General features: G+C 36.4%; 50 protein-coding genes and 1 pseudogene (2 of these 51 cut by a window edge). 21 read left to right on the forward strand and 30 right to left on the reverse strand.

Features of this window, described 5'->3' with window-relative positions; all coding sequences use genetic code 11:
* Positions 1 to 557: the 3' portion of an NAD(P)-dependent oxidoreductase gene (locus E0Z07_RS01630; protein WP_006264421.1), read on the forward strand. It extends 100 nt beyond the left edge of the window; 557 of the gene's 657 nt are visible here — the last part of the coding sequence; its start codon lies beyond the left edge, outside the window; it ends in the stop codon at positions 555 to 557.
* A 113-nt stretch (positions 558 to 670) separates the two neighbouring features.
* On the opposite strand, the gene E0Z07_RS01635 is transcribed toward E0Z07_RS01630, so the two are convergent.
* The 3 genes from E0Z07_RS01635 to E0Z07_RS01645 form a co-directional block, all read right to left on the reverse strand.
* Positions 671 to 1,387: a tRNA threonylcarbamoyladenosine dehydratase gene (locus E0Z07_RS01635; protein WP_006260257.1), complete on the reverse strand. Its 717-nt coding sequence runs from the start codon at positions 1,385 to 1,387 to the stop codon at positions 671 to 673.
* Between the two features lie 34 nt (positions 1,388 to 1,421).
* The gene (locus E0Z07_RS01640; protein WP_006260258.1) at positions 1,422 to 2,057 is read right to left on the reverse strand and encodes a TatD family hydrolase; all 636 of its coding nucleotides are present in this window, start codon (positions 2,055 to 2,057) and stop codon (positions 1,422 to 1,424) included.
* Positions 2,058 to 2,128: 71 nt separating this feature from the next.
* Complete coding sequence (locus E0Z07_RS01645; protein ID WP_006260259.1) at positions 2,129 to 4,762, reverse strand: valine--tRNA ligase; 2,634 nt, start codon at positions 4,760 to 4,762, stop codon at positions 2,129 to 2,131.
* 230 nt (positions 4,763 to 4,992) lie between these two features.
* Between E0Z07_RS01645 and E0Z07_RS01650 the strand changes: the two genes are divergently transcribed.
* Complete coding sequence (locus tag E0Z07_RS01650; protein WP_006260260.1) at positions 4,993 to 5,382, forward strand: DUF1573 domain-containing protein; 390 nt, start codon at positions 4,993 to 4,995, stop codon at positions 5,380 to 5,382.
* A 73-nt stretch (positions 5,383 to 5,455) separates the two neighbouring features.
* On the opposite strand, the gene E0Z07_RS01655 is transcribed toward E0Z07_RS01650, so the two are convergent.
* Positions 5,456 to 6,193: a tyrosine-protein phosphatase gene (locus E0Z07_RS01655; RefSeq protein ID WP_006260261.1), complete on the reverse strand. Its 738-nt coding sequence runs from the start codon at positions 6,191 to 6,193 to the stop codon at positions 5,456 to 5,458.
* A 28-nt stretch (positions 6,194 to 6,221) separates the two neighbouring features.
* Positions 6,222 to 7,343, reverse strand: coding sequence for an Lnb N-terminal periplasmic domain-containing protein (locus E0Z07_RS01660; protein ID WP_006260262.1), 1,122 nt, complete (start codon positions 7,341 to 7,343; stop codon positions 6,222 to 6,224).
* A gap of 557 nt (positions 7,344 to 7,900) precedes the next feature.
* Between E0Z07_RS01660 and E0Z07_RS01665 the strand changes: the two genes are divergently transcribed.
* Positions 7,901 to 8,641, forward strand: a complete 741-nt coding sequence (locus E0Z07_RS01665; RefSeq protein WP_006260264.1) for a CDP-alcohol phosphatidyltransferase family protein — start codon at positions 7,901 to 7,903, stop codon at positions 8,639 to 8,641.
* 317 nt (positions 8,642 to 8,958) lie between these two features.
* On the opposite strand, the gene E0Z07_RS01670 is transcribed toward E0Z07_RS01665, so the two are convergent.
* From E0Z07_RS01670 to E0Z07_RS01700, 7 genes and pseudogenes are all read right to left on the reverse strand, one after another.
* The gene (locus tag E0Z07_RS01670; protein WP_006260265.1) at positions 8,959 to 9,348 is read right to left on the reverse strand and encodes a hypothetical protein; all 390 of its coding nucleotides are present in this window, start codon (positions 9,346 to 9,348) and stop codon (positions 8,959 to 8,961) included.
* A gap of 347 nt (positions 9,349 to 9,695) precedes the next feature.
* A pseudogene (locus E0Z07_RS01675) lies at positions 9,696 to 10,196 on the reverse strand (IS1595-like element ISBbi1 family transposase); the annotation flags it as partial.
* A 1-nt stretch (position 10,197) separates the two neighbouring features.
* Positions 10,198 to 11,013, reverse strand: coding sequence for a sulfonamide-resistant dihydropteroate synthase Sul2 (gene sul2, locus E0Z07_RS01680; RefSeq protein ID WP_131540166.1), 816 nt, complete (start codon positions 11,011 to 11,013; stop codon positions 10,198 to 10,200).
* Between the two features lie 71 nt (positions 11,014 to 11,084).
* Positions 11,085 to 11,993 (reverse strand): IS1595-like element ISBbi1 family transposase, encoded by a 909-nt coding sequence (locus E0Z07_RS01685; protein ID WP_057281936.1) that lies wholly within the window; start codon positions 11,991 to 11,993, stop codon positions 11,085 to 11,087.
* Between the two features lie 19 nt (positions 11,994 to 12,012).
* Complete coding sequence (locus E0Z07_RS01690) at positions 12,013 to 12,612, reverse strand: exonuclease domain-containing protein (RefSeq protein WP_050427871.1); 600 nt, start codon at positions 12,610 to 12,612, stop codon at positions 12,013 to 12,015.
* A gap of 198 nt (positions 12,613 to 12,810) precedes the next feature.
* The gene (locus E0Z07_RS01695) at positions 12,811 to 13,791 is read right to left on the reverse strand and encodes an IS30 family transposase (protein ID WP_131540167.1); all 981 of its coding nucleotides are present in this window, start codon (positions 13,789 to 13,791) and stop codon (positions 12,811 to 12,813) included.
* A 133-nt stretch (positions 13,792 to 13,924) separates the two neighbouring features.
* Positions 13,925 to 15,091 carry a tetracycline-inactivating monooxygenase Tet(X2) gene (locus tag E0Z07_RS01700; protein WP_008651082.1) on the reverse strand — a complete coding sequence of 389 codons (1,167 nt, stop codon included), beginning with the start codon at positions 15,089 to 15,091 and terminating at the stop codon, positions 13,925 to 13,927.
* A gap of 323 nt (positions 15,092 to 15,414) precedes the next feature.
* On the opposite strand from E0Z07_RS01700, the gene E0Z07_RS01705 reads away from it, so the two are divergent.
* From E0Z07_RS01705 to ltrA, 5 genes are all read left to right on the forward strand, one after another.
* Positions 15,415 to 16,317 carry a tyrosine-type recombinase/integrase gene (locus tag E0Z07_RS01705; protein WP_131540135.1) on the forward strand — a complete coding sequence of 301 codons (903 nt, stop codon included), beginning with the start codon at positions 15,415 to 15,417 and terminating at the stop codon, positions 16,315 to 16,317.
* On the forward strand, positions 16,296 to 17,393 hold the full coding sequence (locus E0Z07_RS01710) for an IS91 family transposase (protein WP_131540136.1): 1,098 nt from the start codon (positions 16,296 to 16,298) through the stop codon (positions 17,391 to 17,393). Before E0Z07_RS01705 ends, E0Z07_RS01710 begins: the two co-directional genes overlap by 22 nt.
* Before the next feature lie 369 nt (positions 17,394 to 17,762).
* Positions 17,763 to 18,989 carry an EreD family erythromycin esterase gene (gene ere(D) / locus E0Z07_RS01715; RefSeq protein WP_009040233.1) on the forward strand — a complete coding sequence of 409 codons (1,227 nt, stop codon included), beginning with the start codon at positions 17,763 to 17,765 and terminating at the stop codon, positions 18,987 to 18,989.
* Positions 18,990 to 19,248: 259 nt separating this feature from the next.
* Positions 19,249 to 20,049, forward strand: a complete 801-nt coding sequence (gene erm(F) / locus E0Z07_RS01720; protein ID WP_131540168.1) for a 23S rRNA (adenine(2058)-N(6))-methyltransferase Erm(F) — start codon at positions 19,249 to 19,251, stop codon at positions 20,047 to 20,049.
* Positions 20,050 to 20,854: 805 nt separating this feature from the next.
* Positions 20,855 to 22,150, forward strand: coding sequence for a group II intron reverse transcriptase/maturase (ltrA, locus tag E0Z07_RS01725; protein WP_131540169.1), 1,296 nt, complete (start codon positions 20,855 to 20,857; stop codon positions 22,148 to 22,150).
* Positions 22,151 to 22,322: 172 nt separating this feature from the next.
* Here ltrA and floR read toward each other — a convergent pair whose 3' ends face one another.
* From floR to E0Z07_RS01760, 5 genes are all read right to left on the reverse strand, one after another.
* Positions 22,323 to 23,546: a chloramphenicol/florfenicol efflux MFS transporter FloR gene (floR, locus tag E0Z07_RS01735; RefSeq protein WP_131540170.1), complete on the reverse strand. Its 1,224-nt coding sequence runs from the start codon at positions 23,544 to 23,546 to the stop codon at positions 22,323 to 22,325.
* A complete protein-coding gene (gene estT / locus E0Z07_RS01740) occupies positions 23,539 to 24,459 on the reverse strand; it encodes a macrolide hydrolase EstT (protein WP_046701559.1) in 921 nt (306 codons plus the stop codon). The genes floR and estT overlap by 8 nt, the downstream gene beginning before the upstream one ends.
* 231 nt (positions 24,460 to 24,690) lie before the next feature.
* A complete protein-coding gene (locus E0Z07_RS01745) occupies positions 24,691 to 25,236 on the reverse strand; it encodes a BRCT domain-containing protein (protein ID WP_005807148.1) in 546 nt (181 codons plus the stop codon).
* Positions 25,237 to 25,305: 69 nt separating this feature from the next.
* Entirely contained in the window at positions 25,306 to 26,214 is a 909-nt protein-coding gene (locus E0Z07_RS01750) for an IS1595-like element ISBbi1 family transposase (protein WP_057281936.1), read from the reverse strand.
* Positions 26,215 to 26,287: 73 nt separating this feature from the next.
* Complete coding sequence (locus tag E0Z07_RS01760; RefSeq protein WP_317128060.1) at positions 26,288 to 27,847, reverse strand: oxidoreductase; 1,560 nt, start codon at positions 27,845 to 27,847, stop codon at positions 26,288 to 26,290.
* Positions 27,848 to 28,083: 236 nt separating this feature from the next.
* On the opposite strand from E0Z07_RS01760, the gene E0Z07_RS01770 reads away from it, so the two are divergent.
* The 3 genes from E0Z07_RS01770 (at position 28,084) to E0Z07_RS18375 (ending at position 31,188) form a co-directional block, all read left to right on the forward strand.
* Complete coding sequence (locus E0Z07_RS01770) at positions 28,084 to 29,133, forward strand: integrase core domain-containing protein (RefSeq protein ID WP_088656288.1); 1,050 nt, start codon at positions 28,084 to 28,086, stop codon at positions 29,131 to 29,133.
* A 220-nt stretch (positions 29,134 to 29,353) separates the two neighbouring features.
* Positions 29,354 to 30,562: a TCR/Tet family MFS transporter gene (locus E0Z07_RS01775; protein ID WP_131540172.1), complete on the forward strand. Its 1,209-nt coding sequence runs from the start codon at positions 29,354 to 29,356 to the stop codon at positions 30,560 to 30,562.
* A 371-nt stretch (positions 30,563 to 30,933) separates the two neighbouring features.
* Positions 30,934 to 31,188, forward strand: a complete 255-nt coding sequence (locus tag E0Z07_RS18375) for an antirestriction protein ArdA (protein ID WP_262711044.1) — start codon at positions 30,934 to 30,936, stop codon at positions 31,186 to 31,188.
* Here the strand turns inward: E0Z07_RS18375 and E0Z07_RS01785 are convergent.
* The gene (locus E0Z07_RS01785) at positions 31,109 to 32,017 is read right to left on the reverse strand and encodes an IS1595-like element ISBbi1 family transposase (protein WP_005807145.1); all 909 of its coding nucleotides are present in this window, start codon (positions 32,015 to 32,017) and stop codon (positions 31,109 to 31,111) included. The genes E0Z07_RS18375 and E0Z07_RS01785 overlap by 80 nt on opposite strands.
* A 195-nt stretch (positions 32,018 to 32,212) precedes the next feature.
* On the opposite strand from E0Z07_RS01785, the gene putP reads away from it, so the two are divergent.
* Together putP and E0Z07_RS01800 are read left to right on the forward strand one after the other, a co-directional pair.
* Positions 32,213 to 33,715 carry a sodium/proline symporter PutP gene (gene putP / locus E0Z07_RS01790; protein ID WP_006260266.1) on the forward strand — a complete coding sequence of 501 codons (1,503 nt, stop codon included), beginning with the start codon at positions 32,213 to 32,215 and terminating at the stop codon, positions 33,713 to 33,715.
* A 315-nt stretch (positions 33,716 to 34,030) separates the two neighbouring features.
* Complete coding sequence (locus E0Z07_RS01800) at positions 34,031 to 35,212, forward strand: MFS transporter (protein ID WP_006260267.1); 1,182 nt, start codon at positions 34,031 to 34,033, stop codon at positions 35,210 to 35,212.
* 7 nt (positions 35,213 to 35,219) lie between these two features.
* On the opposite strand, the gene E0Z07_RS01805 is transcribed toward E0Z07_RS01800, so the two are convergent.
* Together E0Z07_RS01805 and E0Z07_RS01810 are read right to left on the reverse strand one after the other, a co-directional pair.
* Positions 35,220 to 35,798, reverse strand: a complete 579-nt coding sequence (locus E0Z07_RS01805) for a uracil-DNA glycosylase family protein (protein ID WP_006260268.1) — start codon at positions 35,796 to 35,798, stop codon at positions 35,220 to 35,222.
* Between the two features lie 12 nt (positions 35,799 to 35,810).
* Complete coding sequence (locus E0Z07_RS01810) at positions 35,811 to 36,587, reverse strand: AraC family transcriptional regulator (protein ID WP_006260269.1); 777 nt, start codon at positions 36,585 to 36,587, stop codon at positions 35,811 to 35,813.
* 84 nt (positions 36,588 to 36,671) lie between these two features.
* On the opposite strand from E0Z07_RS01810, the gene E0Z07_RS01815 reads away from it, so the two are divergent.
* Entirely contained in the window at positions 36,672 to 37,817 is a 1,146-nt protein-coding gene (locus E0Z07_RS01815) for a multidrug effflux MFS transporter (protein ID WP_006260270.1), read from the forward strand.
* Between the two features lie 28 nt (positions 37,818 to 37,845).
* Here the strand turns inward: E0Z07_RS01815 and E0Z07_RS01820 are convergent, their stop codons facing one another.
* The 4 genes from E0Z07_RS01820 to porV form a co-directional block, all read right to left on the reverse strand.
* The gene (locus E0Z07_RS01820; protein WP_006260271.1) at positions 37,846 to 38,265 is read right to left on the reverse strand and encodes a GNAT family N-acetyltransferase; all 420 of its coding nucleotides are present in this window, start codon (positions 38,263 to 38,265) and stop codon (positions 37,846 to 37,848) included.
* Positions 38,266 to 38,426: 161 nt separating this feature from the next.
* The gene (locus E0Z07_RS01825) at positions 38,427 to 39,824 is read right to left on the reverse strand and encodes a hemolysin family protein (protein ID WP_006260272.1); all 1,398 of its coding nucleotides are present in this window, start codon (positions 39,822 to 39,824) and stop codon (positions 38,427 to 38,429) included.
* Between the two features lie 238 nt (positions 39,825 to 40,062).
* Positions 40,063 to 40,545 carry a cytidine deaminase gene (locus E0Z07_RS01830; protein ID WP_006260273.1) on the reverse strand — a complete coding sequence of 161 codons (483 nt, stop codon included), beginning with the start codon at positions 40,543 to 40,545 and terminating at the stop codon, positions 40,063 to 40,065.
* An 81-nt stretch (positions 40,546 to 40,626) separates the two neighbouring features.
* The gene (gene porV, locus E0Z07_RS01835) at positions 40,627 to 41,766 is read right to left on the reverse strand and encodes a type IX secretion system outer membrane channel protein PorV (RefSeq protein WP_006260274.1); all 1,140 of its coding nucleotides are present in this window, start codon (positions 41,764 to 41,766) and stop codon (positions 40,627 to 40,629) included.
* Positions 41,767 to 42,406: 640 nt separating this feature from the next.
* Here porV and gldJ point away from each other — a divergent pair.
* On the forward strand, positions 42,407 to 43,927 hold the full coding sequence (gene gldJ, locus E0Z07_RS01840) for a gliding motility lipoprotein GldJ (RefSeq protein WP_006260275.1): 1,521 nt from the start codon (positions 42,407 to 42,409) through the stop codon (positions 43,925 to 43,927).
* A 68-nt stretch (positions 43,928 to 43,995) separates the two neighbouring features.
* A complete protein-coding gene (locus E0Z07_RS01845) occupies positions 43,996 to 45,297 on the forward strand; it encodes a UDP-N-acetylmuramoyl-tripeptide--D-alanyl-D-alanine ligase (RefSeq protein WP_006260276.1) in 1,302 nt (433 codons plus the stop codon).
* 35 nt (positions 45,298 to 45,332) lie between these two features.
* Here the strand turns inward: E0Z07_RS01845 and E0Z07_RS01850 are convergent, their stop codons facing one another.
* The 6 genes from E0Z07_RS01850 to E0Z07_RS01875 form a co-directional block, all read right to left on the reverse strand.
* A complete protein-coding gene (locus E0Z07_RS01850) occupies positions 45,333 to 46,373 on the reverse strand; it encodes an endonuclease/exonuclease/phosphatase family protein (protein ID WP_006260277.1) in 1,041 nt (346 codons plus the stop codon).
* A gap of 3 nt (positions 46,374 to 46,376) precedes the next feature.
* On the reverse strand, positions 46,377 to 47,231 hold the full coding sequence (locus E0Z07_RS01855) for a rhomboid family intramembrane serine protease (RefSeq protein WP_006260278.1): 855 nt from the start codon (positions 47,229 to 47,231) through the stop codon (positions 46,377 to 46,379).
* Positions 47,231 to 47,980, reverse strand: coding sequence for a rhomboid family intramembrane serine protease (locus tag E0Z07_RS01860; RefSeq protein ID WP_131540173.1), 750 nt, complete (start codon positions 47,978 to 47,980; stop codon positions 47,231 to 47,233). The genes E0Z07_RS01855 and E0Z07_RS01860 overlap by 1 nt, the downstream gene beginning before the upstream one ends.
* Entirely contained in the window at positions 47,980 to 50,265 is a 2,286-nt protein-coding gene (gene mutL, locus E0Z07_RS01865) for a DNA mismatch repair endonuclease MutL (RefSeq protein WP_131540174.1), read from the reverse strand. Before mutL ends, E0Z07_RS01860 begins: the two co-directional genes overlap by 1 nt.
* A 1,079-nt stretch (positions 50,266 to 51,344) precedes the next feature.
* Positions 51,345 to 51,836 carry a 6,7-dimethyl-8-ribityllumazine synthase gene (gene ribH, locus E0Z07_RS01870; protein WP_073028960.1) on the reverse strand — a complete coding sequence of 164 codons (492 nt, stop codon included), beginning with the start codon at positions 51,834 to 51,836 and terminating at the stop codon, positions 51,345 to 51,347.
* Between the two features lie 2 nt (positions 51,837 to 51,838).
* Positions 51,839 to 52,624: a YfgM family protein gene (locus E0Z07_RS01875; protein WP_006261999.1), complete on the reverse strand. Its 786-nt coding sequence runs from the start codon at positions 52,622 to 52,624 to the stop codon at positions 51,839 to 51,841.
* A 134-nt stretch (positions 52,625 to 52,758) separates the two neighbouring features.
* On the opposite strand from E0Z07_RS01875, the gene recF reads away from it, so the two are divergent.
* From recF to nirK, 5 genes are all read left to right on the forward strand, one after another.
* Positions 52,759 to 53,853 (forward strand): DNA replication/repair protein RecF, encoded by a 1,095-nt coding sequence (gene recF, locus E0Z07_RS01880; protein ID WP_131540175.1) that lies wholly within the window; start codon positions 52,759 to 52,761, stop codon positions 53,851 to 53,853.
* Positions 53,854 to 53,874: 21 nt separating this feature from the next.
* The gene (murB, locus tag E0Z07_RS01885) at positions 53,875 to 54,888 is read left to right on the forward strand and encodes a UDP-N-acetylmuramate dehydrogenase (protein ID WP_131540176.1); all 1,014 of its coding nucleotides are present in this window, start codon (positions 53,875 to 53,877) and stop codon (positions 54,886 to 54,888) included.
* Between the two features lie 230 nt (positions 54,889 to 55,118).
* Complete coding sequence (locus E0Z07_RS01890) at positions 55,119 to 56,225, forward strand: glycosyltransferase family 2 protein (RefSeq protein ID WP_131540177.1); 1,107 nt, start codon at positions 55,119 to 55,121, stop codon at positions 56,223 to 56,225.
* Positions 56,222 to 56,797: an RNA polymerase sigma factor gene (locus E0Z07_RS01895; RefSeq protein ID WP_006262003.1), complete on the forward strand. Its 576-nt coding sequence runs from the start codon at positions 56,222 to 56,224 to the stop codon at positions 56,795 to 56,797. Before E0Z07_RS01890 ends, E0Z07_RS01895 begins: the two co-directional genes overlap by 4 nt.
* A gap of 267 nt (positions 56,798 to 57,064) precedes the next feature.
* Positions 57,065 to 57,671, forward strand: the 5' end (the start) of a protein-coding gene (nirK, locus tag E0Z07_RS01900; RefSeq protein ID WP_006260290.1) for a copper-containing nitrite reductase. It continues 893 nt past the right edge of the window; the window shows 607 of its 1,500 coding nt (coding positions 1-607); it begins with the start codon at positions 57,065 to 57,067; its stop codon lies beyond the right edge, outside the window.

Raw genomic sequence — 57,671 nt, forward strand, 5'->3', positions numbered from 1 at the left:
ATACCTCAACAATATCTAATAGCGCTTTAGTAAAAAAAGTAGCGCTAGATATAACAGATCAAAAAGAACTCGTAAAGATGATAACAGGCGCAGATGTAGTCATCAGTGCATTCAATGCAGGATGGTCAAATCCTAATCTTTACGAAGACTTCACAACAGGAATACAGACTATACACAATGCTGTAAAAGAAGCTAAAGTAGAGCGCTTAATTGTAATCGGTGGAGCAGGTACACTGTATATTAAACCAGGGCTACAGTTAGTAGACACAGTAGATTTTCCTGACTTTATTAAACCAGGTGCTACAGCAGTAAGAGACTATTTTGAGCAGGTATTAAGTAAAGAAAACGGTTTTATCTGGACATACTTTAGCCCTGCGATAGAAATGAACCCACAAAACCCTGGAAAGCGCACAGGACACTTTAGACTAAGTAATAATACTCCTGTCTATGATAGCGAATGTAGAAGTAGAATATCTGTAGAGGATGTAGCTGTCGCTATAGTAGATGAAGTAGAGAACGAACAGTTTAAAAACACACAATTTACAATAGGTTACTAAAATTCATAATAAGTCCCCATAAGGGAAACAACAGTTCAACAACAAAATAATAGCAATTCTTCCCTTACTAAAAAAGGCTGTAAATCTAATTGATTTACAGCCTTTTTACTTTACTATTTCGATAAGATATATCTTACTACATGTTCTGCTGAGTTTAAACCAAACAAGGCTGGCATCCAACTATTCGTCCCAAAAAATGACTTTTTAAAGTTACTACCATCTGTCATCTTTAAGCTACTCTCGTCAGGTTTTTCTGTAGAGAAGATTGCTTTTACCCCAGAAGATATTCCTTCTTTCTTTAGGCGCTTTCTGATCTGCTTCGCTAGTGGACATACATCTGTCTTACTGATATCTTTAATCACAATCTTATTTGCCATCATCTTTCCTCCTGCTCCCATCGCACTGATTACTTTTACCTTCTTGCGTTTAGCTGCCAAAATAAGGTTAATCTTAGGTGTAATACTATCAATACAATCTAATACATAATCAAAGTCCTCTGTCACAATCTCATGAGCACGCTCTGGAGAAATAAACTCTTCTATACGAATCAAGTTAAGCTCTGGGTTAATATCCATCAATCTATCTCCTACAACTTTCACTTTTGGCATACCGATCGTAGAGTGTAAAGCGGGTAACTGTCTATTGATATTCGTAATATCTACAGTATCTCCATCTACGATAGTCATATTTCCTACTCCTGCTCTAGCTAAAAACTCAGCTGCAAATGATCCAACTCCTCCTAATCCTACTACTAATACTTTCGCATCTTTTAGTTTTTGCAATCCTTCTTCCTTAAAAAGTAATTCTGCTCTTTCTTGCCAAATTGCCATTTATTCTACTTATTATATCAATCTAAGACTGATGTTATCTATTAAAAACTGTTTTATAATTCTGTTCTATGATCGCTTCTATATTCATATCTAATGCGCTTGCCACAGTATATACGTCCTCTATGGTTATCTCCTTAGCATCATCTGTTTCTAAAAACAACTGCTCTCTTGGTACTTTCAAGAAGGTACTTCTCAATGCCTCGTTATAAATAAGGTGTTTACCAAAAGACAAATAAAACCCATTCTTCCACAGACTCTCTGCTACTTGCTCTTTTTTATTGAAGCCATGTATAATCAGAGGAACCGTAATCTGTAACTCTTTCTTAATCTGTATAACTTCTTGATAAGCTGAAACGACGTGCAAAATTACTGCTTTTTTATACTTTTCTGCAAGTAGTAATTGCTTCTTAAATACTTCTATCTGTAGATTTAACGAAATATTGATCTTCTTATCTAATCCACACTCTCCTATCGCTAAACAATTTGGCTGTTGTAGCTGCTCTTCTAACAAGGCTAACTCTTCCTCTAAACGCTCTTCCTGGATATACCATGGATGTATACCAACAGTATAGGTAGGAAGGGTATTATCCACTGTCAGAGGATACTGATTGATGATTTCTATTATCCCCTGCTGTGCTGTAATATGATGAGTGTGTGTATTGATTTTCATACATACGAAGATAAAAAAAAGCCTCTAATTAGTAAACTAACTAGAGGCTTCTATATCTAAGAGATACTACACTATTTTAATCCAGCTAAGCTGTGTTCGATAGTTGCTATTTTAGCTAAAGCATCTGCTTCTTTCTTTCTTTCGTTCTCGATAACCTGAGCAGGTGCACCACCAACGAACTTCTCGTTAGATAGTTTTCCTTGTACAGATTTCAAGAATCCTTTTAAATATTTCAACTCTTCTTCTAACTTAGCGATTTCTTCTTCTAAGTTCACACTTCCTGTTACAGGAATGAAGTACTCATTAGATTTCACACGGTAAGATAGTGCACCACTTACTTGCTCTGTTACATACTCTATAGCAACTACGTTACCTAATTTAGAGATGATACTGTCGAAGTATGTAGATGTTTTCTCGTTGTTGATTACTTTTAAATCTATCGTTTCTTTAAACGAAATATTCTTGTCTTTTCTGATTGTACGGATACCAGCGATAACTTCAGTAGCGAATTCAAACTCTTTAATCAAGTTCTCATCAAATGATTTCATCTCTGGCCATGAAGATACTACTAATGCTGCAGCAGCAGTACGCTCATTAATATGTTGCCAAATCTCTTCTGATAAGAATGGCATAAATGGATGTAACAACTTCAAGTTCGCTTCTAATAACTCGATAGTCTTGTCAAAAGTAGCTTTGTCTATTGGCTGTTGGTATCCTGGTTTAATCATTTCTAAGAACCAAGAACAAAAGTCATCCCATACTAATTTATAGATCGTCATTAACGCATCCGAAATTCTGTATTTAGAGAAGTGATCTTCTATCTCTACTAATGCACTCTGTAACTTCGCTTCGTACCACGCTAATGATACTTTAGCAGATTCTGGTTGTGCTAATGTCTCAGACACTTCCCATCCTTTGATTAGACGGAATGCATTCCATACCTTATTTGTGAAAGCTTTACCTTGAGCACATAACTCCTCGTCAAACATAATATCGTTACCAGCAGACGCAGATAATAATAATCCTACACGTACACCATCAGCACCGAACTTATCGATTAATCCTAGTGCATCAGGAGAGTTTCCTAATGACTTAGACATCTTACGACGTTGTTTATCTCTTACGATACCTGTGAAGTAAACATTCGTAAATGGTTTCTTACCAGTGTACTCATATCCAGACATAATCATACGTGCTACCCAGAAGAAGATAATATCTGGACCAGTCACTAAGTCATTCGTTGGATAATAGTAGTTATACTCTTCATTCTCTGGCTGTGTAATTCCGTTAAATACAGACATTGGCCAAATCCAAGAAGAGAACCATGTATCTAGTGCATCTTCATCTTGTTTTAAATCAGCAGCAGTCAAAGCAGCATTACCTGATTTTACTTTAGCTAATTCTACAGCAGCTTCGATATTCTCAGCTACTACGAAGTCTTCTTTACCAGCTCCATAGTAGAATGCAGGTATCTGGTGTCCCCACCATAACTGACGAGAGATATTCCAATCGCGGATATTCTCTAACCAGCTTCTATAAGTATTGTTATATCTACTTGGGTATAACTTTACATCTTCTGTTTCTAATACCGCATCTAAAGCAGGCTTAGCTAACTCTTCCATCTTAAGGAACCACTGATCAGAAAGTCTTGGTTCTATAACAGCTTTTGTACGCTCAGAAGTACCTACATTGTTAATATAGTTCTCTACTTTGTCTAAAGCTCCGATAGATTTTAACTCTGCCTCTATCTCTTTACGAACTACAAAACGGTCTTTACCAGCGTAGTGTAATCCTAATTCATTCAGTGTAGCATCAGCATTAAAGATATCTATAATCTCTAAGTTATGTCTCTCTCCTAGATCCTTATCATTCACATCGTGAGCAGGAGTCACTTTAAGACATCCTGTACCGAACTCCATATCTACATATTCGTCGAAGATGATAGGCACCACTCTATTACAGATTGGTACGATAGCCTTTTTACCTTTTAGGTGTGTATAGCGTTCATCATTAGGGTTAATACAGATAGCAGAATCTCCTAAGATAGTCTCTGGACGTGTAGTCGCAATTACTAGATAGTCATTAGATCCTTCTATTTGATATTTTAGATGGTATAACTTCCCTTGGCGCTCTTCATAGATTACTTCCTCATCAGATAAAGTAGTCTTCGCTTCAGGATCCCAGTTTACCATGCGGTACCCTCTATAGATTAATCCTTTGTTATATAGGTCAACAAATACTTTTATCACTTGCTCAGACATCTCTGGGTCCATAGTGAACTTCGTACGATCCCAATCACAAGAACAACCTAATTTTTTAAGTTGATCTAAGATTACTCCTCCGTACTCTTCTTTCCACTCCCAAGCATGTGCTAAGAACTCTTCGCGTGTTAAATCGTTTTTATTGATACCCTGCTCTCTCAATTTTGCGACGACTTTAGCTTCAGTAGCGATAGAGGCGTGATCCGTTCCAGGAACCCAACAAGCGTTAAGCCCTTTTAAACGAGCACGACGTATTAATACATCTTGAATCGTATTGTTCAACATATGTCCCATGTGTAATACACCCGTCACGTTCGGTGGTGGTATTACAATCGTGTAAGGCTCTCTGTGGTCAGGAGTTGAGTGGAAGAAATTATTCTCCATCCAGTACTCATACCATTTTTGCTCTACTTGCTTCGCGTCAAATTGTGCAGGAATTGTCATTTACTTATTAATTTTACTTGTTTTTAACATTTTTTAAAGACACATCCAAAGATAACAATACTTTAATCAAATTTTAATCTAAGCACTCTTTCTTTTTACGTACCTTTGTATCATGCAAAAATATGGATTACTATGTAATTACAAAAGATAACACATTACTTTAAATGTTTATTTTTATTTGCGAGTATTCCTAAAGTTTTTAATTTTACAAAACAACAAATAGAAAAATAATGAAAAACATTTTAGCATTATTAGTTTTGGTTTTGACAAGTGCAGTAACATTCGCACAAAAAGGACCAAAAATCGAGTTTAAAGCAGAGAACAATACTATCGATTACGGTACTGTTGTAAGAGGGAAAGATAATGGAGTTAGAACTTTTGAGTTTACTAACGTTGGTGATGAGCCATTAATCATTACAGCTGTAAGATCTACATGTGGATGTACAGTACCTTCTAAACCTGAAGAACCTATTTTACCAGGTCAAAAAAGTAAAATAGACGTACAGTATAATATGGCTCCTGGTAAAATCAGTAGAACTATCACTGTAGAATCTAATGCTGTGAACTATACTAACGGTGTAGTAGCACTACGCATCAAAGGTGAAGTTGTAAACAACTAATCAGAAAATAGACAGAAAAACAAAAGGGATCGCTCACGCGATCCCTTTCTTATTTTATACGATAAGTAATTCTTTATTTCTTAAAGAAGATATTATTAGCAATTGCTTTCTCGAAGTTCTTCACTTCTTTAATTTGTATTTTAGCATCAAAGCCCTTGATATGTTTGGTATGGTGGATATCAGATCCTACGAAGTCTATCATATCATTGTTCAACAGATAGTTTGCAGCCTCTAATACATGACTTCCATAGTATCCTGTAGTAGACAATAAGTTCATCTGAAACTTACACCCTGATTTTTTAAGCTTCTTATACATTTCTGTATTCTTGTGATAGAAGTTATAACGCTCTGGATGCGCTAAGATAATCTCATACCCATTCGATTTTAAATGGAATAAAATATCCATTAATTGTATAGGTGGGTTGATATAAGACATCTCTACTAATACATAGTTATCTTTTAATGTCAATAGCTTCTCTGAATGAATGCGCTGTAAGAAACTCTCATCCATCATATACTCAGAAGCCACTCTCAGCTGAAGAGACTCCGCCTCTGTAGGTAGTACCTCTAATACCTCATCATACTTAGCTAAGATTCCTTCTTTAGTATTATCCCATACTAGTGGTGTAGTATGTGGAGTGGTAATCGCTTGGTCAAAGCCCATCGCTTTCATCGACTCTATAATAGTCTTTGTATCCTCTTTAGTCTGCGCCCCATCATCAATACCAAACATTAAATGAGAGTGAATATCTACATAATTATTTGGAATTAATGTTTTAAGCTCTGGTTTAGATTTAAATAATCCGAACATATCTTTATATTATTTTTTCTGATTAGGTCTACTTGTTATACTTCTTAGCTATACGCATTTCTATAGCCAAACTCACAAGAGTCAACAATACTAATGGCAAGGTCACTAATAACTTTTCGCTAGTAATATTCAATACGATATACAAAATTACACAAACTAAAGTTAACAACTGAAGTAACTTAGCTATCTTGACATTCTTTCTTATAAAAGGTAAGATTAAGAATATAGGACTACACAGTAGCACTGTATTATTACTTAACAGTTCGCCATGAAGAGAGTAAAACCCTACGACAAAGAAGAAAATACCTAACAGCCCTAAGATGACAAAATACACACTTCTAACGCCTCTCTGAGTCATTAGTCCTGCTAACACTAAAACGACAAGACTAAAGAACCACATAGAGTTCACACTTATACCTGATTTCTCCGTAGATACTTCTGGCTCAAAAACAGTCACTGTCTCAGGAACCAAAGGTTTTCCGTTGACTTTAGTCTCTGCTAACCCTTGCATAAACTTATCTGGTAAGAACAGTAAAGTAGAATGAGCATCTACCTTAGAACCGAATATTAAATTAATTCCTAGCATCTCGAAGTATCTCTTATTCAGATACGAGTTTAAGATGGTTCTATAAGTAGCTGTGTTCCCTTGTACATCTACTTTTACAGGTGTCGCTATACTATTATTAATAATATCTACCGCCTTAGTAGTACAGTTCTGATCTATAAACTTATATACATAGAATTTATTCTCTTCTTCTAAGGATTCGTTCAGTTTTTGCCATATCTCTTCTTTCTGAGTTGGCGTCAAGTCTAGTACTTGTTCATACACTGCTCTATTATCATATACATAACTCCCAATGAAGTTTCTATACGTAGAATAATCTGCGTAGTATAAAAGATCTCCCTTTACGAACTTTCCATAAAAATTAGGTGTTCTAAAATCAAACATTCCATAATTATATACCCTATCTATCCCCTCAAAAGGATCACTTACGCGTATCGCTGTATGCCCGAATAGTGAATACAACTCATCTCCCGTACCACAAGTAAGTACACTTATCTCTGCTCTATCAGAGAGTGGTCGTTCTTTAGAGAAAGCCATCTGCACTACAAAAAGGCAGAAAAGCAGATATATAATTTTCTTTGTCATCTATTCTTCTTGATTTATAACTAAGCGTTCTATTTGCTCTTTACAAAAATACTTTACTAATCTTTGATTTACAATAAAAACATACACTCTAAACTATTTATGAATAACCTTCTTGTACCACAGTTAAAACGTAGCTTCTCATCTGCTACTGCTCCTATCTTCTTCGCAAGAACTAAATTATATCAACACAACACCTCCATGATAACTCCGTTAAAACTAACTATAAAACGGAGTCACTACGGACTCACTACGGACTCAATGCAACTAAAACCATGTTAATCTGGCTATAAGTACAATACTAGGTATAACCTCTTCTATCCTTTAATTAACTTGATCCAATGTAGTCTGTTCTCTACTTATCAAATATATTAATTATCTAATAAACGTTTAGTTACCTAAATAGAGTACATCAAATAATAAAACATCTATAAAGATAAATGGCATTATCTAAAGTAATCCTTATAAACACTATAAAAATTAGTAACTTTATGATACATTTGTATCAATAAATACAAGTAAACCGTTATAGAGTTTATATAAACAAACAAATTTCAGTTATGAAAAAACACATTCCTAATGCTATCACTTTATTAAACTTACTTTCAGGATTAATTGCGTTAGTGTATGCATTTGATGATAATATACACATGGCTTTCTTATGGGTATGTATAGGAATCTTTTTTGACTATTGGGACGGCTTTGTAGCACGTATCCTTAATGTAAAAAGTGAAATGGGATTACAGTTAGACTCACTAGCCGATATGGTGACTAGTGGAGTAGTTCCAGGATTAGTAGTTTATAAAATGCTAGCTAATATTCAAGAAAACCAAGAGATCTATAACCTTACCCCTGAGACCTACTATATGGGAGTAGTTCCATACTTAGGGTTTATCATCACATTAGGAGCTGCGTATAGATTAGCCAAATTTAATATCGATACTAGACAGACTGATTCGTTTATCGGATTACCTACACCAGGTAATGCTCTATTCATCTTAAGTATCCCGATGATTATCTCTACGACTAAATCAGAAGAGATTATCTCCTTATTAAGCAATCCTTACTTATTAGTGGTGATCAGTATCTTAAGTGCTATCATCATGAATGCAGAACTTCCATTGTTCTCATTAAAAATCAAGCCTAATAATCTAGGAGCTTATAAACTTCAGATAGGATTTATGCTACTATCATTAGTACTACTAGCTACTCTATTATATCTAGCTATACCTATTATTATACTAGTATATATCTTACTATCTATCATCATGAATATGACAAAAAAGCAAACTACTAACTAAAAATAAGAAACGCTATCTCTCCAGATAGCGTTTTTCATTTGGTCTATATCTAAAAAGTGTACTATTTCATCCTTATGACTATGTTGCCCCTTTTTTATGCCAATTCTTTATTGAATAATTATTATTCTCATTTATACAACTATCCAAAACAGCAATAATCACAATATGAGCAATTGACTATAAAACAATCACTTTACCTCTAAAACACTAGTCATTGGCACACTTATTGAAAACTTTATTACAAACTTTTTTTTCATACTACTTTTTTGCCCTATACACCTTACCCCCTTTGTATAGGGCTTTTTTTATTGTTTTTTTTACACCATAGAACCAAGGTTAGCATCATCATGTTTTCCTTCTTCATGAAGCGTTAACTCATCACAGAATACTATTTTCTCATTTTCTATTACAAAAGTTGCAATTACTTTTACCTTACTCACAGAGCCATCATTTCTATATACTGAAACACTGTGATTAGTAAAAACAAGATTTCCCTCTTCTGCCATATAATTAAAGGTAATAGACAGTCTCTCGGTTACCTCTTTTAATTTTTTAATATGATTACTAAAAATGGTGTAGTCTAGCCTCTTTCCATCAACACATTGGATATAATCAGTAGAAAAATAGGTAGCTATCACTTCTGGACGATACTGAGGACTCTCTAATAGATTTACAAAACAGTCTTTTATCAATTCTTTATTGGTCATATTTCATTTCTTAAATTACAAATACGAAAGTAAAACACTGTCTAAAGAAGCGCGATAACAATTGTTATCAAATAAAACTTTTATAAAGACACTATACCTAAAGTGACAACTAACACATATGGAGTGTTGTCCTATAGCTAACTTCTTTATAATACTATCCATATAAAAGTCTATTCTCTCAGAATATAGCAAAGAAAAAGTATAATGTCTTACATTATCAATATTGATGAACGAGACATAACCACTTCTTGTAATTTATCTTCTTTAAAAAAAGAATATTATAATAGATGAAGTTCTCTATAATGTGTAATTATTTCATTTTTAAATAATTATTTCTGATTATCCGTTTATGCACCTGTTATATTCGCAATTACTAGTCTGTCAAAGAGTTTGTCTCCAAAATACCGTCTGTTTAATTTGTAAATAAACTCGTTGAGATACAACTGTAAGTATTTCCTTTTGATTTTATGGTAGTTGCCCAGCAATGTCCGTTTTGCATTACTGATTGCGATATGCACCCATTTGAGTGTTTCCTTGGTGGTTTTGGCGTCTGATTTCTCGGTGACGTGCAATTCCACCAGATCGGAGATGTCAACGTAAGAAGTGCTTTTGTCCGAAAATACGATGGCATCATCCTCCATGCAGTCCCTGACCACGCCGTTGATTCCTTCACTTTGATGGCTATCCAGTACCCTGGCCTTGAAATAACGCACATGCTTCTCCTTTTTGCCCGTTTCGATATCTTCCAACGGGGTGCTTTCGGCCATCACCGCAACGTTCTGCTTTCCCTCGGCTCCCCGGCCACGTGTACCCTTGCCTCGCTCGATTTCCTTACTGGCCACCGAAAAGTTAACGAATTCTTGCGGTTTCTTTCAGCGCCGCCAATACCGCCAGCCCGTCGCGCAAGGGGCGCGGCTCGTGTGTGCGGATGAAGTCAGCTCCACCTGCGGCGGCGGCAAGCTCTGCAGCGAGTGTCGCGGCCCCGACATCCCCCGGACCACGGCCTGTGAGCGCGCGCAGAAAGGATTTGCGCGAAACAGACAGAAGCACCGGCAAATCGAAGCGCAGCCGCAATTCATCGAACCGCGCCAGCACCGAGAGCGAGGTTTCGGGAGCAGCCCCCAGAAAAAACCCCATGCCGGGATCAAGGACAAGGCGGTTGCGTTTGATACCGGCACCCGTCAGCGCCGCGATGCGCGCGTCAAAGAACGCCGCAATGTGATCCATGATGTCGCCAGCGGGTGCCTCGCGCCGATCTGCCTGCCCGTCTTGCACCGAATGCATAACGACGAGTTTGGCAGATGATTTCGCCAATTGCGGATAGAACGCAGCGTCTGGAAAACCGCGAATATCATTGAGATAGGCCACACCACGCGACAAGGCATAGGCTTGCGTCGCGGGTTGATAACTGTCGAGCGAGACGGGAATGCCATCTGCCTTGAGCGCGTCCGGCACCGGCGCGATACGCGCGATTTCTGTGTCGGACGAAACAGGCGCGGCGTCGGGATTGCTGGATGCCGGACCGAGGTCGATCACATCTGCCCCCTCGGCCATCAGCTTACGCGCCTGCGCAATGGCTGCGTCTGGCGCCAGATACCGGCCTCCATCGGAGAAACTGTCCGAGGTTATGTTGACGATGCCGAAAATGATGAGCGATTTATTCATGGGGGCTTCTATAATAATACCTAAAATCCGCAGGTAGTTAATTAGGATGTTTAAAGATTCTGATTATCCGTTTATGCACCTGTTATATTCGCAATTACTAGTCTGTCAAAGAGTTTGTCTCCAAAATACCGTCTGTTTAATTTGTAAATAAACTCGTTGAGATACAACTGTAAGTATTTCCTTTTGATTTTATGGTAGTTGCCCAGCAATGTCCGTTTTGCATTACTGATTGCGATATGCACCCATTTGAGTGTTTCCTTGGTGGTTTTGGCGTCTGATTTCTCGGTGACGTGCAATTCCACCAGATCGGAGATGTCAACGTAAGAAGTGCTTTTGTCCGAAAATACGATGGCATCATCCTCCATGCAGTCCCTGACCACGCCGTTGATTCCTTCACTTTGATGGCTATCCAGTACCCTGGCCTTGAAATAACGCACATGCTTCTCCTTTTTGCCCGTTTCGATATCTTCCAACGGGGTGCTTTCGGCCATCACCGCAACGTTCTGCTTTCCCTCGGCTCCCCGGCCACGTGTACCCTTGCCTCGCTCGATTTCCTTACTGGCCACCGAAAAGTAACCCTCATCCAGTTCTATCATCCCTTCCAGTGTATACCTTGCATCCCGGTTGCCCATCGCCCTGCGGAGTTTGTGTACCATCGCCCATACCGGTTCGTAACGCTTCAATCCTAATTGCTTCTGGAGTTCGTTGGTGGAGAATCCCTTTTTTGTGCAACTCATCAGGAACATCGTTTTGTACCACACCAGAAACGGCAGCTTGGAGCTCTCCATGTTCGTACCGCTGCGCAACGAGGTGCGGAAACGGCAACCTTTGCATTCATAACTCCATTTACCCTGTAACCAATAATGGGAAGTGCCCCCGCATCGCTTGCAGACAACCCCTTCCTTATCACGCTGCTCCTTGAAATGCAAACGACAATCTTCCTCCGAACCGAAATGAGCCGTAAAACTGAATATGTTCATAATCCCTGCTTTTTGAGCGCTAATATACTAAAAATATTAGGTGTGTTTGCGGAGAATCAGATAGATTTTTCAAAACACTCAAGTCCATACTCGCATTATGAAAAATTAATAAATTAGATGAAAGATATTTAGAAAGTTCGTCTTCCCATAATTCTTGAAAATTAAGGGAAAATTCTACATCTTCATATGAAATTCCGTGTATTGAAGTATGAGTTTTTAAAAACTTTTCTGATTTTGGTGGATTTATATAGTGTTTTGTCGAATAAACTATTGTGTCATTTTTCACGAAGCATAATCCGATTGCACAAGCACTTAATCTACTGTTATTTGCTGTCTCAAAGTCAATAGCAATAAAATCAAATTTATTTTCAAAGTACTCAGGGAATGTATGAGGATTTTTAAATTGATTGAATTTCAATTTTTGCAAAATCGCTTGTTCGTATTGAGGTTTTACTTTATAACCAACTTGTTTTGCTTTTTTTAGCCAAGGTTCAAGAATATAGTTTGGTGTATTTTCGATAAAATTATAGAATAGAAATTCATTGTTTGTTTCAGGATTTATTCCCGAAACTTCCATTTCAATTTGATTTTTTGGTTTAGGTTTAAAAAAGTTAAACATAGTTCATTTTGTATAATTCAGACGAGTTTTGGTGTAATATGGCATATAACGTTTGGCAAATTGGCGATGGAGCCGACTTTTAGCACAAATGTTGAATAGAATTACTAATCTTCAACATTGCACAAAAGTTCAATAGAAGTACTTCACCGGCTCTATTGCCAATTTGTTTGTTATGTGCCGTTTTATTCCATCGTGAATTCAAGTTATAAATGCAACAGTTGCTATTTTGTCTAATTTATCTGCAAAAACTTCATTAGGCGATTTAAAACCAAATCTCTTTCTTGGTCTATTGTTTAAAATATTTACAACTCTATCTATTTGTTGTTGTGTAATTAAATCGAAGTTACTCATTTTCGGGAAATATTGTCTGACTAAACCATTTAAATTTTCATTAGCGCCTCTTTCCCAACTGTGATAAGGTTTTGCAAAATAATAGGCAATCTGTAACGCATTAGCTATATTTTGATGGTTTGCAAACTCTTTTCCATTATCAGAAGTGATTGTATGTAGAAGAGGTTTGTAATCCTTTAATAGCTCTATTGTTTTAGCCTCTATCACATGAGCTTGTTTAGATTCAACCTTCCCCATTAGTAAAATCCCTGTGGCTCTATCGTTAATAGTTAATAAGGCTCCATTATGATTTTTTCCTATTATCAAATCAATTTCTAAATCTCCTATTCTTTCTTTTTTGTCAACAATACCAGGTCTTTCATCTATATCTAATCTGTTCGATATTAACCCTCTACTATCTTTATTGCTTCCTCTTTTACGATATTTTTTCCCTTTATTTCGTAGATGCTTATAAAGCTTTCCTCCTTGCTTTTTATCCTTCCAAACGAACTGATAAATACATTCTACTGAAACCATTTCTATCTTCTCTATTTTACATCTTCCTACTATTTGTTCAGGGCTATAATCTTTATTGAGCAGCGACAAAATGGTTGCTTTGACACTTTTATTTAAGCGTTTATGCTTAGGTTTTTCTTTATGACGAAGTGTTGTCTTTTTTTGAGCAAGATCGGCTTTATAAACACCGTTTCTACCATCTGAATTACGTTTAAGCTCTCTGCTAACAACTGATCTGTCTTTGCCTATATAATCACCTATTTCACTAAGTGATCTACCTAAATTTTTATATGCTTCTATTTTGTATCTTTGTTCTAACGTTAAATGTGACATCTTTTTGATTGTGTAGGAACTTCAAAAGTAGATGTTTTTTTTCGCCAACAGCGGGGAACATTTGCCCCATGGGGCAAATGTTCCCCGCTGTTCTTTTAAATGCTGTTGCATTTATTTGTTGAATCTAAGCATTTTATACATTTAACAATTGCTGAAACGTAAAGTCGGGTTTAAACATTTCAATTTCGTTTTGAGTTGATTCTTCTTGTGCTTCTTTGCCATAGATAAACATTTGCTGTTCATAATTTTTAACAGCCTCTTCAATGCTATTAAATTTTCCATCGGCTAGATTATCAGACAATATCAAGGCATCCACCAACCCACTATTTACTCCCTGCCCTGCAAAAGGCGGCATCAAATGTGCGGCATCCCCAATCATTGTTATGGGTAATGGGCGCTTGCTTTTCCAAGGCTTTTCTAAAGGAAATATCCGTGTAGCCAATCCTACAAATGACAACGTCGTATGAATCAATTCTTTGTAGCGTTCGTCCCAATCGGAAAATTCTTTCAGAAGAAAATCAACGACACTATTTCTGTTTTGAAAATCTACCTGCGTTTGGTTTTTCCATTCATCAGGTGTTTTAAAACTTATTCCAAAATGCAATGCACCATTATTATTGGGGTTAGCAAATAATAAATTACCTTGGTGAGATGCCATTAGCCGGTTTCCATTGCATAGCTGAAAAAATCCAGGACAGTTTATCTCTGGTTGATGAATATCGGCTTGTATATTGAAAGTACCTGTTTCTTCAACTTCCGTGTCGGTAACAAATTTTCTTACCTTGGACATCCCGCCATTGGCAAGAATAACCAAATCTGCTGTTTCACTCGGTTTATTCTCAAAAGTTAGTGTCCACTTCTTCTTACCAGGTTCAAGCATAACAAGTTTTCTATCCCAAATAACCGTGTCGTTTTCTAAACTATTCAACAAGATAGCCCTTAAGTCATTTCTGTTTATTTCAGGATTGTCAAATCGATTTTCGGGCTTTACATTTTTTGTGGATAAAATATTGCCTTTTTCATCAGCAATATTTACACCCATTGGTAAGGCTAAGTCATAATAAGTTTGTAACAATCCCGCTTTTTTCATTGCTTCCTGACCTGAACCTTTGTGTAGGTCAAGGGTTCCACCAAAAATTCTTGCCTCTCGGTCGTTGTCTCTTTCGTAAACTGAAACGTCTATGCCGTTTTGCTGTAATAATTTTGCCATAGTCAGTCCAACGGGTCCACCACCAATTATTGCAACGTTCTTATCACTAAGTAAATTCATTTGTTTGTCTGTATCTATTCGCATTGTCATTCAAAAATGGCACATAACGGGAAACGCATTGGCGAAGTGGCGGATAAATTGGACAAAAAGTTCAATTTAGCGAGAACGTAGCCGATGTGTTTCCACAGAGCTAACTTACAAATAAAAAGCGAATGTGGAACACATTCGGCGGAATAAAATGCAGAAACTTTCAATTTAGCACTTAACCTGCCATTTTGCCAATGCGATGTTGAACTAAACCTCCGGTAGCTTTCGCTGCGATGATTTAGTACCTTAGTATTTATTAACGTTTAAATAATTGATAATATGGTAACTAAAAAAAATCTCCGGAGGAATTAAGAACGAACAAATATTTGAATCGTGCTTGTAATGAAATTACAGGTTTTTCTGAACTTCTGCAACGTTTTGAGCGAAATATTTCTATTTTAGGACGAAGCAAACGCACTTTTGAAAATTATTCGCGCCATGTGGCCGCAATGGCACTTCATTTTGGTGCTTTACCAACCGAATTACATCCAGAACAGGTTAAAGATTATCTGTTTGAACTGCAACAACGTTCCAATTCACCTTCGCAATCGTATTTTAAACACACGGTTTACGGACTTCGATTTCTTTTAAAAACAGAGAATTTACCTTACGATCATCTTCATTTACCATCGATTCCTAAAGAAAAAAAACTACCCGTAATACTAAGTCGAGAAGAAATTTGGAGAATGCTTCAACATGCCGATTTGTTAAAACATCGCTTGCTCATCGGGTTGATTTACGGTTGTGGTCTGCGTTGCATGGAAGTTCGAAATATTGAATTGAAACACTTAGATTTTGATCGAAAATTGCTTCATATCGTTCAAAGCAAAGGTAAAAAAGATCGTTATGTTCCGCTTTCTGATCATCTCATTCGAGGGATAAAAAAGTACATTTCAATTGAACATCCGACTACTTTTTTATTTACTGGCAACACCAAAGATGCCAAAGGATTTGATTCGCGTTATAGTCAACGTGGCGTTCAATGGGCGATTCAGTCGGTTTGTAGAAAAGCTGGAATTTTAAAAGACGTTCACACGCATACCTTGCGTCACAGCTACGCTACACACTTGTTGGAAGATGGCGTGAATATTCTTCAGGTTCAGAAACTGATGGGACACGAACGAGTAGAAACCACAATGGAATACCTGCACGTTTGCCAATTGGAACAACAAAAAGTACACAGCCCATTAGATACCGTTTTTGCCTTATGCAGCCGCAGTGGGAGGTAGCCGATGTGCTTAGAAAGGTCGATTTGTCCAACCAAAACTTTACGGTTCATCAAGAGAAAACCTTACGGGCATTGACTTTATGTAGAACAGCAGCTTTGGGCGGACATGTAGATGCTTGTGATGCTTGTGGAAATATTAGCATCAGTTACAACAGTTGTAGAAACAGGCATTGTCCCAAATGTCAAGGGCACAAACGTGAAGAATGGATACAAGCTCGCGAGCAAGATTTGTTGCCTTGTTCGTATTATCATTTGGTATTTACGTTGCCCGATACGCTCAATGGTTTAGCGATTTCTCATCCGCAAATCATGTATCGCATATTATTTGAAGCAACTTGGGCTACAATGTCTCAATTTGGAAAAACAGAAGGATTGCAATTGGGAATGATCGCCATTTTGCATACTTGGGGACAAAATTTGAGTTTGCATCCGCATTTACATTGCATTGTTCCTGGCGGTGGAATTGATAGAAATGGCAATTGGAAACGCAAGATAAAAACCGATAAATATTTGTTTGCAGTAAAAGCTTTGAGTAAGGTTTTTCGGGCCAAATATGTAGCGTTGTTGCGCAAGGAAAAATTAGCGGATACTCAACTCTTACAAGGTTTGTTTGAAAAGAATTGGGTGGTTTATGCCAAACGACCTTTTGGTGGGCCAAAGCAAGTGATTGAATATTTAGGCAGATATACGCACAAGGTTGCGATAAGCAATCATCGGATAAAGAACGTAACCGATCACGAGGTTACTATTAATTATAAAGATTATAAAGACGGCAGTAAAACCAAGCAACTCACCTTAAAAAACGAAGAATTTGCAAGACGATTTAGCTTACATATTTTACCCAAACGCTTTGTGCGAATCAGACATTACGGAATTCTAAGCAGCAGTTGGAAACGCGGAAAGCTCCAGCAATTACAAAAAGAGTTAAATGTTGTACGCCCAATAATTGAACCCAAAACGCAACATAAAAAATGCTATTGCTGTAAAGTCGGTAATCTGATTACCTTGCATGTTTTTGGGCAAAGAGGACCACCGAAAGCCTATCTTATCGAAAATAAACTTGCGCCTGTGAATTAACTTTTACGGGTAAGGGAACTTGTGCTTTTTTGCATCGAAAAACAGTGTAAAAAAGTAAAAACAAACATAAAAAAAAGCAGTAATCCTAAAATTACTGCTCGTATATCTTAAAGTCATACTTCGACAACTCCATAATACTTTATTAGCTTCCTACGGTTCCGTTCAACGGGCTTTCATCTCGTGCCCTCCGGGCAAGACGAAAGCTTAGTTATTATGTGAAGGAATTTTTAGTATCTTTGTATTCAAATAATTCACATTTTATGTATTTCAGCAAGCCTTGGTAATTAAAAATTAAAGTAAATTATTAAATCGTCTTTTTGAGACGGTTGCTATTTGGTACGTTAATTTTTAATTTAAAATAAGGTAATAATGAAAAATATAAAACCCTTAACTTTTCCGTTTAATTCGGAAAATAATACATCCATAAAACAAAGTCTTTTTCGATTTCGAGAATATTTTGATTCTTCTACAATTGTTGGTTTAGGCGAAAACGCACATTTCATAAAAGAGTTTTTTACATTCAGGCATCAAGTTATTGAGTTTTTAGTAACTGAATGTGATTTTGACACCTTGGCATTTGAGTTTGGTTTTTCTGAAGGATTAGAAGTTGATAAGTGGATAAAATCACAAATTCCATTCGACGATTTGGATAAGTTACTGTCACACTTTTATTATCCAAATGAGTTTAAAGATACTTTGCTATGGCTTCGTCGGTATAATCAAGACAATAATAATCAAATTACCTTTTTAGGTGTGGATATTCCTAAAAATGGAGGTTCTTATTTTCCAAACTTTCGTATTGTATCTGATTATTTGCAAAGACTTTCAATCGTTTCTTCTGATGTCTTACAGAAGATTTTAAATCTTGCTGAGAAATTTGATTTCTATTCGACTTCTCAGCTTGCGTTAAATTTATCGCTTTTTGATGAAGCTGAACATAATGAATTAAAAGCATTGCTATTAAAAGTTTACATTCGTTTGATTACTCTTCAACCAAAATTAGAAAGTTTAGAATTTCAATCGATAGTTCATCAAGTTAAAGGCTTGATTTATATGAATTATAATGCTGATGCTATGGAAAGTTTCATTACTGAAAGGGGAATTGAAGGAGATATGGGAGCAAAAGACCAGTATATGGCAGAAAGCATTGATTGGTTTTTGAAAAATTCACTTGGTAAAAAGATTATTTTGGTTGCCCACAATGCTCACATTCAAAAAACTCCGGTAGATTTTGATGGATTTATTAGTTGTTATCCAATGGGGCAAAGACTTTCGATGACTTTTGGAGAAAAATATAAAGCATTTGCAATAACTAATCTACGTGGAGAAACTGCGGCATTGTATCCTGATAATGATTATCAATTTGGCTTTAGGGTTGATAAATTTCCACTTGATTTTCCAGAGTCGGATTCTGTTGAATTTATTATGCAAGAATTTGGAGGAAAAGAATGCTGTTTACTAATGAACAGAAGTACGGAATTAAAAAATTGTAATAAGATTCGATTTGATTCGATGTGCCTAAAAACTGAAATAGAAGAAGCTTTTGACGGAATTTTTCTAATAGAAAAATCAACTGTTTCAGAAGTAGTGGATTGAGAATTTATAAATTTAATTTCGAAACGGCACTTTCTTTTTGGAGGTGCCGTTTTATTCTTTCACATAACGGTTCTCAGCTATACGCAGGCAGGGATTTTAACCACTGAACTTCCTACGAAGAACTGAACTTCAAATTTACCACTTTCCTGTCTTACGAAGCACGAACCCCCTGCTTGCGTATAGGTGATGTTATGCGGTCGGCTTTCATTTTCTCTTCTTTCTCGTTAATTTGTCAAGCAAAGTTACTAAATTTGCAGTAATGACAAAAAAGAAATTGCCCGTTCGTTTTACGGGTCAGCACTTTACTATTGATAAAGTGCTAATAAAAGATGCAATAAGACAAGCAAATATAAGTAATCAGGATACGGTTTTAGATATTGGGGCAGGCAAGGGGTTTCTTACTGTTCATTTATTAAAAATCGCCAACAATGTTGTTGCTATTGAAAACGACACAGCTTTGGTTGAACATTTACGAAAATTATTTTCTGATGCCCGAAATGTTCAAGTTGTCGGTTGTGATTTTAGGAATTTTGCAGTTCCGAAATTTCCTTTCAAAGTGGTGTCAAATATTCCTTATGGCATTACTTCCGATATTTTCAAAATCCTGATGTTTGAGAGTCTTGGAAATTTTCTGGGAGGTTCCATTATCCTTCAGTTAGAACCTACACAAAAGTTATTTTCGAGGAAGCTTTACAATCCATATACCGTTTTCTATCATACTTTTTTTGATTTGAAACTTGTCTATGAGGTAGGTCCTGAAAGTTTCTTGCCACCGCCAACTGTCAAATCAGCCCTGTTAAACATTAAAAGAAAACACTTATTTTTTGATTTTAAGTTTAAAGCCAAATACTTAGCATTTATTTCCTGTCTGTTAGAGAAACCTGATTTATCTGTAAAAACAGCTTTAAAGTCGATTTTCAGGAAAAGTCAGGTCAGGTCAATTTCGGAAAAATTCGGTTTAAACCTTAATGCTCAAATTGTTTGTTTGTCTCCAAGTCAATGGGTAAACTGTTTTTTGGAAATGCTGAAAGTTGTCCCTGAAAAATTTCATCCTTCGTAGTTCAAAGTCGGGTGGTTGTCAAGATGATTTTTTTGGTTTGGTGTCGTCTTTTAAGCTGCCGCATAACGGGAAACGCATTGGCGAAGTGGCGGATAAATTGAACCGAAAGTTCAATTTAGCAGTGACGTAGCCGATGTGTTTCCACAGAAGCTAAATTATTAAAAAAAAGCTGAATGTGGGACACATTCGGCGGAATAAAAAGCACAAAAGTTGAATTTTGAACTTAACCCGCCATTTTGCCAATGCGATGTGTGTGCCCTGCATATGCAGGACACACCCCGAAAGCTTTTCAAATAGTTCAAAAATACAAATTTAGTTTTACGAACCAAGTTTTCGGGGTGTTATTTTTCCAGAGGGTGCAAGTCCCTTACGAGCGGATTGAAAACCCGAATCGTTAGCAAGCTGCAAGGTGGTTTATCGTGAGGTATGCACTGAAGGAAGCAGGACTGCAAAAGTCTGTACCGACGAACAGAAAGTACATAAGAGGCATAGCAATAAGGATGAGTATCCACAGCAATACGAAGTCCAAAACAGTGTTCTGAACATGCTATTAAATCAGATTATTGTTATGTAGATGTACCGGCGATAGACGGAAGGAAAAAGCATTTACCAGGGGAGGTCTTGGCGATTACGAGTTAATCAATCCAAGAAGTCAGCAGAGGTCATAGTACTTGCAGGCAAACGAGGTGCGAATAGATACCGCATAGGTCTCACAAACAAGGAAGGACTGAACGTAAAGAGGTTTTCAATAGGTAACGGAACGCATTGTAGCCCTACTTAACGAAAACAGGTTAAAACGACTAAAATGATAACAAGAGTAGTACATCCGTTTAATCTTCAAAAAGCATTGGAACACGTGATTGCCAATAAAGGCAGTGCGGGTGTTGATGGTGTTTCTGTCCGAGAACTCCGCAAGGTGTTTTCAGAAAAGAAACTACAGCTGATTGAAGCAATCAAGCAAGGCAACTACCAAGTGCAACCCATTTTAGGTATTGAAATTCCGAAAGGAAACGGGAAAACCCGATTATTAGGTGTTCCCACCACTACAGAACGTGTGTTGCAACAAGCCGTAGCACAAACTATTGCACCGCATTTCGAACCCGAATTCAGTAATTACAGCTATGGATTTAGACCCCACAAGAATGCCCGACAAGCCGTTGGACAATCTCGGGAATACATCCATTCAGGATTAAACCACATTGTGGATATTGACCTGAAAAACTTCTTTGATGAAGTTGACCATTGTTTATTACTGAATTTAATCTATCAAAAAGTGAAATGCAAAGCTACGATGCAACTCATACGCAAATGGCTCAGAGCACCGATTGAAATCAACGGAAAACTACATAAACGAAGAAAAGGCGTTCCACAAGGAAGTCCACTAAGTCCGCTATTGTCGAACATTTTACTCCATCAATTGGATAAGGAAATGACTCGAAGAGGACATAAATTTGTACGTTATGCGGATGATTTTAGTATCTATTGCAAAAGCCACAATCAAGCCAAAGCTACAAGAGTAGTAATTGAAAAGTTTTTGAAAACCAAACTCAAATTGACTATAAATGAAGAAAAGAGCGGGATTAGAAAACCAATCAACTTCACAATTTTGGGTTTTGGATTCGTACCTACGTACGAGAAAGGAAGTAAAAATCAATACCAACTCATTGTATCGGAAAAAGCATGGAAGAAACTAAAAGAACGACTTAAAACAATCACCCGAAAAACCACACCAGCCACATTTGAAGAGCGTATTGCCAAGATAAAAGAAGTGCAACGCGGATGGTTGAACTATTTCCAAGGCACGAGTATTTTGGGCAAATTACGAGATTTAGACGGTTGGCTTCGCAACCGACTGCGCTATTGCATTTGGCATCATTGGAAAAAACCTGAAAGGAAAAGGAAAAACCTGATTCGATTAGGTGTAGACCAAGACCATGCCTACGCTTGGAGCAGAACACGGAAAGGCGGTTGGGCAATAGCACAAAGTCCTATTCTAGGCACTACCATTACTTTACAACGCTTGAAGAAAAGAGGATATGTTTCCTTAACTGAATTACATTTACAACTTAACCCATCTCTTTGCGAACCGCCGAGTACGTGACCCGTACGCTCGGTGGTGTGAGAGGCGCACTCCGTCAGTTTCTGGCGGAGCCGTCTACTCGATTGAACTGAACAAGGGAAATGAGCGGTATCCTGCCAGACAGGATACCGACATTCACGAGGTTTCGATGGTTAGTGCGCCGCATCGGAGCGGGCCTGCTACCAGTCGTCGGTTAGACGACTGGCGACTTCTCGGTGGCAGCCCCACGGAGCCGAAGGAGCACCAGCCCCAACGAAACCAGTACCGCCATCGCCGTGGCGTAACAGATCACGGGCCACGCTGTGTCACCGTTTAAAAGTGCCACCGCCAATGTCCCGACAATGCTGACTATCAGGCTTTGAACGCAGAAGTAGAACGCGACCGCTGATCCCGCGATGTCGTCGAACTCTGCCAAAGCGCCGTTCGCGGTAACGGACACCGTGAAGACAATACCGACCGCGACAACCCACATCGGTAGGATGAAGGTGAGGAATGACGGCGAGCCGTAAAGTTCGCCGATCCCCAACAGGACCGCTCCGCAAACAAGCAACGCCATCCCACGCGCCACGCATCCTGCGATGCCCCATCTGGCGACAAAGGACTTCGCGAAACGGGTTGTCACGATCATTACAAGCGCGACAGTGGCGAAGGCAAAGCTGAATCCGATCTCGGAATATTCCGCTTGGCCTATGAGCACACGGGGAGCCGTCGAGAAGAAGACGAAGTAGGTGCCCATACCGGCGCTAAAGCCGACAGTGTAAACCCAAAAAGCCGGACTCGCGAAGATCGGCAAGACAGATCGGCGCGTCTTGACTTGATCCAGAGGGCGGGTTTCGTGCCACCTGAAACCCGCATTTAGGAGTGCGAGCATCGCCAGTATAGCCAAAGTAATGAATATCGCCTGCCATCCCAAGAACTCGCCGATCAATACTCCGGCGATAGGGCCGAGCGCAGGCACGAACGCCAGCATCGAACTGAAAAGGCTGTAGATGACGACACCCTCAGGACGGTTGGCATAAACGTCGCGAACCGTCGCGAACGTCGCCACCAGCATGGCCGACGCGCCCACTGCTTGAAGTAGACGGAAAGCGACAAAGGCCGGTGCAGTTGAAGACCAAGCTGCTCCCAGAGACGCAATGACGAAAGCCGTTGCGCCCGCAAGTAGAATTGGCCGTCGCCCGATTCTGTCTGAGAGCGGACCAAAAATCACCTGGCCCACGCCGAGCATCACCATATAGAGGCTCAACGTGAGTTGGATCATAGCGGGCGTCGTGTTCAGGATGCCGGGCATCGCTGGAACGACAGGGAGATAAATATCCATCGCCAGTGAAGCGAGGATGTCGAAAGGAGCCATCAGCAGCAGTGCTGCCGGCAGCGTATAGGCCCACGCGGGGCGTTGTTTTTGTTTATCAGTCATTTATGTGTTTTTCTATTCCATCAATAATTGATTTCCAATCATCAACGTGTAATTCGTGTCCTGTACCTTCAAGGGTGATTAGATTTGAACCTTTTATTTTTTCTAGTAAAAAACCTGCATTCTTATAATGCCAAATTTTGTCGTCTGTTCCGTGGATAATTAAGGTGGGTTGTTTGATTTCGTTTAATCTGTTCCAATATTCTTCACCACCACCACCTTGCGATGCAGCGTGATTGAACATACTTATATAATTGTTGGCTCTATTGAACTCAGCTCTTATCAGTTTTTCACTTCTTTGTTTGTCAAATTGTTTCTTGCCACTCATTAATTCTGCACCCTGAATTAAATAGTTTACCACACTGTCTTCATTTGTCCAATTGACTGTACCTGCTTTACTATGGAAATCTAAAATACTCGTGTCCATTTCAGGTATAGTTGGGTCTGAGTCTCCCCAAGGGCCTGATGACATAAGAGTTAAGGAGTTAACTCTGTCGGCAAACTTTATTGATGCTATTTGAGAAATTAGTCCGCCCAAAGAAATCCCCACAAAATGTGCTTTGTCAATCTTGTAGCCATCCAATATTGAAATAGCGTCATTAGTTAAGTCAACAATATCGTATGGAGTAGAACCTGGTTCATAATTAGTGGATTTTCCTACATCTCTGTTGTCGTAACGAATAACAAAAAATCCTTTTTCAGATAATTGTTGGCAAAATTCAGTGTCCCAATACAGCATTGATACGGTTGCACCTGCTACCAAAAGGATTGCTGGATTTTTCTTATTTCCAAAACTTTCCGTACAGAGTTCAATGCCGTTTGTTTTAATTATTTTCTCTTTCATTTCTGTTTTCCTTTGTTTGCAACTGATTATTATCAGTCCTAAAATTAATATCCAAAGTAGTTTTTTTTTCATTTATCAATGTTTAACTGTTATGCTGGTATCTTTCACAATGCCCGCTAACGGGAAACGCATTGGCGAAGTGGCGGATAAATTGGACAAAAAGTTCAATTTAGCAGTGACGTAGCCGATGTGTTTCCACAGAAGCTAAATTATTAAAAAAAGCTGAATGTGGAACACATTCGGCGGAATAAAATGCACAAAAGTTGAGTTTGGCACTTAACCCGCCATTTTGCCAATGCGATGTTATATGCCGTATTTTTTGATAAGATAATTTAAGTCAGCTTCGTTTAAAATTCTAATGTTTGCTTTTTTTGATTGGTTTAAGTCGTTTATTTTTTGGATTTTTGACCAACCACAATCTTCACCTGCAAAAACAAAATCTACTTTACCTGTTATTCCTGATTTTATTTGTCCACCAATTTTCATTAGAAAAGTTTTTATTTCTTCTCTTTCTATTGAAAAGTTGCCCGTAATAACTATTCCTTTTCCTATTAAATCAATGTTTTCAAGTTCGTTTTGAGTTATTTGATAATTTGATAAATGCTCTTCATTTTCTTCTAAAACATCTTCACTTGGTTGATTGAAATAATTATTATTTGTTTTAGGCTGGTCATCAATTTTTCTTATTAGTTCTTGATAACTTGGATACTTGTCAGTCAATTCGCCAAATATTAAAGCACAAAGTTTTGCATCGAATTCTGGGTCGTGATGATTTGTTACTTCTAAGTCCAAACTCTCTGCTAAATCTTTTATTTTTTTAGGCATCCCAAGTTTATCTGCAAATAACATTGTGTCAATATAACTTATGACATATGGTTTTAAATTATAATGTTCATATAGATTTTTCTGATTATCCGTTTATGCACCTGTTATATTCGCAATTACTAGTCTGTCAAAGAGTTTGTCTCCAAAATACCGTCTGTTTAATTTGTAAATAAACTCGTTGAGATACAACTGTAAGTATTTCCTTTTGATTTTATGGTAGTTGCCCAGCAATGTCCGTTTTGCATTACTGATTGCGATATGCACCCATTTGAGTGTTTCCTTGGTGGTTTTGGCGTCTGATTTCTCGGTGACGTGCAATTCCACCAGATCGGAGATGTCAACGTAAGAAGTGCTTTTGTCCGAAAATACGATGGCATCATCCTCCATGCAGTCCCTGACCACGCCGTTGATTCCTTCACTTTGATGGCTATCCAGTACCCTGGCCTTGAAATAACGCACATGCTTCTCCTTTTTGCCCGTTTCGATATCTTCCAACGGGGTGCTTTCGGCCATCACCGCAACGTTCTGCTTTCCCTCGGCTCCCCGGCCACGTGTACCCTTGCCTCGCTCGATTTCCTTACTGGCCACCGAAAAGTAACCCTCATCCAGTTCTATCATCCCTTCCAGTGTATACCTTGCATCCCGGTTGCCCATCGCCCTGCGGAGTTTGTGTACCATCGCCCATACCGGTTCGTAACGCTTCAATCCTAATTGCTTCTGGAGTTCGTTGGTGGAGAATCCCTTTTTTGTGCAACTCATCAGGAACATCGTTTTGTACCACACCAGAAACGGCAGCTTGGAGCTCTCCATGTTCGTACCGCTGCGCAACGAGGTGCGGAAACGGCAACCTTTGCATTCATAACTCCATTTACCCTGTAACCAATAATGGGAAGTGCCCCCGCATCGCTTGCAGACAACCCCTTCCTTATCACGCTGCTCCTTGAAATGCAAACGACAATCTTCCTCCGAACCGAAATGAGCCGTAAAACTGAATATGTTCATAATCCCTGCTTTTTGAGCGCTAATATACTAAAAATATTAGGTGTGTTTGCGGAGAATCAGTTTTTTATTAATATTATTTTAAAAATGCTCTTGCATAAGAGCTATCAATTTTCTCTTTTTCGTTTAGTTCATTTGCAGCATAAAATACAAGATTTGGATTTTTAAGCAACTCTCTTCCATATGCAACAAAATCACAAAAACTATTTTCAAGAAGATATTCACCCTCTTTTGCTGTTGTTATTAAACCAACAGCAATAACAGGAATATCTACACTTTTTTTAATCTCTTTTGCCCAATTAGCTTGATAAAATGGTTCAATTTTTGGTATTTTATCTGGATTTTCTATATTTCCACCACTTGAAACATGAATACAATCAACTCCAACTTTTTCTAACTCTTTACTTAAATAGATAGAGTCTTCTATATTCCATCCATTTTGCATCCATTCATCAGCACTAATTCTAACAATAAGGGGTAATTTTACCCTATTTTTTATCTCTTTTGCAGTTTCAATTACTAATCTACACCTATTTTCTAAACTTCCACCATAAATATCATCTCTTTTATTTGTTAAAGGTGATAAAAATTCACACAACAAATATCCATGAGCAGCGTGAAGTTCTACTGAATCATAATTTGCTTTTTCGGCTCTAATTGCAGCATTTACAAACAACTCTTTTATTTTTGTTATCTCTTCAAGACTTAACGCTTTTGGAACTTTATATGGTGATTTTTGACTAAAAGCAATTGAGCTTGGAGCTACACAAATATCATCAACAACTTCAGATTTTCTTCCTGCATGAGCTAATTGTATAGAACTTTTTGCTCCAAATAAGTGTAACTTCTCATTCATTTTTTTATGATTTTCAATTAAAGAATCATCCCAAAGTCCTAATTCAAAAGATGAAACTCTTCCTTTTGGCTCAACTGATGCTGGTTCAACAATAATTAAACCAACATCAGCCATTGCTCTTGAAGTATAGTGAAACATATGGAAATCTTTTAATTCTCCACTATTATCACTTTTATACATACACATAGGTGGCATTACAACTCTATTTTTTAGTTCCAAATTACCTATTTTACCTTTGTTTAATAATAAACTCATTGTCAAATCCTCTATTTTTATAAAATTCTCTCTTAAAGTATCTTCAAATTTAGCTAACTCTTTATTTAAATCCAAATCTCCTTTAAAAATATCATGCACAGAGTAAGTTTTTAAAGGTTCTAATCCAACAAATTGAAAAGTTTTATGAGTAGCAACATTTGCTTCATCTAGTGATAATCCATCAAAAAAACCATTTGGATTATTAAATTCACTCTTTGGACAGTTGTATGTGATACTTAACATATATTTTTTACCCTTTAAAAGTCCTCCACTTCCATAAGTTTTACTCTCATCACTTCTACTTCTTCCATCACTTGTATAGTGTCTTCCTTGAGTAAAAGTTTCATCAAAATATTTTTTACTAATCCAAGGAACTCCCATCCAATAAGTAGGATATTGAAATAAAACTGCATCAGCCCACTCAAATTTATCACACTCTTCTTTTATATCATAACCCTTTTCAATGTGTGTATATTTAACATCAAATCCATTTTGTTTAAAAAAATCAGTCGCACGTTCTATAATTTTATTTGTTAATTCACCCTTAGCTACAACATCATAATATTGATGCCCTTAATATAGATAAACAGTTCAAAAAAGCCAAATTTCCTTAAAAAATCCTAAAAAAAGAATTTTATAAGCGGCCATTAGGCCCTCATTTTTCTCTACAAGGGGGGATTCGATCGATTCCCTTATGGAATTATTGCTCTAATCCTTCCTATCGACGAATTGGCAGCAAAACTAAAAAGGAAATAATCTCCATGCTGATAGAGGAACATTATCCATTAACCGGGAAACCATATCCGAAGCGTTTGATATTCAAGGTAGTCGGCTACAGCAGCAGCACCTGGTATGAAAACCCTACTCCCAAAACAGGGAAACGGGGCAGAAAACCCAAGCATAGCGATGAAGAGGTTTTACAGGAGATTAAGGAAGAAATTAAGAAGAGTACATTCAACGCTGAAGGTTATCTGAAAGTGAAGAAGCGCATGGGTAAAAGGAAGATAAACGCTCTGGTAGCCGGCAAGGCACGTGTGAACCGCATCATGCGGGAAAACAACCTGCTGAGCCCCTACAGAAGGCCCGGGAAGACGAATAAGCGCGAACATGATGGTACTATAATCACGGATGCACCCAATGTAATGTGGGCCACTGACGGGAAGAGGTTTTGGATTGATGGGTCAGGTTGGCATTGGTTCTTTGGTGTGATCGATCACTTTAACGATGAGATTATCTCATGGCATATTGCAAGGAAAGGCAACCGGTTTGCCGCCATGGAGCCTGTTAGGGCCGCTGTACGGAAGACTTTCGGTTCGGTAGGTAAGGATGTGTGTAAAGGAATGAAGTTGCAATTAAGAAGCGACCATGGCTCGCAGTATGACTCTGCTGATTTTATGAATGAAATGAAATTCCTGGGATTGGAGGTGTCCAAAGCGTTTGTACGGTCACCGCAATGCAACGGGATAATAGAGCGGTTTCACCGCACCCTGGAAGAACAGGTGTTGCAAACAGAAACATTTTCTTCCTTTGAGGAAGCTTATAACAGTATTAATCAATTTATTAATGACTACAACACGGATTGGATATTTCATAGACTGGAATACTGTTCTCCTGTAGAATACAGGGAAAAGTACGCCGAAAGCCAGCGAAAAGAAAATGATGACATACCATCGGGCAATAAGGATCCTGAGGTTCAGCTTGTCCTCATTTCAAGTGGCTCAATGCCACGAAGAAATGAAATAGCTCTTCAGTCAATGATAAAAGGGGCAATTACTTACAGTAACACCCCTTCAATAAATCCTTCGGTATAATATATCACCATCGGATCAGCTTGTCCGATACAAAAGTAATAAAAAAGATTAAATACAATTAATGTGCTCGGTTATTACGGGCTAATACATTATATTTGCACTATTATGCAGCAATAGTAAAATAACATTGAGAATTATAGTTATCCTTTTTTAAAAGGAAACTTAGAAAATTTAGATAGTACCTAAACTTTAGGGTACAGTTATTTTATTATATATAATCATGACATCAAACAAAACAAACAGTATTGTAATATTCATTACAATCACTATTATATTAGACAGTGCTGGATTTGGTATTATCTTTCCAGTATTACCCGAATTATTAGAAAAAGTCTTAAACGCTGATTTAAGTACAGCTGCCAAGTATGGCGGAATACTTACCCTTGCATATGCATTTATGCAATTTATATTTGCACCTATTCTTGGTATTCTAAGTGATTATTATGGACGTAGAAATGTATTACTGCTTTCTTTACTTGGATTCTCTATAGATTGCTTTATAATGGCTGTAGCTACTGAGTACTGGGTGTTGTTTATTAGTCGGTTAATAGCCGGTATTACAGGAGCTACATTCGCAGTAGCTTCCGCTGCAATTACGGATATCACAACTAGTACTAACAGAACCAAATATTTTGGTTATTTAAACGCGGCGTTTAATATTGGCTTTATTATTGGACCTTTAGTAGGAGGGTTATTAGGAGAGTACCACCTAACCTACCCCTTTTACTTTGCAGGAATCTTAGGTTTATTAAACGTCACTTATGGATACTTTTACTTTCCTGAGACAAATAACTTGCGTACTAAAAAACAAATTAGCTTTGCTAGCCTCTCTCCTTTACAAACCTTGAAAAGTATTAAACAATTTAAAGAACTTACAGTTTTATTTTTCGTATTCTTTTTATTATCAACGGCTTCACACAGTATGGAGAGTACTTGGTCATTTTTTACTATGATGCAATTTGATTGGAGTAAACAACACGTAGGATTTTCTCTAACTATAATAGGAATTATAGGTTTTGTAGTACAAGCCTATTTTCTCCAATACCTTTCAAAAAAACTATCTGATCAGAAGCTTATCTACATTGGGTTAATTGTAAGTTGTATAGGATTAATATTATTGGGATTTAGTACATCAGTACAACAACTATGGATAGGAATTACACTTTATTTACTGGGAAGTATTCATCAGACAGGCTTTCAATCTATGCTGTCTAAATCTCTTAATCAACAATATCAAGGAGAATTACAAGGAGTATTGGGAAGCTTAAACGGGTTAACAACTATAATAGGTCCTCCTATTTTCACCTATTGTTTTTATTTTTTTACACAAGACAATGCTCCATTATACTTACCAGGTATTGCCTTTATACTATCAGCACTATTAATTAGCACTAGTTTATATTTAATAATACAGTACAGTAGAAAATAACTTAATCATTACACATCCTCTATTCATAAATATTTGAGGGGGGATGTGTAAAACATTTAAAAAAAACCTTTTCAAACTCCCATTAATCTTTCTTATTACTTTATCAACTACAAACTTCAATAATTAGCCTATTCGTTTACTCAAATTTAATTTCTATAGTTAAGAGCCTTTGCTCTAGTATTTCAATAGGCAAAGTTTTTTAGCTTTTTAGTCTTTACAAGTTCAAGTCCTCTGAATTACTTCAATAAATCTTCCTCAAGCTTTGAGCGTATTTATTTTATAAAACTTGATGTAATCTAAAAATCAAAACTCAAGTGCTTTGAAATTAACCAGACCCTAAGGTCATAATACTATGTATCATGGAAAATTTAATGCACTCAAAAGTTTATGTTGGTACTTATGCTAAGTATAACAATGGTTCAATTAAAGGAGATTGGATTGAATTAAATAACTTTAGCTCCATTGAAGAGTTTTATGAGTTTTGCTCAGAACTTCATTCTGATGAAACAGATCCAGAGTTTATGTTTCAAGATTCTGATTATCCGTTTATGCACCTGTTATATTCGCAATTACTAGTCTGTCAAAGAGTTTGTCTCCAAAATACCGTCTGTTTAATTTGTAAATAAACTCGTTGAGATACAACTGTAAGTATTTCCTTTTGATTTTATGGTAGTTGCCCAGCAATGTCCGTTTTGCATTACTGATTGCGATATGCACCCATTTGAGTGTTTCCTTGGTGGTTTTGGCGTCTGATTTCTCGGTGACGTGCAATTCCACCAGATCGGAGATGTCAACGTAAGAAGTGCTTTTGTCCGAAAATACGATGGCATCATCCTCCATGCAGTCCCTGACCACGCCGTTGATTCCTTCACTTTGATGGCTATCCAGTACCCTGGCCTTGAAATAACGCACATGCTTCTCCTTTTTGCCCGTTTCGATATCTTCCAACGGGGTGCTTTCGGCCATCACCGCAACGTTCTGCTTTCCCTCGGCTCCCCGGCCACGTGTACCCTTGCCTCGCTCGATTTCCTTACTGGCCACCGAAAAGTAACCCTCATCCAGTTCTATCATCCCTTCCAGTGTATACCTTGCATCCCGGTTGCCCATCGCCCTGCGGAGTTTGTGTACCATCGCCCATACCGGTTCGTAACGCTTCAATCCTAATTGCTTCTGGAGTTCGTTGGTGGAGAATCCCTTTTTTGTGCAACTCATCAGGAACATCGTTTTGTACCACACCAGAAACGGCAGCTTGGAGCTCTCCATGATCGTACCGCTGCGCAACGAGGTGCGGAAACGGCAACCTTTGCATTCATAACTCCATTTACCCTGTAACCAATAATGGGAAGTGCCCCCGCATCGCTTGCAGACAACCCCTTCCTTATCACGCTGCTCCTTGAAATGCAAACGACAATCTTCCTCCGAACCGAAATGAGCCGTAAAACTGAATATGTTCATAATCCCTGCTTTTTGAGCGCTAATATACTAAAAATATTAGGTGTGTTTGCGGAGAATCAGATAATTATTATATAAAAAATCAAATCAAAAAAGAAGAATACTAAAATACACTATTCGTAATTAAACTAAATAATCTGGTCATTCATTGTATTATTTAAAATAATTAAATAAATTTAGCAAAAAAATAACAACAATATGTTTGAAAATATAGATCCAACTATTATAACATTTTCCATTTATTTAGTGGTTGTGTTAGGAATAGGTGTAATTGCGTATTTACGCACAAAGGACTTTTCTGACTACATCTTAGGAGGACGTAGTTTTGGTCCAGTAGTAACAGCTTTATCAGCAGGAGCATCAGATATGTCTGGATGGTTACTAATGGGATTGCCAGGTGCTATTTTTGGTAAAGGTTTATCTCAGAGCTGGATTGCGATCGGTTTAATTATCGGTGCATACTACAACTGGAAGTTAGTAGCTGGTCGTCTGCGTGTACACACAGAAATCAATAATAATGCACTGACATTACCAGACTTCTTCCACAACAGATTTGGAAAAGATGGTCAATTAGTAAAAACAGTATCTGCTGTAACTATCCTAATCTTCTTCACGATATACTGTGCGTCTGGTATGGTAGCTGGTGCTAGATTATTCGAAACGCTATTCCACATGGAGTATATCAATGCGTTATATCTAGGGGCTTTAGCTACGATAGCGTATACCTTCATCGGTGGATTCTTAGCAGTAAGCTGGAGTGATACGATTCAGGCTACTTTAATGCTATTTGCGTTAATCTTGACTCCTGTGATGATTATCCTATATATGGGAGGATGGGATGCTATCACTACTTATACAAACGAAGCAGCTATTGCTACTAATATTTCGTATTCAAGCCTAACACACAATGTAAGCTTTATCGCTATTATCAGTGCTGCTGCATGGGGACTTGGGTACTTCGGACAGCCACATATCTTAGCACGCTTTATGGCTGCTGATAGCGTGAAGACAATGAAGAATGCTAGACGTATAGGAATGTCATGGATGACATTATGTCTAGGAGGAGCTGTAACGATAGGTTATCTAGGAATTAGCTACTACTATAAACATCCAGAAATAGCTAGTGTAGTAAACAAAGACAATGAAATGATCTTCATAGAGCTAATCAAACAATTATTTAACCCTTGGGTAGTAGGTGTCTTACTTTCGGCTATTCTAGCTGCAGTAATGAGTACATTAAGTGCGCAGCTATTAATGTCTTCTAGTACACTTACACAAGACTTCTACAAAGCTTACTTCAGAAGAAGTGCTAGCCAAAAAGAGCTAGTGTGGACAGGAAGGTTTGCTGTACTACTAATCTCTTTAATCGCAATCATAATCGCATACGATCCAGATAGTAAAATTCTTGCTTTGGTAGCACATGCTTGGGCTGGTTTTGGAGCTGCATTTGGTCCTGCTATCTTATTCACTCTATTCTGGAGAAAAACAACAGGTATGGGAACTTTCGCAGGAGTATTAGTAGGAGCGGTAACTGTAATCGTATGGCCTATTCTATTCGGAGATACGGTATACGAAATCATTCCAGGATTCTTATTTAGTTCGATTGCGATCTACTTAGTATCTAACTATGGAAAACAAGCGTCTACTGAAATGATAGAGAAGTTTGACACTGCTGATGCTTTATATCACAAAGAAAAGTAATTAGATAAAATATATTTATTACAACCTAAACTCTAGGTATATAACACGGTGAAAAATGTTATATACCTAGAGTTTTTTGTTTATCCCAGAATCAGCAATAGGCAGATAAACGAAAAGTAATTATACAAGATAGGTCTGAATTAGCGATTTCAGCATACTATAGTATGGTTATAGAGCTAATGAAAGAGCTATGAAGTAGAATTGCTTTGTAGTATTTGGCTAATGTTGATTCTGGGTTTATATGAACAACATAAGATTAACATTGTACAAGAAAATGTAAACCAATAACTTTGCACCTCATAAAAACGATAATACGTGTCTAAATTTAATTCACACCCTATATACAATACTCAGTTTATACTAGTATGTTTAAGTTCTTTACTATTCTCTGCCAGTTTTAATATGCTTATACCTGAGCTACCTGATTACCTATCAGGACTAGGAGGAGCAGAATACAAAGGGCTAATCATCGGTCTATTTACAATCACTGCAGGTATCTCTAGACCCTTTAGTGGTAAACTAACAGATAAGATAGGTCGTGTGCCTATCATGGCTATTGGGTCGATAGTATGTTTTGTGTGTAGTTTATTATACCCTATTCTTACTACAGTATCCGGCTTTTTATTCTTGCGATTATTACACGGATTCTCTACAGGGTTCAAGCCAACAGCTACAGCAGCCTATGTAGCTGATATCGTACCTAGAGAGCGATGGGGTGAAGCATTAGGACTACACGGCATTAGCTTTAGTACAGGTATGGCTATAGGCCCAGCCATCGGTAGTACCATAAAGATGTACACCTCTATAGACTTTCTATTCTATACTTCATCTGCTTTTGCTCTACTTTCTATTGTGATCTTGATGAATATGAAAGAGACCTTACAAGTCAAAGAAAAATTCTCTTTTAAATTACTAAAAATATCAGGCAAGGACATCTTTGACTTAGGGGTATTCCCTGCAGCCTTTGTGACTTTTATGTCTTACATCGCTTATGGAGTTATTCTTACGCTAATCCCTGACTGGACAGGACACTTAGGCTTAGAGAATAAAGGGATCTTCTTTATGATCTTTACTATTTCTTCTCTACTAGTAAGATTTGTCGCTGGTAAAGTATCTGACAAATATGGACGTGTCTTAATCATCAATATTGGATTAATACTTCTGATTATCTCTCTAGCTATTATAGCATTCTACAAATCTACTAATGGGCTATACCTAGGTGCATTTATATACGGTATCTCTTTAGGTATCTTATCTCCAGCATTAAATGCCTGGACGATAGACTTCAGTCAACCTGATCAAAGAGGGCGTGCTGTATCTACTATGTACATCGCTCTAGAGGCTGGTGTCGGTGGAGGTGCTTTCTTAGCAGGGTGGTATTATAAAGATAATATCACTAATATCCCTACCATTATGTATGCTAGTGCAGTAGTTATTATCTTGAGTTTAGTCTATATGATGTTTAGAAAACAACTTTCCTTCACAAGTAAGGAATAAGGAAATACTACTTCTTTAAGATTAATTTGACTTGGTGCTGTAATATAGGTATAACCTCTTGTTCAAACCATCTATTCTTTGCTTTCCAGATATTATTTCTCGGAGAAGGATGAGGTAATGGAAAATAAGTAGGTAGATATTTATGGAAGTTATTTACATTCTCTGTCAATGAATCATTAGTCTTTAAATAATAATCTTGTGCGTATTTTCCGATTAACAAAATAAGCTTCACAGAAGTTAATTGGTCTAACAACTGAGCATGCCATGTGGGAGCACATATTTTCTTAGGAGGTAAGTCACCATTCTTTCCTTTGCCTGGATAACAAAACCCCATAGGAATAATAGAGAAGTTAGCCGTATCGTAGAACTCCTCTTCTGTCACTCCTAGCCATTGACGCAGTTGTTCGCCACTTTTATCTTTAAAAGGAATACCTGATAGATGTACTTTTAATCCAGGTGCTTGACCTATAATAATGATTTTAGACTGTACACTAGATAATACCACAGGATTCGCTCCTAGAGGTAGTTCTTCTTCACATATCTTACAAGCCCTAATATCACTTAATAACTCATCAAAACGATCCATACCTTCTTCTATTTATTGTTTTATTAAATATCGATGTGGGGTAATACCTGCGTGCTTTTTAAAAAACTCTATAAACGCACTATCTGACGAAAACTCCAATACATCTGCTACCTCTGAGATAGTCATATCCTCAGCCAACAACTCCAGAGAGCGGTAATACTTCCATTGCAATCGCCAATCTTGATAGACCATGCCTGTTTCTTTCTTAAAGATACGAGAAATCGTCTTCTCGCTAGCCCCTACCTCTTGGGTTAACTCCTTGAGAAATGGAGGAACTCTTTTCTCTATAATAAACTGTCGAATAATATCTTTTAGTCTCGTATCTTCGGGTATCTTCAGGTGATAATCTTCTATATGGGCTGCGTTTAATTCATTGCTAAACACATTAACTATAGCGAGCTGCTCATCAGTATAAGCCTTCCAATCCCAAAAACATATTCGTTCTATTAACTGCTCTAATAGAGGGTTGACCTCTAACACCTTGATTGTATCTGCTGTCCACAACTGCTCTTTTACTGTAAAATAAATAGAACGATAAGCAACTACATTTCTAAAGAACACGCGATGAGATAACCTTGCAGGTATAATCAACATACGTGTAGGTGGTAGAATCACCTGCATATCATTAGTCAGTAAGGTCATACATCCACTAGGTGCATAGAGAAGTTGCTGGTGCTCATTATGCCGATGAAAACCAGAATCATGCTGAACTAAATCAGATGCTAAACCTATAACTGGTAAGTCTATTTGTTCTGGGTGAAACTCTTGTTCTGAATACAGATATGCCATTTGTCCTTAAACTGGTATTTAATGAGTTTATAGTATTATAAAGGTACTACAAATTCTAAAGACCTTTGTCAAAAATTAAAAACAATGAAGACAAAAAACAGTTTAGCGCTAATGATTGTACTGATGATGTTTCCTCAATTCGTTGAGACCATCTACAGTCCTGCCTTAACGCATTTAGCTAAAGCATTTGATGTAACGAAGGAGACTACATTGCTAACGATAAGTATATACTTTATAGCCTTTGCACTTGGTGTCATCTTTTGGGGAATACTAAGTGATTATATCGGTAGAAGAAAAGCGATGCTAAGCGGGCTAATAACGTATACTCTTGCTTCTGTGTTAGCCTTGCTTGCTACTAATTTTGAAACAATACTTATCGCAAGGTTTATTGCTGCCTTTGGTATAGCTGTAGGATCAGTGATTACACAAACGATGATGAGAGACAGTTATACTGGAGTAGAACTAGCTAAAGTATTTTCTATCATGGGGATCGCCTTATCAGTAAGCCCTGTTATAGGATTACTAATGGGAGGAATTCTATCTAATCAATTTGGCTATTGGGGAGTATTCACAGTACTAGCTACCTTATCTATACTGTTAGTCAGTACATCCTTCTTCTCCTTAAAAGAGACAAAACAACATACTGACAAGATCACCTTAGATAAAATAATAGCCTTAGCTAAGACAATGTACACTGACTCTCTATTGTGGAAATATGCTTTGTTAGTCATGGCTTACAATGTCCTTCTATTTAGTTATTACTCATTTGCTCCTTTTATATTTGAACAAGAAGGATTAAGCCCAACAGTATATGGATATAGTGGTATTGTACTAGCAGTAGGTTCTTTTATAGGAAGCTCTCTAAACAAAAAATTACTAGAGAGAGGATATTTACCTATTGCCTTAATGAAGATTGCGGCAACTATAGCTATTGTGAATGCTTTAGTATTAATTCTAATAGGGAATACGCTTTACTTTCTAATCCCGATGGTATTTATTGTAACTGCATTCGGGATAGCGATTCCTAATATCCTTAGTCAAGCCTTACTACAATACAAATCGTCCATAGGTACAGCTAGTGCTTTGTTCGGATTATTGTATTATATCTTGATTGGTACAGGTTTATACATTAGTAGTACTATGCCTAATATCACTGTCGTAATGATTAGTTTTGCTACTATAGCGATCTTAGTTTCATTACTTATTAAAAGCAAAAAGGCGACTTTATAGCCTTGCTATAAAGTCGTCTTTCACTTTCTTAATTCTTCTTGACATACCCCATTCCTCTAGAGACAGGCCATACTTCTTTAAAACCATAATGCTCATATAACTTATAAGCTTCACCATCTGCTATTAAGTTTACATAGCATGACTCAGGTAGATTATCATTAATAAATTCTGTCAATGTAGTCATTACTAACTTACCTAACCCTTGTCCTTGGTACTCTGGTAATACACAAATATCCACTACCTGACAATGACACCCTCCATCACCTACTAATCTTCCCATCCCTACGAACTTATCATTATTCTCTGTATCTAGTATCGACACACAGCATAGAGAATTAGCAAGACCAATCACAGCTGCCATAATTCTCTTTTCAGATAAACCACAGGTTGTACGCATATTAATATAATCCTCTGGTTCTATTATATCATAACAAATCTTATATCTCATATCTTCTTTAATCTTTTTAGATAAACAAATATATAATTGCTGTTATTCTCTTCCTAATCGTTTGATTAGAATGTGATAAATTGTAGCAATACAATGACTAAATGAATTACTCAAATGATAATCTACAAAAAAAAGGACAGTACGAATACTGTCCTCTATGATTATTTATCTTCTGATTGTTCTTCCTTCTGTTCTTTAGTTAAAAGGCTTAACTCCACTTGCTCTACTGAATTGCGATACATCTTAAGTATTTTTCCTTCGTAGTCATCAAGTCTTATAATATCTCCTACTTTAAACTCGTCATCAGGACACTCTTCACTGATTAAACCTGCAAGTGTATCATAGTGTTCACTTTCTTCAAACTTAACAGGTACTAGTCTATTAATATCAGATAAGTTATAATGTGCACTAACTACATATCTACCTTCTCCCATACTCTGTACTACAGGTTCTTCATTGTCATATTCATCTTGGATCTCTCCTACCAATTCCTCTAGAATATCTTCCATAGTCACAATACCTGTAAACTCTCCTACTTCATTGGTAGCAATAGCCATCTGTAAGTGTTTTGCTTGGAATTGTTTTAATACATTTTTAATAAGTGCATTCTCAGAGATATAAATAGGTTCACGTAGTAATGAAGCTAGATCTGTGTTACTCTTATCTTGAATCATTGCTTTCATCAAGTCTTTTGTATAAATAACACCTTTAATATTATCTAAATTATCTTCATACACTGGAAAACGAGAATATCCTTCATTGATTGCATAATCGATAGCCTCTATTACACTTGTATTAATCTCGATAGCTGAGACATTTTTACGTAGGCTTTGAATATTATTTACACGTCTGTCATCAAAGTCGAATACATTCTGAATCAGAACACGCTCTGTTTCTTCAATAGCTCCTCCTTCTTGACTCTCAGTAATAATCATCTTAAGCTCTTCTTCTGTATGAATATCAGCTCCGTGAATTGGGCTAATACCTACAATACGCAATATACCATTAGCTAAACCGTTCATCAACCAAATAATAGGTCTAAATACGAAATAGAATATACGCAATGGAAGTGCTATAGTAAATGTCGTCTTCGTTGGGAAGTGAATAGCTAGTGATTTAGGTGCTAATTCACCAAAAACAATATGTAATATTGTGATAATAGCAAAGGCTACAGGAAATGAAACACTCTTAGCTACACCATACCATTCAGGTCCAGTGAAACCAAAGATTTCAAACAAATACATAATAACAGGTGTTAATGAGCTTTCTCCAACCCATCCTAACCCTAGTGAAGCAAGGGTAATACCTAATTGTGTAGCTGCTAAATATGCATCAAGATTAGAAACAATATTCTTAGCAATACCTGCTACTTTAGAATTTAGTTCTTGATGAACTTCTATTTGAGAAGTACGAACTTTCACAATTGCAAACTCTGCTGCAACGAAAAAACCGTTTAAGAAAACTAAAAATAAAGTAAGTAATAATTTACCTACTGAAATCTCTTCGTGTACAATGTTAGAACCAGCCAACATTGTAATGATCTGGGCGTATGTATCCATTTTAAGAATTAAAAAAAGCCAATGGTTAAATATTTTTTAATGGCTTAAGGTTTATATCATTGTGATATAAATCTCGTATCAAAATTAATAATTTAATTGACACAGTATCTATCAATATTTACTAATTTTTAAAAAATATCACAATGCTTATAAATATAGTCAACTTTGCACTAATGTTATAGTACAAATCGAAACTCACTTAACAAAATAAATGCGATTAGCTCTTTTTTTACATCTTTTACATCGAGTCTTTATCAAAATGAAAAGGCAAGATATTTACTAACGAAGGAGAGTAACACACTTTACCTTCTGCTCCCATAAAGAACATTTCTATAGCAGAGTCTTGTTTTGTCTCATATTCCAAAATACTTTGTCTACACGCTCCACATGGAGGAATTGGAGTACTCGTAACTTTTAAATCTGATGATGCAGAAATAGCTATCTTCAAGATTCTCTGATCTGGATAATTAGCCCCTACATAGAATATAGCAGTACGTTCAGCGCATAATCCTGATGGGAAAGCTGCATTCTCTTGATTAGATCCCACTACGATAGTTCCGTCTTCTAATAAGATAGCTGCACCTACTCTAAACTTAGAATAAGGAGCATAAGCCTTCTTTCTCACTTCTACAGCCCTATTCATTAACTCTTGATCTTTTTGTTCTAATTCTGCTATTGAATCATATTCTAAGAACGTTGTTACGATTTCAATTTTTTTCATAATCCTTGACTATTAGAGATAAAAAATCCAAACGCATCTTATTGGGGATGGTTTGGATTCAATACAAATATACTATTTTTTTTAACCTCTTCGATAAGTTTTTCTACCTAAATCGAATGTTAATGAGAATCGCAATGTATTCTCCATTGGGTTATTTATTTTTGATGTTGAAAATAAATACGATAGGTCTATAGCCATCATATTATATTTAAAACCTGCTCCTAAAGTTGCATACTGTCTAGCTCCTTTTTCTGGACTTTCGTGGAAGTATCCTGTTCTAAAAGCAAATTTATTGTCATACCAATATTCTGCTCCTAGAGACCACGCTACTTCTTTCAGTTCTTCACTAAATCCATTAGGCGCATCTCCAAATGATTTAAACACTCCTTTAAGCCATCCAGTATCATTATACTCGATTAACGCTTCTGGATCATTTCTATATTCTGGTGGTGTCGGAACTAATAACTTATTAAGTTCTCCTGAGATAGTTAATGTATTCTGTTGATCAATAATAAAATCAAAACTACCTCCTAACTTTAAGTTAGCAGGAAGAAAAGATCCATACTGTTCATCTTCATACTTTATCTTAGGTCCTAAGTTTTGAATATTAAACCCAGCTCTCCATCTACCATCGAAAGTACTAAATCTAATTACATCTGATTCATAGAAACCTGCTATATCTACAGCTACTTGACTCGCCATAGAGTTAGATCCATCTAATTCTGGCATTCTAAGATTAGAGTTGATGAAACGTCCGACTACTGCCATACCAAAACGATCACTTAATTTCAATGAATAAGAAATATCAACAGCGAACTCATTAGGCTTTTTTATGATTGAACTTGATTGATAACTATCTCTAAACTCCATTTCACCCATTCCAAAATAACGTAAACTTGCTCCAATAGCACTACGTTCATTGAACTTATTAAAATAGGTTAATTGACCTAAAGCCATATCGCTACTAATTTTAGACATATAAGGACTATAGTTTACAGAAAAACCTTGTGCTTGTGTAGCAAATGCATACTTCGCGGCATTGTGTTGTTGAGAAAACACATCACTAGAAGTCGCAACCCCGATATCCCCCATCCCTGATGATCTCGCATCTCCAGATATTAATAAGAAAGGTACTCCAGTAGTTATAGGTCTTACTACTTTCTGAGCGTATATAAACTGCCCCGCTAAAACAGTAAGAAATAAGGCTGTAACTTTTTTCATCTTTATTTTTTTAAGATTCACAAATATAATCTTTTTAACATTACTAAAATCTGACTCTAGCTATTATTATAACTTATAAAAACAACAATTATTATTTTGATCTTCATTATAAACGAAATATATACCTTACTCTACAAGAAACTTTGACCATCAACATTTTAATTCTTTTTCACGTATCTTATACAAAGTAAACTTAATACTATTTTTACTCAAACTAAGGGCTATTCCTTGTATAATTCAAAGATATTCACCCCCATTTTTATACTATTAAAAGAATCTACTTCTAATTTTTGGTATTAATCTTATTACAGTACATTTTTGCATTATAATTACTTAATTAAACATAGAAACAAAAGCAAATTCACAAGAGAGAACAAGCAATCTTCTCCTTATATTGTCAATTATTTTGTATGGCATTTAAGTAATTCGAACTACATTTGCACTGCGTATAAAGTATGACTTTATACAAAACAATTATTTTTTTGTTAAGCAATACAAAATACTTTTAGACGTTATAAGTGTAATTGCTTATTAAAAAATAAAAATTATTGATACTTTTTCGATTAAATGAAAGTATTCACATTGCTAATTAAACGTTAATTATTAAATTGCGTACAATTTTATATCCATTTATAACGAGATGAAGATTAAAGAACTTTTAAACTTTCGACTACTGGCAGGTATATTAGTTGCTGCTAGTATTACGAGTTGTGGAAATTCAAACAGCAACGTATCAACGGCTACTGGTTGGAAAATCAATGATAGTAAAGGTGGTTTTCAATACAACACCAAATACGAACAACGTACTCCTAAAGGAATGGTTGCTGTAGAAGGAGGTACATTTACAATGGGACGTATACAAGAGGATATCCTTGCTGATTGGAATAACAATCCTAAAGAAATGTACGTACAATCGTTTTATATGGATGAAACAGAAACTACCAATATCATGTATAATGAATACTTATATTGGTTGCGTACTGTATATCCTCAAAACAATGAATTATATCAAGAGATTTATAAAAGTGCTATTCCTGATACGACAGTATGGAGAGGTCCTTCTGGGTTCAACGAATCACTTATCACTAGCTACTTAAGACACCCTGCTTATGCTAACTATCCTGTAGTGGGTGTTACTTGGGTACAAGCAAATGATTATGCTAAATGGAGAACTGATCGTGTTAACGAATTAGCACTAGAAAAAGCAGGTTATTTAAAGAAAGATGCTAAAATTCTTGAAGCAGGATCTGATGCTCACTTTAGCACAGATACTTACCTTATCTCTCCAGAATCTGTTTATGGAGGGAATAGCGATATCGCTTATAAAGGAAAAGGAAACAAAGCACAAGAAGGTGATCGCAACTTATACGCTACTCAAAACTCTGGTTTGTTTACCTCACAGTTTAGACTTCCTACAGAAGCTGAATGGGAATACGCTGCTATAGGATTAGTAGGTAACAGAGAGTACAACAACTATAAAGGACGTAAAAAATATCCTTGGGATAAAAGCAGCAAACGCAAAAAAGGAAAACCAATCGTTCAGAACACTAAATATGCTAACTATAAACAAGGTCGTGGTGACTATGGTGGTATAGCGGGGTGGTCTACTGACAATGGTGATATCACTAATGCAGTAAAATCATACCCTCCTAATGATTTCGGTTTATACGACATGTCTGGTAACGTTGCTGAATGGGTAGCTGACGTTTATGACCCAACTATTGATCTAAACGACACTGACTTCAACTTCTATAAAGGAAATGTTTACTATAAAAACAAAATAGGTGCTGATGGTAAAATCGAAATTACAACAAATGAAACTGTGAAGTTTGATACATTAAGCACTGGTAAATTAAGAGTTCGCAATCTACCTGGACAAATTGCTCAAGAAGAATTAGACCCTTCTATATTTGATGACAATATCCAGACAGGTTTAGGTGGTAAAATAAAAGGAGAAGGTCCTAAACCAATTAAAAAAGTTACTCTTTACGATGAGAAATCTCGTGTTATAAAAGGAGGTTCATGGAAAGATAGAGCATATTGGTTAGACCCTGCTACGAGAAGATTCTTCCCAGAAGACCAAGCTACAGATTATATTGGATTCAGATTAGCAATGACTAAAGTAGGTCCTAAATCAGATAAGCGAAAAACGAAGAATTAACATATTTTAAAATATTCTTTTTTCAAAAGCCCTAATTGTATTAGGGCTTTTTTTTATACTTTTGATTCATGGATATTACTGAAATTTACCAATGTTTTTTACAGTGTGATGGTGTATCTACTGATACTAGAAACATACATCCTAACTCTCTTTTTTTCGCATTAAAAGGAGATAACTTTGATGCTAACGAGTTTGCTCAAGACGCACTTAATAAAGGGGCTGCCTTTGTGATTATGGACAATAAAAAGCTGATTACTGATCCAGCTAAAATGCTTTATGTACCAGATGCCTTAGGAGCTTTACAACAGTTAGCTAAACACCATAGACAACAACTAGGCTTACCTATTATAGCGCTAACAGGTAGTAATGGAAAGACTACTTCTAAAGAACTTATCGCTACAGTACTAAGCAAAAAATATAAAGTAACAGCTACTAAAGGAAACCTAAACAACCATATTGGTGTTCCGCTTACATTACTTTCACTTACAGAAGAGACAGACTTAGGTATTATAGAAATGGGGGCTAACCACAAACAAGAAATAGCTTTCTTATGTGAATTAGCTGATCCTGACTTCGGGTACATTACTAACTTTGGAAAAGCACATTTAGATGGCTTTGGTGGGTTTGAAGGTGTTATTAAGGCTAAAAGTGAATTATACGACTATTTAGAAGATAACTATAAAACAGCTTTTGTCAACTTAGATGACCCTAGACAAGATGCAAAAACAATGACCTTCAGCCGTTATACTTTTGGTACAGATTCCTCTGCTGATATCGTTATTGAACAATTAGAAGCTCAACCTAACGCTACAGTATACTATAAAGGAGAGGTAATTAACTCTAACCTTACAGGAATCTATAACGCGACTAATATAGCTGCTGCATTAACTATCGGTCAATTCTTCAATGTGGATTTAAACGATATTAAAGAAGCCATAGAACACTATATCCCTACTAATAATAGATCACAGTGGATTACTAAAGATAACTCTATGATCTTATTAGATGCTTATAATGCTAATCCTAGCAGTATGGACGCTGTATTGACTAACTTTGATCAACTAAATGATCAACGCGATAAAGTATTCGTCTTAGGAGATATGCTTGAGCTAGGAAAAGAAGGTTATAAAGAGCACAAAGATATCGTGACTAGATTAAGTGATGTTAAAAATAAAACAGCATACTTTATAGGAAGAGAGTTCTTTAAAGCATCTATTAATGTCACACAAGAAGACATACACTTCTTCGAAACGTTTGACTTGTTTAAACAACATATTCTTGACCATTCTAACGAAGTATTTAAGAATAAGCTAATCTTGATTAAAGGATCAAGAGGGATAGCACTAGAAAGAACCTTAGACTTAATATAACAAAAAAGAGCTTAAATAATTATTTAAGCTCTTTTTTATTTATCTTCTTGGCTATCGATTTCCAATCTTGTAATTAACGGGAAGTGATCCGAATTTTTAAACTCTGGATAAGTCTTAAATGACTTGACATGAATACGAGGATCTACGAACACATAGTCAATACGCATCGGATAAGCGAAGTCATACGTCTTACCAAATCCTGTCCCCCCTTCTACGAATGCATCATTTAGATTCCCTCTAATATTCCTATACACATACGAGAATGCACTATTATTCATATCTCCACAGATAATCTTAGGGATAGACACATCATTCATATGAGATTCTATTAACTCGGATTGCATCTGCTGTTCTTTAAATGCCTTTGCTATACGATTAACGATTAGCTTAGACTTAGCCTCATCAATACTCTCGTGGATATCAGGGCTAATACTGATAGATTGTAAGTGAATACTATACACTCTTATTGTATCTTGATCTTTTAGAATATCTGCAAAAATCACATTGTTATTAGAACTAGGTAAGTTAATCTCTCCCTTATCTATAATTCTAAACTTAGAATAAATAGCCTGTCCCGTTTTTATCTTATTACCATGTGAGGTAATAAACTTATAAGGATATTGGCTGAACTTTATATTTGTATTCTTAGAATATTCTTGAAAGCACAATACATCAGGATCATGTAGATCTACAAACTCTTTAATCTTATCAGGAACATGCTCATCTGGGATCCAATTAAACAAGTTAAAAAGACGAACATTATAACTCATTAAAGTGAACTCCTTTTCTCCGACCTCCTCATTTCTACCTGAGAACTTATAAAACTTATTAGCAAAAGTAATCCCAAGTATTAGAATTAAAGAAGACAACCATATTTGCCTTTTTAATTGAATTAACCAATAGATAAAGAACGCTAGATTAATAATCAAAAAGAAAGGTAATATTAGCGTAAATACAGATAATAAAGGAAATAACTTAGGTGCTAAAAAAGGCAAAAAATACCCTACTAATGACATAATCGCCATTAATATATTAGTCCCAAATACAAACTTGTTAAACCAAGATAGGTTCTTCATATTTTACTCTTTTCCAGCTCTAAACAGAAAGTCTTTCTCTTCTTTAGTAAGGCTTTCATATCCAGATTTACTGATTTTATCTAATATTTTATCTATTTTCTGTTGTCTCTCATCCTTGTTTTCACTGACTGTTGTTTCTCGGCGATTCTCTTTATTATTTACATATACCTTCTTAAAACGAGTTCCTTGATTTCGTTTAAATAGGTTACTTATTTTATCAAAGATAATGCTTAAATCGGTTCCTGCCTCTAACATTTTAATATAGATCAGTCCCATTAGCGCACCACCTAAGTGAGCCAGATGCCCTCCTACATTACTTGTATTCAACTGGATAACATCTAAAATAATGATAAAAGTAGCAATATGCCACATCTTTACATTTCCGATTAAAGCTAATCGCACTTGCATCATAGGAGCATGCACTGCCACTCCTACTAATGGAGCTATAGTAGCTGCTGAGGCTCCTACTAGTATAGACCCTGTCGACATAAACATTCCACCTAGCAAGAAGATCACACCACCTAATAAAGCACCTAATAGATACAAAGTTAAAAACTGCTTGTCTGTAAAAAAAGTAGCAAATAATCTTCCTACAAAAAACAAGACAATCATATTAAAAAGAAGGTGAATCACTCCTGCATGTACGAATGAATACGTCAATAACGTCCATGGCTTATACAATAGTGACATAGGGTTACTCCCAAGAGCTAACCAAGATAATAAACTAGCGCTAAAGGAAGAAAAGAATACTTGCAACAACATAATGATTACTGAAATACCTACATTCCAGTAAATCAACTTTTGCACAATACCACCAGCTCTATACTGGAACTTCAAATCATCTAATAGCTTACTCATTATCTATCCCAACGGTTATTGTTAAACTGTGTCTTCTTATAATACATCATTAATAAATACCCCATCAATGCTCCCCCTATATGAGCGAAGTGAGCGATACCTCCACCTCCACCGAATAGACTGAAGCTACCTGCAACACCTCCGTATAAATCTATCAATAAAATACCTGGTACAAAATATTTAGCTTTAATAGGCACTGGGATAAACATCATCATTAACTCTGCATTAGGAAACATAAACGCAAAGGCTACTAACAACCCATACACAGCACCTGATGCCCCTACTACAGGCGTATTATATGCAGATAGAAAATTATGTAACTGACCATCTCCTAGTATACCTCCCCATCTTAGATCATACTTTCCTTCTTTTAATAGCGCCATTACATCACTAACATTATACCCATTATCTGTAAGAGTAGACACAGCAGAATGAACACTAAAATAATTCACTCCTGTATGTAATAGAGCCGCTCCAAATCCACATAGCAAGTAAAAAGTAAGAAACTTCTTACCTCCCCACATCATCTCTAACGTACTACCAAAAGAGAACAAAGCAAACATATTAAACAGAATATGCATGATACTCCCATGCATGAACATATGAGTTAAAGGTTGCCAAACATAGAATGATGGACTTTCAAAATAATACATTGCGAATAACTCTTTGATCGCTGGTATAAACATACTAGCTCCGAAGAAGATTACATTCACTATAATTAAATGTTTTACTGTCTCTGATATTCTCATTATAATGCGAATTTTTTTTCTATATCCTCTACTTTCATCGTTACAAAAGTAGGTTTCATAAAAGGTGATACACTTGGTTCTTGACAAGCGAATAATGAGTTCACAATATTCTCTTGTTCTTCATCATTTAGCACAGTTCCTGTCTTCACAGATAAACTATGTGCTAATGATTTGGCAATGCGGTCACTTTGTCCCATTGCTGTCTTAGGTACTCCATCTTGGAAGTCACTAATCAAATCTTCTAATACGATAGAAGCCTCACTCTCTGATATATTAACAGGCAATCCTGAGATAACCACATAATCTTGTGTCATGTGTTCAAACCCAAAACCAGTCTGTTGTAACATCGGGTATAACTCTCTTAGTATTTCTACCTCATAAGGAGAGTAATACAATGTCAATGGAAATAATAACTGTTGAGAAGAGGCTGTATGATTCTGTATACTCTCCATAAACTTCTCATACAATATACGCTGATGCGCTCTCCCCTGATCGATGATTACCATTCCTGACTTTATCGGACTGACAATGTACTTTCTATTAATCTGGAAGCGTTTCACTCCCGTGATTTCCTCTTGTTTATTTTCGAACAGATTCCCTGTCACAAAATCACTCTCTAATTTTATGCCAGACACATCTAGATCTTCCCCAGAAGAACGAAGTCCTTCATAGAGATTCTCCCATCCTTCTATATTACTCTTAGAAGACAAGGCTCCTTTAGAGAATGAGGATGACGAACTCTTCTTCACAGAAAGTTTATTAAACTTAGATTCTATAACATCTGGTTCTTTATTTACTTTAGATCCCAGTGTGATTTCCTCTTCATATCTATCCTCTACAGTATTATTTCCTTTGCTCTCTAGTACTTCACCTAGATCATCGGTATAACTTAAAGGGCTATGATTACTTTTACTCTCTAACGTCTCACCTAAAGAAATATTTTCTTCCGTATTACTTTTACTTTCTAGGACATCTATAAAGCGGTTATTCTCTATATCATTCCCCTTATTCGTCACCTTATCCCCGAACGGATTCATGGATACATACGTCTCATTATTCTCCAGATCATCTATAAAGCGAGTGTTCTCTATACTACTATCCGTAGCTCCGATAAACATAGCCGCATTATTATCAAATGGATTATATTCAAACTTATCTGACTCTGTAAGTAGCTCTCTGTGAAAAGGGTTAAAGTTTCTATCTACTTCTATAGTAGGAGTTGATGCTTCTTTTCCCTCGAAGTCATACGGAGTATCTAAACTAGCATCTCTCTGAAAATCTAATACCGGCGCTACATTAAACTGTCCAAGACTATGCTTAATGATAGAGCGAAGAATACTGTATAAGGCCTGTTCATCGTCGAACTTTACCTCAGTCTTCGTTGGATGTATATTGATATCTATACTATCTGGTGGTACATTAAAGTAGATGAAATAGCTAGGGTGTGTTCCTTCTTTTAGAAGTCCTTCATAAGCCGCCATAATAGCATGGTGTAAATAACCACTTTTAACAAAGCGATCATTCACAAAGAAGAATTGCTCTCCTCTACTCTTTTTAGCAAACTCAGGTTTCCCTACAAATCCTGTTACCTCTACGATCTCTGTATTCTCTTTAATAGGTACTAACTTTTCGTTCGTTCTAGTACCGAATACATTGACTATACGCTGACGAGCATTCGTAGGCAATAGATTAAACACTTCGCTACCATTGTGTATTAAAGAGAAATGTATATTGTGATGCACTAATACGATTCTCTCAAACTCATCAATAATATTTCTAAACTCTACATTATCGGACTTTAAGAAATTGCGTCGTGCGGGTATATTAAAAAATAAATTCTTTACTGAAAATGAAGTCCCTGCAGGAGTAACAGCTACTTCCTGACTCACTAGTTTAGTCCCTTCTATAACGATATGGGTACCTAGCTCAGCCTCATGTGTACGAGTCTTTAACTCCACGTGAGCAATCGCTGCGATAGAAGCCAAAGCCTCTCCTCTAAATCCTTTAGTACTTAGCGCAAATAAATCCTCTGCTTTGGAAATCTTAGAAGTAGCATGACGCTCGAATGACATACGTGCATCGACATCACTCATACCCTTTCCATTATCAATAACCTGTATTAAAGTTTTACCAGCTTCTTTTAGAATCAACTTAATCTCTGTAGCTCCAGCATCGACAGAGTTCTCTATCAATTCCTTAACCACAGACGAAGGGCGTTGTACTACTTCCCCTGCTGCTATCTGATTCGCTACGTGATCTGGTAGTAAACGAATAATATCTGACATCTATTTGCTCCTCTATTATTAATCTAATTGTTTAGATAAATTCCACTTAAAGGACAAATTTAAAGAATTAAAAATTCCTTTACTATTTCTCTATTGTAATTTATTTCTAAAATATAGAGGACACTTTCTGAATTATAGAATTAAACACTACTCACCTCATCCTATGACAACCTTTTTTTAAATACTTATCTAGTAAATAACATTGCTGATAAGTTCTAGAATAATTATGATGATAGTACATCCACCCCCCTTATCATTCTGAGCCTGCGAAGAACCTCCATCCTATATGTTTGTGGAGTTACTAGTGAGATGCTTCCTTTGTCAGCATGACATTGTTAGAGGTAAGTATATCCACTCCTACTCTCATTCTGAGCCTGCGAAGAATCCCATCCTATATATTTGTGGAGTTACTAGTGAGATGCTTCCTTTGTCAGCATGACATTGGTCGTGGTTAGTATATCTAGTTGCTATGTCCTTCTGAGCCTGCGAAGAATCCCATCCTATATGTTTGTGGAGTTACTAGTGAGATGCTTCTCACATACCCTACCATCGCAGACTTTGTCAGCCTAGTAGTTTAGAGGAAAATGCTCTGAGAATAAAAGGAGCATCCTTGGACAAACACACGCTTTCCTCCACTAAATACGGAGTATTGTCCATGTATTGTCGAAGGATCTCAGCAGAACCCCCTATTTCTATGGGCTGAAAGCCTATACAAGTAAAACACAAATTTGACCTAAAAATAAATAAATAACTATAAATCAATAAGTTAACAAAAAACCAATACTAAAAAAAAGCATATACTTTTTTTAATTTAAAGCCCCAAAAGAAGGAAAATAGAGGGTAAAGAGTAAAAAAGTAGGATTAGTTCTCTTTAAACCCCTAAAAAAGGTGCTGAAATAGATCCATTTTTTAAAAAAAGAAGAAAGATTATTTTAGAAAAGAAAAAATATAAAGAAAAGAGGTACCCGCTAAACAGTATTAATAGTCAGACATCCCCACTTACTGAAAAATATAAAACAAAAAAAGAGGATTTCTATTGCTAGAAATCCTCTATCTTATATATTATAAACAGATTGAGCTTATGCTTTTCTATTTAAATCTATCATTTTTAAAGCTGCGATAGCTGCTTCTGTACCTTTGTTTCCGTGTTCTCCACCACTACGAGCAATAGATTGTTCGATATGGTTATCTGTCAGTAGACAGAAGATCACAGGGATATCAGAGATTAGGTTAAGGTCTTTAATACCATGTGTCACTCCTTCGCATACGAAGTCGAAATGCATCGTCTCTCCCTTAATCACACACCCTACTACAATAACTGCATCTAAGGTCTCATCTGCTTCTATCATTTTTTTTGCTCCGAAAATTAATTCAAAGCTACCTGGTACATTCCAGCGAACTATGTTTTCAGCTAATAGACCACAGTCTAATAAGGCTGCTTCTGCACCAGAATACAATCCATTAGTGATTTGGTCATTCCACTCTGATACTACGACACCTACTCTAAAATCTTTCCCGTCAGGAAGTGTAGTTTTATCGTATTCAGATAAGTTTTTATTTGCTGTTGCCATACTTATTGTGCTAAACCTATCAAGGCATCTACTCCTCTGTATTCTACAGAACCTTGGTAGTTATTTTTAATCTCGTTGAAGCTCTTAAGTGCTTCTTCTTTATTACCTAATTCTAAAGCAACTAAACCTGCTTTATTTAAATATCTAGGTGTAGTAAAATCGTTCTTCTGCTTAGCAGCTGCTTTTTGATAATACTCTAAAGCTTGCTCTTGTTGCCCTAATTCAGAGAAAGCATCTCCAATAGCTCCTAAAGCTAATGGTGCTAATACTGCATCATTTCCTTTGAATTTCTCTAAGTGCTCGATTGCTTTAGCGAAATCTCCTTTATGTAAATATGCTGTACCCGCATAATAGTTTGCTAAATCTGCAGACTGTGTACCACCGTAATTTTCTATAATTCCTAAGAATCCTAGTTTACCTTCTCCACCGTTAAGTGCTAAGTTAAATAAAGAGTCTTTAGCAGTACCATTCATTAAAGCATCGTTATAATAACTCTGTGCCTGAAACATTTCGTTCGCAGCGTCATCATTTTTTGGCTCAACAACAAATTTGTCATAACCAACATACCCCAAAGTAGCCAAAGCAACAGCACCTACGATACCAAAAATTACTTTTTGATTGCGCACTACCCAGCTTTCCATTCTATTTGCTCCTTGATCTAAAGAGTTAAATACCTCAGCTGTCTTACTGTTAGATGAATCAATATTGTTATATTGTTCAAACTCATTATCTTCTTTTTCTTGTTCAGGTTTAGGGGCTTTATAACCTCTTTTATTATAAGTTGCCATTTATACAAAGTTTAATGAGTCGCAAAAATAGGATTTTTATTGTAATATAAAAGTGCTTTCTATCTATATTTTTGATAATTTGCACCAAAATTTGATAAAGCACTCTCTAAAACGTTAAAATAACCAGTAACCACGTGTATTTAAAAAAATTAAACATATTAAATTTCAAGAATATTAGCGATAATACTTTCTCTTTTGACCAGAAAATAAACTGTTTTATTGGGTTAAATGGAGTTGGTAAAACCAATATCTTAGATGCTATATATTATATGGCTTACGGGAAGAGTTACTTCAACCCTATAGCTGTACAGAATATCAAACACAACGAAGATTTTTTTGTAATCGATGGTACATTCATTAGAGATGAAAAGGAAGAGCACATCGTATGTAGCCTAAAAAAAGGACAGAAAAAAATCCTAAAGAGAAACAATAAAAACTACGAACGATTCTCTGATCACTTTGGCTTTATTCCCCTAGTGATTATCTCTCCTTCTGACAGCGACTTAATTACAGAAGGAAGTGAGACTAGACGTAAGTTTATCGATAGTGTGATCTCTCAGATGGACAGCAACTATCTACAACTGCTTATACAATACCAGAAGCTAATCAGTCAGCGTAATGCGCTTCTTAAGAGCTTCGCTCAGAATCACTATTTCGACGGAGAGACGTTGGCAGTCTATAATGAGCAGATTGCAGAATTGGCACACCCTATTCACGAGAAAAGAAGAGATTTCATCAAAGAGTTCACTCCTATATTCTCTCATTATCACAGTCTGATCACAGAGAATAAAGATGATGTATCTCTAGAATATGAGACGCAGTTAGATGATAAATCTATGCTAGACCTATTCGCAGAGAATCTTGCCAAAGACCGTATGCTACAGTACACCTCTGTCGGGATACATAAAGATGACTTGGCATTCGAACTGACAGGACATCCTATTAAAAAGTTTGGTTCACAAGGACAGCAAAAGTCATTCTTAATCGCATTAAAATTGGCTCAATTTGAGTTTTTAAAAACACAGCGAGGCGTAGCTCCTATCCTCTTATTTGACGATATCTTTGACAAATTAGACGAGAATAGAGTCCGCAAGATTTTAGAGCTAGTTAATTTAGATACCTTTGGTCAACTCTTTATTTCGGATACACACGCTGATCGAACAGAAAGCTTGTTAAATAGTGTAAACCAAGATTACGAGATTTTTAAAATTCAACAAAACGAAGAATAAACTAATAATACCCCTAAGACAATGAATATTCACGAGAATGTATCGCTAAAACCATATAATACGTTTGGATTAGATGTAATGGCTAAATATTTTATTGAAATAAAACAGATAAATGATCTAAAAGAAATAGTCAAGGCTAATAAAAGTGACAAGCTATTCATCTTAGGAGGAGGTAGTAATATGCTACTAACACAAGACATCAATAAGATCGTCATCAAGCTAGATCTAAAAGGAATCAATATCATCAATGAGGATAACGACTATGTATATGTAGAGGCTGAGGCTGGAGAGAATTGGCATGAGTTCGTCCTATGGTGTATCGAGCACAACTATGGAGGTGTGGAGAACTTATCTCTTATACCAGGTAATGTAGGGACTACGCCTATCCAAAATATTGGTGCTTATGGAGTAGAGATTAAAGATGTGCTACACAGCTGTAAGGCTCTTAATATGGAGACATTAGAAATAAGAGACTTCACAAATGCTGAATGTGAGTTTGACTATAGAGAAAGTGTGTTTAAAAATGCGCTAAAGAATCAATACATCATTCTATCTGCAACGTATAAACTAACTAAACAAAATCACAATCTAAAGGTAGAATACGGCGCTATAAAAAGTCAATTAGACGCTGATAACATTACTGCTCCTAGTATTAGAGATATTAGTAATGCTGTGATCTCTATCAGACAGAGTAAGCTGCCTGATCCTAAAGAAATCGGTAATAGTGGTAGCTTCTTTAAAAACCCTATCGTAGACAGAGACACCTTCGAAAGACTGCACAGAGTATACCCTAGCATGCCTCATTATGTCATCAATGAACAGGAGGTAAAAATACCTGCAGGATGGCTAATCGAGACCAGTGGCTTTAAGGGATACCGACTAGGTGATGCTGGTGTACATGAGAAGCAAGCTCTAGTGCTAGTTAATTACGGAAAAGCAGAAGGCGAGCAAATCAAGAAACTAGCAGAGACTGTACAGCGAGAAGTTTTTAATTTATTTGGTATTTCTATTCATGCAGAAGTCAATATCTTTTAAAAATGTATTTAGCTTGTTTAAAATACTTTTATAAGTAAATATATACACCTATTTGGGGTGAATTACTACATATTTTCTTTTAGATAAATATATCTATCTAATAAAATACAATACAGATGTAACCCAAAAGCAGTATAATCAAAATATATAAACTATTTTTAAACAAGCATCTATATTCTTTTAACAGATTAATCGTACATTTGCAGACCTTACGGGAATAGATATTCACTATGCTAACACTTTTATTTTACATTTTCATTGCTGTTATAGTTATAGAAATATTACAGTATATTATCATCTATGGACCACTAGCTATGTCTAGTAGCCTTCCGACTAAACGATATGCTGACCTAGAACCTATCTCTGTCATTGCTTATGTAAAAGATCAACAGGAGAAGTTAGAAAACTTCCTTTCTGTACTTATACAACAAGACTATCCTGAGTATGAAGTAATACTAGTCTATAGTGCCTCTGATGACGAAAGCTTAGAAATATTAGAAAAATTCTGTTTGACTTACCCTAACACTAGACTAGTCAATGTAGAAAATATCGAGGCCTTCTGGGGCAATAAGAAGTACGCCTTAACTCTAGGGATGAAGGTGGCTAAGTATGAGCGCTTCATCTTTACAGAACCTGCTGTCACTCCTATATCAGATAAATGGTTGCTAGCGATAAGCAAAGGATTCTCTTCTACTAAGAAAGTAATACTAGGACATACTAAAATCGAAAAAAAGAAAAGGTCTTTTATCAATCAATTAATCCGTTTCCAAAATACGTATAAGACAATAAACCTATTCTCATGGGTGTCGTATGGCAGACCTATCCACGGAAATGCTTATAACCAAGGATATAATAAAGAGTTGTTCTTTAAAGTAAACGGGTTTATAGACCATATGAAAACTCCTTATGGAGATGAGTATGCCTTCATCAATCAAATAGGGACAAGTAGTAATACAACAACCGCACATGATCGCGACAGCTTCGTATGCTTACAAGTGGAGAGCAAGACTAGTACATGGACAGGTAATATAAAGAAGTACGACTTACTCCTTAGAACCTCATCTATCTTTACACAATTTAAGATTAGATTCTTTAGTCTATGTCACCTTCTATTCATCGGGCTATTCACTACGCTGATCAGTTTTCTTTTTAACTGGGAGATTGTACTAGGGTTATTTGTATTCCGTTATTTGATTATATACATCTATAACTATAAGTTATTTAAAGTATTTGATGATAAAGATTTGGTCTGGACACTGCCATTCTTAGAAATTATTCATATTTTTATCACTACGTATTACTCAATAGTACATTTTATTACACGTAAAAAAATTTGAAAAACTTAGTTCAAGAAAATATCCTAGCAGCTCAAAAGGGAGACCAGATAGCGTTTACCTTCTTGCTAAACCATTATTGGTCTGAAGTATATAACTTTATGCTTAAAAGAACAGCAAATGAAGTGGATGCTGAAGATATTACTATTGAAACTTTTTCGAAGGCATTTACCAATATCAGTAAGTACGACCCTACTTATGCCTTTAATACTTGGCTGATCAGCATTGCTAAAAATGTGCATATCGATATGATCAGAAAGCGCAAGAATATGTCTTTCTTAGATATCAATGACGAGGAGAATCAACAGTATCACGATATCATAGATGATACGATGAACAAAGAAGATGAACTGATACAAGAACAGAATCTAGTGATCTTTAAAAGTTATATCAACTTACTTAAACCCCATTATCAAGAAGTAATAGATATGCGTTTCTTCCAAGAAATGTCTTATAACGAAATCGCAGAAGCCTTAAATGAGCCTTTAAACAATGTCAAGGTCAAGATTATGCGTGCTAAAAAACTATTAGCAGAGATTATCCTTAAACAGATAGATCAAAACTTCTCTATCTAATCTTCACAAACTATAATACCCTATAATTAAGTATAAATTTTCGTTTCTAATAATCACAGTACGTGAAGTGACTTTAAAAATATTAGTATTATTTTTATTTACCATTCTTTATTTCACATGCAAGATTAGCAATACACTTCTATAATATCCAGCTATTTAGCTAAAATACTTCCAATCTTATAATTATTTTATAACGAGTAAAAAAAGTTCATTCAATTTTTAAAAACTGATATTTATCACAATAAAAGATAATAAGGTCTTCTATCTTTGATATACAAAAATGAACAAAAGAACACAGTTATGAATACAAAGGTACAAACACTAAAAACCAAACTTGGAGTACTACTATTATCTCTAGGTTTACTAACAATCGGAGGCTGTCAACAGAAGGACAAGACTCCTACAAAGATGACTCCAGAGATGGCTGAACAAATAGTAGTCAAAGGAGAAGCTGAAGCTGAACTAACTGCACCTCCCCTAGTACCTAAACCTGTAGGAAAAAGGGATGCGACGAAACTAATTGTTAATCTAGAGATTTTAGAACAAGAAGGTGAAATGGTAGATGGGGTAAAATACATGTATTGGACCTTCGGTGGTACCGTACCTGGTAGCTTTATCCGTACACGTGTAGGTGATGAAGTAGAGTTCACACTTAAAAATCACCCTGACAATAAACTTCCTCACAATATTGACCTTCACGCTGTGACAGGTCCTGGAGGTGGAGCTGCATCATCACTAGTAGCGCCTGGACACGAGGTAACGTTCTCTTTTAAAACACTACATCCTGGTCTATATGTATACCACTGTGCTACTGCTCCAGTAGGGATGCATATCGCTAACGGGATGTATGGTCTAATCTTAGTAGAGCCTGAAG

This window comes from Myroides odoratimimus (assembly GCF_004337635.1).
Taxonomy (GTDB): domain Bacteria; phylum Bacteroidota; class Bacteroidia; order Flavobacteriales; family Flavobacteriaceae; genus Flavobacterium; species Flavobacterium odoratimimum.

What these genes read in the sequence shown, in the direction of transcription:
- E0Z07_RS01635 (WP_006260257.1), bottom strand. Translation starts at nt 1,387, where the DNA reads ATGGCAATTTGGCAAGAAAGAGCAGAATTACTTTTTAAGGAAGAAGGA.
- E0Z07_RS01640 (WP_006260258.1), bottom strand. Translation starts at nt 2,057, where the DNA reads ATGAAAATCAATACACACACTCATCATATTACAGCACAGCAGGGGATA.
- E0Z07_RS01645 (WP_006260259.1), bottom strand. Translation starts at nt 4,762, where the DNA reads ATGACAATTCCTGCACAATTTGACGCGAAGCAAGTAGAGCAAAAATGG.
- E0Z07_RS01650 (WP_006260260.1), top strand. Translation starts at nt 4,993, where the DNA reads ATGAAAAACATTTTAGCATTATTAGTTTTGGTTTTGACAAGTGCAGTA.
- E0Z07_RS01655 (WP_006260261.1), bottom strand. Translation starts at nt 6,193, where the DNA reads ATGTTCGGATTATTTAAATCTAAACCAGAGCTTAAAACATTAATTCCA.
- E0Z07_RS01660 (WP_006260262.1), bottom strand. Translation starts at nt 7,343, where the DNA reads ATGACAAAGAAAATTATATATCTGCTTTTCTGCCTTTTTGTAGTGCAG.
- E0Z07_RS01665 (WP_006260264.1), top strand. Translation starts at nt 7,901, where the DNA reads ATGAAAAAACACATTCCTAATGCTATCACTTTATTAAACTTACTTTCA.
- E0Z07_RS01670 (WP_006260265.1), bottom strand. Translation starts at nt 9,348, where the DNA reads ATGACCAATAAAGAATTGATAAAAGACTGTTTTGTAAATCTATTAGAG.
- sul2 (WP_131540166.1), bottom strand. Translation starts at nt 11,013, where the DNA reads ATGAATAAATCGCTCATCATTTTCGGCATCGTCAACATAACCTCGGAC.
- E0Z07_RS01685 (WP_057281936.1), bottom strand. Translation starts at nt 11,993, where the DNA reads ATGAACATATTCAGTTTTACGGCTCATTTCGGTTCGGAGGAAGATTGT.
- E0Z07_RS01690 (WP_050427871.1), bottom strand. Translation starts at nt 12,612, where the DNA reads ATGTTTAACTTTTTTAAACCTAAACCAAAAAATCAAATTGAAATGGAA.
- E0Z07_RS01695 (WP_131540167.1), bottom strand. Translation starts at nt 13,791, where the DNA reads ATGTCACATTTAACGTTAGAACAAAGATACAAAATAGAAGCATATAAA.
- E0Z07_RS01700 (WP_008651082.1), bottom strand. Translation starts at nt 15,091, where the DNA reads ATGACAATGCGAATAGATACAGACAAACAAATGAATTTACTTAGTGAT.
- E0Z07_RS01710 (WP_131540136.1), top strand. Translation starts at nt 16,296, where the DNA reads ATGCAGCCGCAGTGGGAGGTAGCCGATGTGCTTAGAAAGGTCGATTTG.
- ltrA (WP_131540169.1), top strand. Translation starts at nt 20,855, where the DNA reads ATGATAACAAGAGTAGTACATCCGTTTAATCTTCAAAAAGCATTGGAA.
- floR (WP_131540170.1), bottom strand. Translation starts at nt 23,546, where the DNA reads ATGACTGATAAACAAAAACAACGCCCCGCGTGGGCCTATACGCTGCCG.
- estT (WP_046701559.1), bottom strand. Translation starts at nt 24,459, where the DNA reads ATGAAAAAAAAACTACTTTGGATATTAATTTTAGGACTGATAATAATC.
- E0Z07_RS01745 (WP_005807148.1), bottom strand. Translation starts at nt 25,236, where the DNA reads ATGTTATTTGCAGATAAACTTGGGATGCCTAAAAAAATAAAAGATTTA.
- E0Z07_RS01750 (WP_057281936.1), bottom strand. Translation starts at nt 26,214, where the DNA reads ATGAACATATTCAGTTTTACGGCTCATTTCGGTTCGGAGGAAGATTGT.
- E0Z07_RS01770 (WP_088656288.1), top strand. Translation starts at nt 28,084, where the DNA reads ATGCTGATAGAGGAACATTATCCATTAACCGGGAAACCATATCCGAAG.
- E0Z07_RS01775 (WP_131540172.1), top strand. Translation starts at nt 29,354, where the DNA reads ATGACATCAAACAAAACAAACAGTATTGTAATATTCATTACAATCACT.
- E0Z07_RS18375 (WP_262711044.1), top strand. Translation starts at nt 30,934, where the DNA reads ATGCACTCAAAAGTTTATGTTGGTACTTATGCTAAGTATAACAATGGT.
- E0Z07_RS01785 (WP_005807145.1), bottom strand. Translation starts at nt 32,017, where the DNA reads ATGAACATATTCAGTTTTACGGCTCATTTCGGTTCGGAGGAAGATTGT.
- putP (WP_006260266.1), top strand. Translation starts at nt 32,213, where the DNA reads ATGTTTGAAAATATAGATCCAACTATTATAACATTTTCCATTTATTTA.
- E0Z07_RS01805 (WP_006260268.1), bottom strand. Translation starts at nt 35,798, where the DNA reads ATGGATCGTTTTGATGAGTTATTAAGTGATATTAGGGCTTGTAAGATA.
- E0Z07_RS01810 (WP_006260269.1), bottom strand. Translation starts at nt 36,587, where the DNA reads ATGGCATATCTGTATTCAGAACAAGAGTTTCACCCAGAACAAATAGAC.
- E0Z07_RS01815 (WP_006260270.1), top strand. Translation starts at nt 36,672, where the DNA reads ATGAAGACAAAAAACAGTTTAGCGCTAATGATTGTACTGATGATGTTT.
- E0Z07_RS01820 (WP_006260271.1), bottom strand. Translation starts at nt 38,265, where the DNA reads ATGAGATATAAGATTTGTTATGATATAATAGAACCAGAGGATTATATT.
- E0Z07_RS01825 (WP_006260272.1), bottom strand. Translation starts at nt 39,824, where the DNA reads ATGGATACATACGCCCAGATCATTACAATGTTGGCTGGTTCTAACATT.
- E0Z07_RS01830 (WP_006260273.1), bottom strand. Translation starts at nt 40,545, where the DNA reads ATGAAAAAAATTGAAATCGTAACAACGTTCTTAGAATATGATTCAATA.
- porV (WP_006260274.1), bottom strand. Translation starts at nt 41,766, where the DNA reads ATGAAAAAAGTTACAGCCTTATTTCTTACTGTTTTAGCGGGGCAGTTT.
- gldJ (WP_006260275.1), top strand. Translation starts at nt 42,407, where the DNA reads ATGAAGATTAAAGAACTTTTAAACTTTCGACTACTGGCAGGTATATTA.
- E0Z07_RS01845 (WP_006260276.1), top strand. Translation starts at nt 43,996, where the DNA reads ATGGATATTACTGAAATTTACCAATGTTTTTTACAGTGTGATGGTGTA.
- E0Z07_RS01850 (WP_006260277.1), bottom strand. Translation starts at nt 46,373, where the DNA reads ATGAAGAACCTATCTTGGTTTAACAAGTTTGTATTTGGGACTAATATA.
- E0Z07_RS01855 (WP_006260278.1), bottom strand. Translation starts at nt 47,231, where the DNA reads ATGAGTAAGCTATTAGATGATTTGAAGTTCCAGTATAGAGCTGGTGGT.
- E0Z07_RS01860 (WP_131540173.1), bottom strand. Translation starts at nt 47,980, where the DNA reads ATGAGAATATCAGAGACAGTAAAACATTTAATTATAGTGAATGTAATC.
- mutL (WP_131540174.1), bottom strand. Translation starts at nt 50,265, where the DNA reads ATGTCAGATATTATTCGTTTACTACCAGATCACGTAGCGAATCAGATA.
- ribH (WP_073028960.1), bottom strand. Translation starts at nt 51,836, where the DNA reads ATGGCAACAGCAAATAAAAACTTATCTGAATACGATAAAACTACACTT.
- E0Z07_RS01875 (WP_006261999.1), bottom strand. Translation starts at nt 52,624, where the DNA reads ATGGCAACTTATAATAAAAGAGGTTATAAAGCCCCTAAACCTGAACAA.
- murB (WP_131540176.1), top strand. Translation starts at nt 53,875, where the DNA reads ATGAATATTCACGAGAATGTATCGCTAAAACCATATAATACGTTTGGA.
- E0Z07_RS01890 (WP_131540177.1), top strand. Translation starts at nt 55,119, where the DNA reads ATGCTAACACTTTTATTTTACATTTTCATTGCTGTTATAGTTATAGAA.